At 68.5% G+C, this 55,473-nt stretch carries 63 protein-coding genes and 1 tRNA gene (2 of these 64 cut by a window edge); 26 read left to right on the top strand and 38 right to left on the bottom strand.

The window, feature by feature from the left end:
* From topA to cspA, 3 genes are all read right to left on the bottom strand, one after another.
* Positions 1 to 523 carry the beginning of a type I DNA topoisomerase gene (topA, locus tag A5747_RS14800; protein WP_076125395.1) on the bottom strand. Its footprint begins 2,267 nt before the window's first position, so the window shows 523 of its 2,790 coding nt (coding positions 1-523); it begins with the start codon at positions 521 to 523; its stop codon lies off the left edge, out of view.
* Between the two features lie 194 nt (positions 524 to 717).
* Positions 718 to 1,308, bottom strand: coding sequence for a hypothetical protein (locus tag A5747_RS14795; protein ID WP_076125393.1), 591 nt, complete (start codon positions 1,306 to 1,308; stop codon positions 718 to 720).
* 160 nt (positions 1,309 to 1,468) lie between these two features.
* Complete coding sequence (gene cspA, locus A5747_RS14790) at positions 1,469 to 1,672, bottom strand: cold shock protein CspA (protein ID WP_007166602.1); 204 nt, start codon at positions 1,670 to 1,672, stop codon at positions 1,469 to 1,471.
* A 247-nt stretch (positions 1,673 to 1,919) separates the two neighbouring features.
* Here cspA and A5747_RS14785 point away from each other — a divergent pair, with 247 nt between their 5' ends.
* Both A5747_RS14785 and A5747_RS14780 read left to right on the top strand, forming a co-directional pair.
* Positions 1,920 to 4,223, top strand: a complete 2,304-nt coding sequence (locus tag A5747_RS14785; protein ID WP_076125391.1) for a DEAD/DEAH box helicase — start codon at positions 1,920 to 1,922, stop codon at positions 4,221 to 4,223.
* A gap of 261 nt (positions 4,224 to 4,484) precedes the next feature.
* On the top strand, positions 4,485 to 5,522 hold the full coding sequence (locus tag A5747_RS14780) for a PAS domain-containing protein (RefSeq protein WP_076125389.1): 1,038 nt from the start codon (positions 4,485 to 4,487) through the stop codon (positions 5,520 to 5,522).
* On the opposite strand, the gene A5747_RS14775 is transcribed toward A5747_RS14780, so the two are convergent.
* The 7 genes from A5747_RS14775 to ssd are packed head-to-tail and all read right to left on the bottom strand — an operon-like array spanning position 5,519 to position 9,994.
* Positions 5,519 to 5,815, bottom strand: coding sequence for an Rv3654c family TadE-like protein (locus A5747_RS14775; protein WP_076125387.1), 297 nt, complete (start codon positions 5,813 to 5,815; stop codon positions 5,519 to 5,521). The two genes, A5747_RS14780 and A5747_RS14775, sit on opposite strands and share 4 nt — an antisense overlap.
* 31 nt (positions 5,816 to 5,846) lie before the next feature.
* Positions 5,847 to 6,137 (bottom strand): TadE family type IV pilus minor pilin, encoded by a 291-nt coding sequence (locus tag A5747_RS14770; protein ID WP_076125473.1) that lies wholly within the window; start codon positions 6,135 to 6,137, stop codon positions 5,847 to 5,849.
* Between the two features lie 35 nt (positions 6,138 to 6,172).
* Positions 6,173 to 6,364 carry a DUF4244 domain-containing protein gene (locus A5747_RS14765; RefSeq protein ID WP_076059867.1) on the bottom strand — a complete coding sequence of 64 codons (192 nt, stop codon included), beginning with the start codon at positions 6,362 to 6,364 and terminating at the stop codon, positions 6,173 to 6,175.
* A 39-nt stretch (positions 6,365 to 6,403) separates the two neighbouring features.
* Entirely contained in the window at positions 6,404 to 6,994 is a 591-nt protein-coding gene (locus tag A5747_RS14760; RefSeq protein ID WP_198938191.1) for a type II secretion system F family protein, read from the bottom strand.
* A complete protein-coding gene (locus A5747_RS14755) occupies positions 6,991 to 7,791 on the bottom strand; it encodes a type II secretion system F family protein (RefSeq protein ID WP_076125385.1) in 801 nt (266 codons plus the stop codon). The genes A5747_RS14760 and A5747_RS14755 overlap by 4 nt, the downstream gene beginning before the upstream one ends.
* On the bottom strand, positions 7,788 to 8,951 hold the full coding sequence (locus tag A5747_RS14750; RefSeq protein WP_076125383.1) for a TadA family conjugal transfer-associated ATPase: 1,164 nt from the start codon (positions 8,949 to 8,951) through the stop codon (positions 7,788 to 7,790). Before A5747_RS14750 ends, A5747_RS14755 begins: the two co-directional genes overlap by 4 nt.
* A complete protein-coding gene (gene ssd, locus A5747_RS14745; RefSeq protein ID WP_142245594.1) occupies positions 8,948 to 9,994 on the bottom strand; it encodes a septum site-determining protein Ssd in 1,047 nt (348 codons plus the stop codon). Before ssd ends, A5747_RS14750 begins: the two co-directional genes overlap by 4 nt.
* 496 nt (positions 9,995 to 10,490) lie before the next feature.
* Between ssd and A5747_RS14740 the strand changes: the two genes are divergently transcribed.
* Positions 10,491 to 11,354 carry an HAD-IB family hydrolase gene (locus A5747_RS14740; RefSeq protein ID WP_076125381.1) on the top strand — a complete coding sequence of 288 codons (864 nt, stop codon included), beginning with the start codon at positions 10,491 to 10,493 and terminating at the stop codon, positions 11,352 to 11,354.
* 484 nt (positions 11,355 to 11,838) lie between these two features.
* Here A5747_RS14740 and A5747_RS14730 read toward each other — a convergent pair whose 3' ends face one another.
* Genes A5747_RS14730 through A5747_RS14705 form a run of 6 tightly spaced genes read right to left on the bottom strand, consistent with a single transcriptional unit; the run spans position 11,839 to position 18,251 of the window.
* Positions 11,839 to 12,609, bottom strand: a complete 771-nt coding sequence (locus A5747_RS14730; protein ID WP_076125467.1) for an oxidoreductase — start codon at positions 12,607 to 12,609, stop codon at positions 11,839 to 11,841.
* Between the two features lie 11 nt (positions 12,610 to 12,620).
* Positions 12,621 to 14,222 carry an ABC transporter ATP-binding protein gene (locus A5747_RS14725; RefSeq protein WP_076125380.1) on the bottom strand — a complete coding sequence of 534 codons (1,602 nt, stop codon included), beginning with the start codon at positions 14,220 to 14,222 and terminating at the stop codon, positions 12,621 to 12,623.
* On the bottom strand, positions 14,219 to 15,094 hold the full coding sequence (locus A5747_RS14720) for an ABC transporter permease (protein ID WP_076125378.1): 876 nt from the start codon (positions 15,092 to 15,094) through the stop codon (positions 14,219 to 14,221). Before A5747_RS14720 ends, A5747_RS14725 begins: the two co-directional genes overlap by 4 nt.
* A complete protein-coding gene (locus A5747_RS14715) occupies positions 15,087 to 16,013 on the bottom strand; it encodes an ABC transporter permease (RefSeq protein WP_076125376.1) in 927 nt (308 codons plus the stop codon). The genes A5747_RS14720 and A5747_RS14715 overlap by 8 nt, the downstream gene beginning before the upstream one ends.
* 1 nt (position 16,014) lies before the next feature.
* Entirely contained in the window at positions 16,015 to 17,667 is a 1,653-nt protein-coding gene (locus A5747_RS14710) for an ABC transporter substrate-binding protein (RefSeq protein ID WP_076125374.1), read from the bottom strand.
* A 29-nt stretch (positions 17,668 to 17,696) separates the two neighbouring features.
* The gene (locus A5747_RS14705; protein ID WP_083667444.1) at positions 17,697 to 18,251 is read right to left on the bottom strand and encodes a DUF4232 domain-containing protein; all 555 of its coding nucleotides are present in this window, start codon (positions 18,249 to 18,251) and stop codon (positions 17,697 to 17,699) included.
* 116 nt (positions 18,252 to 18,367) lie between these two features.
* On the opposite strand from A5747_RS14705, the gene acs reads away from it, so the two are divergent.
* Positions 18,368 to 20,320: an acetate--CoA ligase gene (gene acs, locus A5747_RS14700; RefSeq protein WP_076125370.1), complete on the top strand. Its 1,953-nt coding sequence runs from the start codon at positions 18,368 to 18,370 to the stop codon at positions 20,318 to 20,320.
* A gap of 1 nt (position 20,321) precedes the next feature.
* Here acs and A5747_RS14695 read toward each other — a convergent pair whose 3' ends face one another.
* The gene (locus tag A5747_RS14695) at positions 20,322 to 21,020 is read right to left on the bottom strand and encodes a peptidase (RefSeq protein WP_076125368.1); all 699 of its coding nucleotides are present in this window, start codon (positions 21,018 to 21,020) and stop codon (positions 20,322 to 20,324) included.
* 126 nt (positions 21,021 to 21,146) lie between these two features.
* On the opposite strand from A5747_RS14695, the gene A5747_RS14690 reads away from it, so the two are divergent.
* Entirely contained in the window at positions 21,147 to 21,704 is a 558-nt protein-coding gene (locus tag A5747_RS14690; RefSeq protein WP_076125366.1) for a phage holin family protein, read from the top strand.
* Positions 21,705 to 22,658, top strand: coding sequence for an alpha/beta fold hydrolase (locus tag A5747_RS14685; RefSeq protein ID WP_076125365.1), 954 nt, complete (start codon positions 21,705 to 21,707; stop codon positions 22,656 to 22,658).
* Here A5747_RS14685 and marP read toward each other — a convergent pair.
* Genes marP through nth form a run of 4 tightly spaced genes read right to left on the bottom strand, consistent with a single transcriptional unit; the run spans position 22,651 to position 26,038 of the window.
* Positions 22,651 to 23,844, bottom strand: a complete 1,194-nt coding sequence (gene marP / locus A5747_RS14680; protein ID WP_142245593.1) for an acid resistance serine protease MarP — start codon at positions 23,842 to 23,844, stop codon at positions 22,651 to 22,653. The two genes, A5747_RS14685 and marP, sit on opposite strands and share 8 nt — an antisense overlap.
* An 11-nt stretch (positions 23,845 to 23,855) precedes the next feature.
* Positions 23,856 to 24,671 (bottom strand): CoA pyrophosphatase, encoded by an 816-nt coding sequence (locus A5747_RS14675; RefSeq protein ID WP_139333324.1) that lies wholly within the window; start codon positions 24,669 to 24,671, stop codon positions 23,856 to 23,858.
* The gene (locus A5747_RS14670) at positions 24,646 to 25,284 is read right to left on the bottom strand and encodes a TlpA disulfide reductase family protein (protein ID WP_076125463.1); all 639 of its coding nucleotides are present in this window, start codon (positions 25,282 to 25,284) and stop codon (positions 24,646 to 24,648) included. The genes A5747_RS14675 and A5747_RS14670 overlap by 26 nt, the downstream gene beginning before the upstream one ends.
* Before the next feature lie 16 nt (positions 25,285 to 25,300).
* Positions 25,301 to 26,038, bottom strand: a complete 738-nt coding sequence (nth, locus tag A5747_RS14665) for an endonuclease III (RefSeq protein WP_198938195.1) — start codon at positions 26,036 to 26,038, stop codon at positions 25,301 to 25,303.
* A 104-nt stretch (positions 26,039 to 26,142) separates the two neighbouring features.
* Between nth and A5747_RS14660 the strand changes: the two genes are divergently transcribed.
* Both A5747_RS14660 and crp read left to right on the top strand, forming a co-directional pair.
* Positions 26,143 to 26,538, top strand: coding sequence for a hypothetical protein (locus tag A5747_RS14660; RefSeq protein ID WP_076125359.1), 396 nt, complete (start codon positions 26,143 to 26,145; stop codon positions 26,536 to 26,538).
* 99 nt (positions 26,539 to 26,637) lie between these two features.
* On the top strand, positions 26,638 to 27,312 hold the full coding sequence (gene crp / locus A5747_RS14655; protein ID WP_007772229.1) for a cAMP-activated global transcriptional regulator CRP: 675 nt from the start codon (positions 26,638 to 26,640) through the stop codon (positions 27,310 to 27,312).
* A 79-nt stretch (positions 27,313 to 27,391) separates the two neighbouring features.
* On the opposite strand, the gene A5747_RS14650 is transcribed toward crp, so the two are convergent.
* Genes A5747_RS14650 through A5747_RS24870 form a run of 3 tightly spaced genes read right to left on the bottom strand, consistent with a single transcriptional unit; the run spans position 27,392 to position 28,816 of the window.
* Positions 27,392 to 28,186, bottom strand: coding sequence for an MBL fold metallo-hydrolase (locus A5747_RS14650; RefSeq protein ID WP_076125357.1), 795 nt, complete (start codon positions 28,184 to 28,186; stop codon positions 27,392 to 27,394).
* A 5-nt stretch (positions 28,187 to 28,191) separates the two neighbouring features.
* Positions 28,192 to 28,647: a RidA family protein gene (locus A5747_RS14645; RefSeq protein ID WP_076125355.1), complete on the bottom strand. Its 456-nt coding sequence runs from the start codon at positions 28,645 to 28,647 to the stop codon at positions 28,192 to 28,194.
* 13 nt (positions 28,648 to 28,660) lie between these two features.
* Positions 28,661 to 28,816 (bottom strand): DUF4177 domain-containing protein, encoded by a 156-nt coding sequence (locus A5747_RS24870; RefSeq protein WP_076125353.1) that lies wholly within the window; start codon positions 28,814 to 28,816, stop codon positions 28,661 to 28,663.
* A gap of 67 nt (positions 28,817 to 28,883) precedes the next feature.
* Here A5747_RS24870 and A5747_RS14635 point away from each other — a divergent pair, with 67 nt between their 5' ends.
* A complete protein-coding gene (locus tag A5747_RS14635) occupies positions 28,884 to 29,909 on the top strand; it encodes an ArsA-related P-loop ATPase (RefSeq protein ID WP_076125351.1) in 1,026 nt (341 codons plus the stop codon).
* Positions 29,906 to 31,057, top strand: a complete 1,152-nt coding sequence (locus A5747_RS14630) for an ArsA family ATPase (protein WP_076125349.1) — start codon at positions 29,906 to 29,908, stop codon at positions 31,055 to 31,057. The genes A5747_RS14635 and A5747_RS14630 overlap by 4 nt, the downstream gene beginning before the upstream one ends.
* Positions 31,058 to 31,303: 246 nt before the next feature.
* On the opposite strand, the gene A5747_RS14625 is transcribed toward A5747_RS14630, so the two are convergent.
* A complete protein-coding gene (locus A5747_RS14625) occupies positions 31,304 to 31,654 on the bottom strand; it encodes a WhiB family transcriptional regulator (RefSeq protein WP_076059777.1) in 351 nt (116 codons plus the stop codon).
* A 362-nt stretch (positions 31,655 to 32,016) separates the two neighbouring features.
* On the opposite strand from A5747_RS14625, the gene ponA2 reads away from it, so the two are divergent.
* The 4 genes from ponA2 (at position 32,017) to A5747_RS14605 (ending at position 36,704) form a co-directional block, all read left to right on the top strand.
* Complete coding sequence (ponA2, locus tag A5747_RS14620; RefSeq protein ID WP_076125347.1) at positions 32,017 to 34,449, top strand: transglycosylase/D,D-transpeptidase PonA2; 2,433 nt, start codon at positions 32,017 to 32,019, stop codon at positions 34,447 to 34,449.
* A gap of 55 nt (positions 34,450 to 34,504) precedes the next feature.
* Positions 34,505 to 35,464, top strand: coding sequence for a metallophosphoesterase (locus A5747_RS14615; protein WP_076125345.1), 960 nt, complete (start codon positions 34,505 to 34,507; stop codon positions 35,462 to 35,464).
* The gene (locus tag A5747_RS14610; protein ID WP_076125343.1) at positions 35,461 to 36,567 is read left to right on the top strand and encodes a PLP-dependent cysteine synthase family protein; all 1,107 of its coding nucleotides are present in this window, start codon (positions 35,461 to 35,463) and stop codon (positions 36,565 to 36,567) included. The genes A5747_RS14615 and A5747_RS14610 overlap by 4 nt, the downstream gene beginning before the upstream one ends.
* Positions 36,568 to 36,627: 60 nt before the next feature.
* Positions 36,628 to 36,704, top strand: a tRNA-Pro gene (locus A5747_RS14605).
* Between the two features lie 7 nt (positions 36,705 to 36,711).
* Here A5747_RS14605 and A5747_RS14600 read toward each other — a convergent pair.
* The 5 genes from A5747_RS14600 to A5747_RS14580 all read right to left on the bottom strand — a co-directional run bounded on the left by A5747_RS14600 (position 36,712) and on the right by A5747_RS14580 (position 38,985).
* On the bottom strand, positions 36,712 to 37,167 hold the full coding sequence (locus A5747_RS14600) for a hypothetical protein (RefSeq protein WP_076125341.1): 456 nt from the start codon (positions 37,165 to 37,167) through the stop codon (positions 36,712 to 36,714).
* 68 nt (positions 37,168 to 37,235) lie between these two features.
* On the bottom strand, positions 37,236 to 37,805 hold the full coding sequence (locus A5747_RS14595; RefSeq protein WP_076125339.1) for a restriction endonuclease: 570 nt from the start codon (positions 37,803 to 37,805) through the stop codon (positions 37,236 to 37,238).
* 56 nt (positions 37,806 to 37,861) lie between these two features.
* Positions 37,862 to 38,242: a thiol-disulfide oxidoreductase DCC family protein gene (locus A5747_RS14590; protein ID WP_076125337.1), complete on the bottom strand. Its 381-nt coding sequence runs from the start codon at positions 38,240 to 38,242 to the stop codon at positions 37,862 to 37,864.
* Positions 38,243 to 38,277: 35 nt separating this feature from the next.
* Positions 38,278 to 38,580, bottom strand: a complete 303-nt coding sequence (locus A5747_RS14585; protein ID WP_076125335.1) for a DUF4193 domain-containing protein — start codon at positions 38,578 to 38,580, stop codon at positions 38,278 to 38,280.
* A 93-nt stretch (positions 38,581 to 38,673) separates the two neighbouring features.
* Positions 38,674 to 38,985 carry a hypothetical protein gene (locus A5747_RS14580; RefSeq protein WP_083667447.1) on the bottom strand — a complete coding sequence of 104 codons (312 nt, stop codon included), beginning with the start codon at positions 38,983 to 38,985 and terminating at the stop codon, positions 38,674 to 38,676.
* Between the two features lie 129 nt (positions 38,986 to 39,114).
* Between A5747_RS14580 and A5747_RS14575 the strand changes: the two genes are divergently transcribed.
* Complete coding sequence (locus A5747_RS14575; RefSeq protein ID WP_076125333.1) at positions 39,115 to 39,798, top strand: HAD family hydrolase; 684 nt, start codon at positions 39,115 to 39,117, stop codon at positions 39,796 to 39,798.
* A 3-nt stretch (positions 39,799 to 39,801) separates the two neighbouring features.
* Here A5747_RS14575 and A5747_RS14570 read toward each other — a convergent pair whose 3' ends face one another.
* Positions 39,802 to 40,302 carry a DUF6328 family protein gene (locus A5747_RS14570; RefSeq protein ID WP_076125459.1) on the bottom strand — a complete coding sequence of 167 codons (501 nt, stop codon included), beginning with the start codon at positions 40,300 to 40,302 and terminating at the stop codon, positions 39,802 to 39,804.
* A 169-nt stretch (positions 40,303 to 40,471) separates the two neighbouring features.
* A complete protein-coding gene (locus A5747_RS14565) occupies positions 40,472 to 40,840 on the bottom strand; it encodes an STAS domain-containing protein (protein ID WP_233148049.1) in 369 nt (122 codons plus the stop codon).
* A gap of 154 nt (positions 40,841 to 40,994) precedes the next feature.
* Between A5747_RS14565 and A5747_RS14560 the strand changes: the two genes are divergently transcribed.
* The 6 genes from A5747_RS14560 to A5747_RS14535 are packed head-to-tail and all read left to right on the top strand — an operon-like array spanning position 40,995 to position 46,592.
* Entirely contained in the window at positions 40,995 to 41,897 is a 903-nt protein-coding gene (locus A5747_RS14560; protein WP_076125331.1) for an STAS domain-containing protein, read from the top strand.
* Between the two features lie 22 nt (positions 41,898 to 41,919).
* A complete protein-coding gene (locus tag A5747_RS14555) occupies positions 41,920 to 42,294 on the top strand; it encodes an STAS domain-containing protein (protein WP_076059753.1) in 375 nt (124 codons plus the stop codon).
* Positions 42,284 to 42,694, top strand: a complete 411-nt coding sequence (locus A5747_RS14550; RefSeq protein WP_076125328.1) for an anti-sigma regulatory factor — start codon at positions 42,284 to 42,286, stop codon at positions 42,692 to 42,694. Before A5747_RS14555 ends, A5747_RS14550 begins: the two co-directional genes overlap by 11 nt.
* Entirely contained in the window at positions 42,687 to 43,313 is a 627-nt protein-coding gene (locus A5747_RS14545) for a SpoIIE family protein phosphatase (RefSeq protein WP_076125326.1), read from the top strand. The genes A5747_RS14550 and A5747_RS14545 overlap by 8 nt, the downstream gene beginning before the upstream one ends.
* Positions 43,310 to 45,526, top strand: coding sequence for a SpoIIE family protein phosphatase (locus tag A5747_RS14540; RefSeq protein WP_076125324.1), 2,217 nt, complete (start codon positions 43,310 to 43,312; stop codon positions 45,524 to 45,526). Before A5747_RS14545 ends, A5747_RS14540 begins: the two co-directional genes overlap by 4 nt.
* Before the next feature lie 46 nt (positions 45,527 to 45,572).
* The gene (locus tag A5747_RS14535; RefSeq protein WP_076125322.1) at positions 45,573 to 46,592 is read left to right on the top strand and encodes an iron-containing redox enzyme family protein; all 1,020 of its coding nucleotides are present in this window, start codon (positions 45,573 to 45,575) and stop codon (positions 46,590 to 46,592) included.
* Positions 46,593 to 46,595: 3 nt separating this feature from the next.
* On the opposite strand, the gene A5747_RS14530 is transcribed toward A5747_RS14535, so the two are convergent.
* The 5 genes from A5747_RS14530 to A5747_RS14510 form a co-directional block, all read right to left on the bottom strand.
* Positions 46,596 to 46,787, bottom strand: coding sequence for a CDGSH iron-sulfur domain-containing protein (locus tag A5747_RS14530; RefSeq protein ID WP_076125320.1), 192 nt, complete (start codon positions 46,785 to 46,787; stop codon positions 46,596 to 46,598).
* Positions 46,784 to 47,494 (bottom strand): HemK2/MTQ2 family protein methyltransferase, encoded by a 711-nt coding sequence (locus A5747_RS14525; RefSeq protein ID WP_083700432.1) that lies wholly within the window; start codon positions 47,492 to 47,494, stop codon positions 46,784 to 46,786. Before A5747_RS14525 ends, A5747_RS14530 begins: the two co-directional genes overlap by 4 nt.
* Positions 47,495 to 47,507: 13 nt before the next feature.
* Positions 47,508 to 48,065: a type 1 glutamine amidotransferase domain-containing protein gene (locus tag A5747_RS14520; RefSeq protein WP_076125455.1), complete on the bottom strand. Its 558-nt coding sequence runs from the start codon at positions 48,063 to 48,065 to the stop codon at positions 47,508 to 47,510.
* A 61-nt stretch (positions 48,066 to 48,126) separates the two neighbouring features.
* Positions 48,127 to 49,113, bottom strand: a complete 987-nt coding sequence (locus tag A5747_RS14515; protein ID WP_076125318.1) for an LLM class F420-dependent oxidoreductase — start codon at positions 49,111 to 49,113, stop codon at positions 48,127 to 48,129.
* Positions 49,114 to 49,161: 48 nt separating this feature from the next.
* On the bottom strand, positions 49,162 to 49,626 hold the full coding sequence (locus tag A5747_RS14510) for a GatB/YqeY domain-containing protein (RefSeq protein ID WP_076125315.1): 465 nt from the start codon (positions 49,624 to 49,626) through the stop codon (positions 49,162 to 49,164).
* 71 nt (positions 49,627 to 49,697) lie between these two features.
* Between A5747_RS14510 and A5747_RS14505 the strand changes: the two genes are divergently transcribed.
* Genes A5747_RS14505 through A5747_RS14485 form a run of 5 tightly spaced genes read left to right on the top strand, consistent with a single transcriptional unit; the run spans position 49,698 to position 54,932 of the window.
* Positions 49,698 to 50,828, top strand: coding sequence for a hypothetical protein (locus A5747_RS14505; protein WP_142245587.1), 1,131 nt, complete (start codon positions 49,698 to 49,700; stop codon positions 50,826 to 50,828).
* Between the two features lie 24 nt (positions 50,829 to 50,852).
* On the top strand, positions 50,853 to 51,506 hold the full coding sequence (locus tag A5747_RS14500; RefSeq protein ID WP_076125311.1) for a DUF4129 domain-containing protein: 654 nt from the start codon (positions 50,853 to 50,855) through the stop codon (positions 51,504 to 51,506).
* Positions 51,488 to 52,636, top strand: a complete 1,149-nt coding sequence (locus tag A5747_RS14495) for a DUF4350 domain-containing protein (RefSeq protein WP_076125309.1) — start codon at positions 51,488 to 51,490, stop codon at positions 52,634 to 52,636. Before A5747_RS14500 ends, A5747_RS14495 begins: the two co-directional genes overlap by 19 nt.
* Positions 52,633 to 53,610, top strand: coding sequence for a MoxR family ATPase (locus A5747_RS14490; protein WP_076125307.1), 978 nt, complete (start codon positions 52,633 to 52,635; stop codon positions 53,608 to 53,610). The genes A5747_RS14495 and A5747_RS14490 overlap by 4 nt, the downstream gene beginning before the upstream one ends.
* Entirely contained in the window at positions 53,610 to 54,932 is a 1,323-nt protein-coding gene (locus tag A5747_RS14485) for a DUF58 domain-containing protein (RefSeq protein WP_076125305.1), read from the top strand. The genes A5747_RS14490 and A5747_RS14485 overlap by 1 nt, the downstream gene beginning before the upstream one ends.
* A gap of 11 nt (positions 54,933 to 54,943) precedes the next feature.
* Here A5747_RS14485 and A5747_RS14480 read toward each other — a convergent pair whose 3' ends face one another.
* Positions 54,944 to 55,473, bottom strand: partial view of a stage II sporulation protein M gene (locus A5747_RS14480; RefSeq protein ID WP_076125301.1) — the 3' portion only. 472 nt of this gene lie beyond the right edge of the window; 530 of the gene's 1,002 nt are visible here — the last part of the coding sequence; the start codon falls outside the window, past its right edge; the stop codon is at positions 54,944 to 54,946.

Below are 55,473 nucleotides of genomic sequence, written 5' to 3'. Positions count from 1 at the left end.
CGTAGCCGTACAGCCGGTCCAGGATGCGGCGGGTTTCCTGCGCGTCGACGAGATCGATGTCCAGATCGCGCGGGTTCTCGGCGGCCTCGAGGATGGCCGGCTCGGTGATCTCGTGGAACACCATCCGCTTGACCGGGATGCGGGGCTTGAGGGTTTCCAGCAGGTGCCAGGCGATGGCTTCGCCCTCGCGGTCGCCATCCGTGGCCAGATAGAGCTCGTCGACGTCCTTGAGCAGGCCCTTCAGCTCGGTGACGGTGCTCTTCTTTTCCGGGCTGATGATGTAGAGCGGTTCGAAGTCGGCGTCGACGTTGACCCCGAGCCGGGCCCACGGCTCGGACTTGAACTTGGCCGGAACGTCGGCGGCGGCGCGCGGCAGGTCGCGGATGTGGCCGCGCGAGGACTCGACGATGTACCTCGAGCCCAGGTAGCCGGCTAGTTTGCGCGCCTTAGTCGGCGACTCGACGATGACAAGTCGCCGCCGGCTCCCATTTCCGCTGGTGCCGCGGTCTTCTTCGTCAGCCAACTGCGCTTACGCTCCATCTCTTGTCCCGGCCCCCCTGCGGGACCGCCCTGCAGGAAGAATGACAGGCCGGCTTCCGAAATTCCGGTGAAATTCAGATACGCCAGCGTTCCTTCGCCTGCGGGCACCTGACAATTTCGCACCCTAGGGCGGGCCGATGCAAACCGACTCCCCGAGACGCGGGTCGAATCCAGCCGCTAAATCCGCGGCCACACCGACAACGCGGCGGCGTCGTTCGGGGGTTCCCCGACGTTCTCTACCAGTCGCGACAGCCGCCGACGGCCGCTGATCCGAAGCGCGGGCCGGCCGCGGCGGGTGCCGATCAGCGTCGGCGCGATCCCGACCCGCATCAGAGCCGACGCCAGCGGCGAATGGGTGTCCGGCGCGTGCGGGTCGAGCCCGAGAAGATAGTGGTCGCCCTCGGGCGCGCCGGCCGCAAGCGTCCACGCCCGCAGCTCGCGCGGCCCGGGCAGCCAGCGCGGCGGGACGGTCTTGACCGCCCCGCGCGTCCACTCGGCGGCCATCGACGTCAACGACGGGTTGACGGCCGTTCTCACCAGCGGGGTGTTCTCGTCGGTGCGGCCGATCTCGGGGACCAAACCCGCCTCGCGGATCATGTCGGCTAGCGCCGTGGCGCGCCACAGTTCTTCCACGACCACCGAAAGCCGGGCACCCTGAACGTCCGGAGCGCCGACCATCACGATCTGGCCAGAGGCTGCCAGCACCCCGGAGAGATCGGCGACCGCGGGCGGCACCGACTCCGCTGTGAAGAAGGAAAGCTGGCTCACGCTAACCGACAGTAGGCCAGGTCGTCCGTCCACGCGTTGAGGTTGGCGGTGAGCCGGGAATCCGGGGGCGCTTTCCCACCGCGATGGACGCACAAAGAAACCCCCCGCGTGGCCCGTAAAACGGGACTGTACGGGGGGTTTCCGTGGTGAATCCGCTCAGTTAGACGGAACGGACTCCGGTGGCCTGGGGGCCCTTAGGGCTGTGGCCGATCTCGAACTCGACCTTCTGGTTTTCTTCGAGGGTGCGGAAGCCCGAACCCTGGATCTCCGTGTAGTGGACAAAAACATCTGCGGAACCATCTTCGGGTGCAATGAACCCGAAGCCCTTCTCCGCGTTGAACCACTTCACAGTTCCCTGTGGCATCTCTCGATCTTTCCTTTTCTTCTGGATGCGGGGCGCCGCCTTTCGATGCCCCGGGCCGAGTACGACCGCCATACCTCGCGTAGTCGCCGGAACTTCACCCGACCTATAACCTCGCAGGAACCGCGGCCGCAACGTTGTTCCTGCGAAAGTTTGACACGAACACAGAAGCTGCGACCGCAAACAGTCAACCATGTTCATCGCGTCGGCGACAGACTTGTGTCGCGGACTGATTCTTGGAGGGCATGAGGTGGCGAGTTTCGGCAGTGACCTGCTGGCCGCCGCGCTCGCCGGTACCGCGGCGGGCGAGCATCCCCTGCGTCACGTCGCCGAGCTGCCGGCGCGGGGCGGCCGGCCGCAGGGCTGGCCGGACTGGGCCGAGCCCGACGTGGTGCGCGCATTCGCCGATCGCGGCGTCACATCCCCGTGGTCGCACCAGGTCCGAGCCGCTGAATTGGCCCATGCGGGGCGTCATGTGGTGGTGAGCACCGGCACCGCGTCGGGCAAGTCGCTGGCCTACCAGCTTCCGGTCCTCAACGCGTTGGCGACGGATCCGCGGGCCCGCGTGCTGTACCTGTCGCCTACCAAGGCGCTCGGCCACGATCAGTTGCGCGCCGCGCACGCCCTGACGACGGCGATCCCCCGGCTGCATGATGTTGCGCCTACCGCCTACGACGGCGACAGCCCCGCCGAGGTGCGCCGCTTCGCGCGCGAGCGCTCCCGCTGGCTGTTTTCCAATCCCGACATGATCCATCTGTCGATCCTGCGCAACCATGCGCGCTGGGCCGTCCTGTTGCGTGGCCTTCGCTATGTCATCGTCGACGAATGCCATTACTACCGTGGGGTTTTCGGCTCGAACGTGGCCATGGTGCTGCGCCGCCTGTTGCGGCTGTGCGCGCGCTACTCATCGGCGCCGACGGTGGTGTTCGCCAGCGCGACGACGGACTCGCCGGGCGCGACGGCCGCCGAACTCATCGGCCTTCCGGTGGAGGAGGTTACCGAAGACGGCTCACCCCAGGGCGCCCGCACGGTGGCGTTGTGGGAGCCCGCGCTGCGGGCCGACGTGACCGGCGAGAACGGCGCCCCGGTGCGGCGCTCCGCGGGCGCCGAGGCGGCGCGGGTGATGGCCGATCTGATCGCCGAGGGCGCGCAGACCCTGACGTTCGTTCGGTCGCGCCGCGCCGCGGAATTGACGGCGCTGGGCACCCGGGCGCGGCTGGACGACATCGCGCCGGGGCTGTCGCCGACGGTGGCGTCGTATCGGGCCGGCTATCTCGCCGAGGACCGCAGCGCGCTGGAGCGCGCCCTGGCCGAGGGCCGGCTGCGCGGCCTGGCCACCACCAACGCGCTCGAGTTGGGCGTCGACATCGCCGGGCTGGACGCGGTGGTGCTCGCCGGTTTTCCCGGGACCGTGGCCTCGTTCTGGCAGCAGGCCGGCCGGTCGGGCCGGCGCGGGCAGGGCGCACTGGTGGTGCTGATCGCCCGCGACGACCCGCTGGACACCTATCTGGTCCACAACCCCGCCGCGCTGCTGGACAAGCCGGTCGAGCGGGTGGTGATCGACCCCGGAAACCCTTACATTCTCGGGCCCCAACTCCTTTGTGCCGCAACCGAACTGCCGCTTGACGATGCCGAGGTGTCCGATTTCGGCGCGGTGGAGGTGGCCTCGGGGTTGGTCGACGACGGGCTGCTGCGGCGGCGCAACGGCAAGTACTTCCCCGCGCCTGGGCTGGAACCCCACGGTGCGGTGGATATCCGCGGCTCCGCGGGTGGGCAGATCGTCATCGTGGAGGCCGACACCGGGCGGCTGCTGGGCAGCGTCGGGGTGGGCCAGGCACCGGCCTCGGTACACCCGGGGGCGGTGTACCTGCACCAGGGCGAGAGTTACGTAGTCGACTCGCTGGACACCGAGGACGCGATCGCGTTCGTGCACGCCCAGGATCCCGGGTATGCCACTTTCGCCCGCGAACTCACCGACATCGTCGTCACCGGCAACGGGGAGCGGTTGGAGTTCGGGCCCGTGGTTTTGGGTGTGGTGCCGGTCAGGGTCACCCATCGTGTGGTGGGCTACCTGCGCCGCCGGCTGTCCGGAGAAGTCATCGACTTCGTCGAACTGGACATGCCGGAGCACACGCTGGACACCACCGCGGCGATGTACACCGTCACGCCGGAAGCCTTGCACCGCAACGGCATCGACGCGCTGCGGATTCCCGGATCGTTGCACGCGGCCGAGCACGCCGCCATCGGCCTGCTGCCCCTGGTGGCCAGTTGCGACCGCGGCGACATCGGCGGAATGTCGACCGCCGTCGGTCCCGACGGCCTGCCCAGCGTGTTCGTGTACGACGGATACCCGGGCGGCGCGGGATTCGCCGAACGGGGCTTCCGCCGGGCGCGCACCTGGTTGGGAGCGACGGCCGCCGCCATCGAGGCCTGTGAATGCGCGACCGGATGCCCGTCGTGCGTGCAGTCCCCCAAGTGCGGCAACGGCAACGACCCGCTGGACAAAGCGGGTGCTATCCAGGTGCTGCGCCTCGTGCTGGCGGAGTTGCCCTAAGCGTCACGCGGGCCGATCCGCCGGACGGCGACCGACCCCTCAACGGTCGACCTCCACGGATGGCATCGCGACGGCCGCGCCGAGGGCACATTTCCTTTTTGCTAAAGAAATGCCTGTACGCCAATTACACGCGCGGCGAATGCCAGAAGCTACCAAGGCCGCGCTGGGGTTTGCAAATTCGTCGGCCACCCGGCAACCGGCGGTTGCCTTCACAGCCGGCGCGGGGAGCCCGCCCGCCCGCGCCGCCGTAAAATCGAGCGCATGGCCCACGACTGGTTGCTCGTGGAGACGCTGGGGGACGAACCCGCTGTGGTGGCGCAGGGGCGTCAACTCAAAAACCTCGTCCCGATCACGACGTTCCTGCGCCGCAGTCCCTCGCTGTCCGCGGTTCGGACGGCGATAACCGAGTCGGTGCAGACCGGTCAGAGCCTCACCAGCATCACCCCCAAGCGCGATCGGGTCATCCGCACCGAGCCGGTGCTGATGTCCGATGGCCGCATGCACGGTGTGCACGTGTGGACCGGCCCCGCCGATATCGAACCCCCCGAGCGGCCGGTGCCGGGCCCGCTGAAGTGGGACCTCACCCTGGGCGTGGCTACCGACACCCGGGAGTCGCTGGCCAACAGCGGCAAGAACCCCGACGTCGAGGTCACCTTCGGCCGAGCTTTCGCGGAAGATCTTCCGTCGCGTGCCCTCAATCCCAACGAAACCAAGGTGCTGGCCATGGCGGTGCGGGCGAAGCCGGGCCAAACGCTGTACAGCACATGGGATCTCACCGATTGGCAGGGAAACCCCGCGCGCATAGGATTCGTCGCACGCACCGCGCTGGAACCGGGGCCGGACGGCCGGGATCACCTGATCGCGCGGGCGATGAACTGGCGCGCCGACCTCAGGGGTCCATCGGTATCTGCCGACGATCTCGCGCAGCGGATCCTCAACGGACTGGCGCAGGCCGGTGTCCACCGCGCACTCGTCGACCTGCACAACTGGACGCTGCTGAAGTGGCTCGACGAGCCCTGCACCTTCTACGACTGGCGGGGTACCGACACGGACAGGCCCAGGGTTCACCCCGACGACGAACCCCTGATGTCCGCCATGACAAGGGAATTCGCCGACGGCCCGACCAGCCGCGTGCTTCGGATGCGCGGTCACGACGCCGATTGGGTCCCGGTGCACGTCACCGTCAACCAGGTGGAGCTCGAACCCGATACCTTCGCCGGACTGGTTTCGCTGCGGTTGCCCACCGACGAGGAGATCGCCGCCGCCGGATTGCCTCCAGCCCAAGCCGACACGACCTAAGGCTCTGACACCGGGCCCGCCCGAGCGGCCGCCCGCGCCGGGCCGGCAAAGGCGAGGGCGACTTGGACGGTGACGACGATATCGAGTTCGTCCGCCCCGCACTGCACACCGTCGACCCGCATTTCGCGGGCCACCGCCGTCGCACGCGCGCACGCAGCCTCGACGCCGGACGGCATCCGCGCCGCGGCGGCCAGCGCTGCGAGATCCGCGGCCGCCTGCGCGCGGTGACGCGCCACCACCGCCGAGCCGACGTATGCGCCGACGCCCGCGACACACAACAGCACCGCCACCATCGCGGCCGCGAGGACGGTGGCCGAGCCCCGATCATCGCTCGGGCTCCGCGGCCGCCACGGCCTTGGCGGAAATATCCAACGCGGGCAACAGTTTTGAGCGAGCGACGACGGTGGCGACCAAAAAATCGCCTTCCCGGCGCACCTGGATCCGCGCGGCCGGCGGTGCGATGCGGCGAGCGGCGTCGACGGCCGAGCGGTCGTCACCGCGCGCGGCCAGCCGGGCGGCCTCGCGCGCGGCGTCGACGCAGCGCACCTGCATGGACACCGCGGACAGACCCGCCAGGCACAGCACCAACACCACGACCAACGCCGCGATCGCCAGCGCCGCTTCGACGGTGCTCGCGCCGGCACACCCGGTTAAACCTTGGTATTGAGTGCTCGACCGATGATGTTGGTCAGCGCCGACACGATGGAATCGCCGGTGACGACCGTGTAGAGGATCGCGCCGAACGCGGCCGCCGCGACCGTCCCGATGGCGTATTCCACCGTGGACATGCCCGACTCGTCGGCCGCCAAGACCGAAATGCGCGCCACGAGCACGCGAAACATGTTGACCACCAATGCATCCTCTCTTCTGCGATATCACTTTCACAGCAGGCCCGACTGGAAAACATCGCCGGCCAGCCCGGCCACCACCGGGACGATCCCGAGGCACACGAAAGCAGGCAGGAAGCACAGTCCGAGCGGCCCGGCGATCAAGACCCCGGCCCTCTCGGCGGCGGCGGTGGCCGCGTGTGAGGCGTCCTGCCGAGACTGATCGGCCAAGTCCTCGACGCCGTCGGCCAGCGCGGCACCCGAGGCTGCCGAACGCCGCGCCAGCCGCAGCAACGCATCGGTCTGCGCGTCGACCTCGGCGGGCGGCAGGTCCCGCGGGATCGCCCATGCCACAAAGGGATCCGCGCCCAGCGCCAGCAGGTCGGCGGCCCTGCGCAACACCCGCGCCAGTTTCGGTGGCGCGGACGCGGCGGTGGCCGCGGCCGCGGTCGACACCGCCATGCCCGCGCCCAGGCACGCACCCAACACGTCGAGGCTGGATGCGACGGCCAGCGGGTCCGCTCCGTGTTCAGCCCGCGACCGCGGCCGAGGGGCGGGCGGCGGCGTCCCCGCCCGCGCCCGCACCACCGACGGTCCGGGCCCGATGCACAGGGCCAGCGCGAGCAACACCGCCGCGGTGCTCATGCCGCGACCCGGCCCGTGATCCGGTCCGACCACAACAGCCCACCGCATGCCAGCGTCACCCCGACCACCAGCAGCCACCCGCCGCCATGCCCGCTCAGCAGGAAATTGAGCGGCCTGGCCCCGATCAGCTGACCGAGGAGCACGCCCAGTAGTGGCAACCCCGCCAGTATGGCGGCGGTTGCGCGCGCCCCTGCCATGCCCGATGCCACCCGCGCCGAGAACCGTTGCCGCTCGGCGATATCGCGCTGCGCCGTCCGCATCAGGGTGGCTATCGCCAGCCCATGGTCGTTAGCCAATTGCCAGCACGCCGCGAGCCGATCCCAGTGCGTGGGCAGAGCCGATGATCGCGCCGCGGCGCGCAGGCCGGCCGCAACGTCAGCGCCTAGCCTGGCGCGCGCCGCCACCGCGCGCAGTGACGCGGCGACGGCGCCGGCGGTTTCGTCGGCGGCAACGCAAAACGCATGCACCGGATGAGAGCCGACCCGCAATTCGCCGACCAATACATCGAGGGCGGCTTCCATCGTCCGACCCTCGTCCGTTGCGCGCCGCATGCGACGCCGGCGGCGGTAGCGCAGGCCCGCCGTCGCGCCGGCCACCGCGATGGCGAGGACCGTCGGCAGCGGCAGCAGAACGGCGGCCGTGACCGCGGCGCACGCGCTCGCGACGCAGGCCCCACCCGTACCGACCCTCACTCGCCGGCCGGGCGGTGGCGCGGGGGCGAGCCGGCGCCGCGGGGACGCCGGAAAGACCAAGAGCGCGAACGACATCAGCAGCGAGGCCACGACCGGACCGGTCATGCCGGCATCCGGGCGCGCAGCAAACGGTGCAGGTCCTCCGCATCGTCGGTCATTCCGCGGTCCGCGTGCCACACCGTGACCGCTCGAACCCGCCCGTCATCGTGGCGCAGCGTGGCGATCTCGGCGAGCCGGCGCTTGCCGGCGCGGTCCCGGGCGACATGCAGCAACACCTGGACCGCCGCGGCCAGTTGGCTGTGCAGCGCGGCCCGGTCCAGACCGCCGAGCGCCCCCAACGCCTCCAGCCGGGCGGGAACCTCGCCCGGGTTGTTGGCATGCACCGTGCCGGCCCCGCCGTCGTGGCCGGTGTTCAGCGCGGCCAGCAGGTCCACCACTTCGGCGCCCCGCACCTCCCCGACCACGATGCGATCGGGCCGCATTCGCAGCGCCTGCCGGACGAGTTGGCGTAGCGGAACCTCGCCGACGCCCTCGACGTTGGCGCACCGCGCGACCAGCTTGACCAGATGCGGATGTCGGGGCGCCAGCTCGGCAGCATCCTCCACGCACACGATCCGCTCGGCCGGCGACACGGCGCTCAGCATCGCCGCCAGCAGGGTCGTCTTCCCCGCTCCCGTCCCGCCGCACACGAGAAAGGCCAACCGGGCGGCGATGATGTCGGACACCAGCGCGGCGGCCCGGGGCTCGATCGCACCCGCCGCGGCAAGCGCCGCCAAATCCTGTGTGGCCGGCCGCAATACCCGCAGCGACAAACAGGTCCCTCCGGCGGCCACGGGCGGCAGCACCGCGTGGAGCCGCACCGCGAACCCGCCGGCACCGATACCGGTCAACTGCCCGTCCACCCAGGGCTGCGCGTCGTCGAGCCGCCGGCCGGCGGCCAGGGCCAGCCGCTGCGCCAGCCGCCGCACCGCCGCCTCGTCGGCGAACCGGATCTGGCTGCGCCGCAAGCCGTTTCCGTCGTCGACCCATACCGCGTCGGGTGCGGTGACCAAGACGTCGGTCGTGCCGTCCGCGCACAACAACGGTTCGAGGATGCCGGCACCGGTGAGCTCGGTCTGCAGCACACGAAGATTGGCGAGAACCTCGGTATCGCCGAGCACCCCGTTGGATTCGGCCCGGATCGCGGCGGCCACCACGTTGGGCCGCAGCGGGGCGGACTCGACCGCCAGCCGCTCACGCACCCGGTCGATCAGCGAGCCGCTCACGCCGCCCTACCCTGCGCGGCCGAGCCCGCACGCTGCAGCACGGCAAGCACCCGGAGCGCCGCGACCGCGAGCGCGGATCGCCGCCCCGGGCGCAGACCGCCTTGCTCCACCCGCCCCGCGAGTTGCGGCTCGGCCCTCATCGACGCCAGCAGCGGCAAGCCGGCGATATCGGCGAACTCGGCCGCGCGCAATCCACCCGGCGACGGTCCCCGTACGACCAGCCCGACATTGGGATTGATCGCGGCCAGCACCGGGGCCATCGCCGCGGTCGACGCGCACGCCCGCACGTCGCACGGGCTGACGACCACCACGAGATCGGCGGCGTACAGCGCCGCTTGGGCCGCATCGGTGAGGCGGCGGGGAAGATCGCACACCACGGTGACTCCCCCGCGGCGACCGGCATCGACGATGGCTTCCACCGGCGCCGCGTCCAATTCGCAGGAGCGCCGCGTGCCCGAGAGCATGCTGATTCCGCGATGTCGCGGCAGGGCATCGCGCACCGCCGACCAGTTAAGCCGGCCGCCCTGCAGCGCCAGATCGGGCCACCGCAGACCCGGCGCGGTTTCGCCGCCCACCAGCAAATCGATGCCGCCGCCCCAGGGATCGAGGTCCACCAACAGCGCGTCGCGGGCGGCCAAGGCCAACGCAACCGCCAGCAAAGAAGCTCCGGCCCCACCGCACCCGCCGATCACGCCCAAGACCTCGCCTCGCGGCCCAGCTTCACGCGCCGATTCGGCGGCCTCGGCGAGGTTGCGGATCAATTCATCTTCCTGCGCGGGCATCCGCAGCACATGCTGGGCGCCGACGGCGATGGCCGCCGTCCACGTCGCCGCCGTGGGTTCGACGGCGGTCAACACGCTGACATGTGCGCGCCGCGGGAGAGCCGTCTGCGCGCATCGATCGGCCGTCGCCGCGTCGAGCACCACCGCCGCGGCCGCCGACCACGTTTTCCTACTCACCACGGAATCGCCGACATGGACCACCCGAACCCCGACGGCGGCGGCCACCCGGTCGAGTTCTTCGCGCAACTCCGCATCCGTCAGCGCCGCCAGCACGCCCGCCGAGCCCGGCGGAACGACGCGGGTATTAGCAGTCACCCACTCACCGTGCGCGGCCACGACCTTGGGACACCAGTGCCAAACCCGGATTTGTGGAGAGAGACGCAAGTGTGCACAAAGGCGTTGCCCAACGCGCGCTCAGCTTACGGATCACCCGGTCCCCGCAACGCGCACAAGGTCGCGCCAATCGCGCGGAACGACCGAATTCTTTACCCCAGAAAAGGGACGACCCCCGCCAGGGGGGGAGGAGGCGAGGGTCGTCGTGTATCAGCCCCGGGGGGTCGGGCTGATACACCCTCGGCTCAGGCCGAGTACTGCTTACTATACACATGACAGTGCGCATTAACGCAATAGCTTCTTCTATCCGAAAAAACACGTTGAGCCGCAAAAACACCGGCGGTCCCGCCCGCCACACGTCGACGAAGCGCCGATTTGGATGCAAGGCCGCCGCCCGGTCGGACCGCCGACATATGCTAGGCCGGTGACCGTCTTCGACCCGGCCGCGCAGCAGCAAACTTCACCGCAAACGTCGGCGACCACCGCCGCCCACGCCCGCACGGCCGCCTTCTTCGACCTCGACAAGACGATCATCGCCAAGTCCAGCACACTGGCGTTCAGCAAACCGTTCTTCAATCAGGGACTGCTCAACCGGCGCGCCGTGCTCAAGTCCAGCTACGCCCAGTTCATATTTCTGCTCTCCGGTGCCGATCATGACCAGATGGACCGGATGCGCACCCACTTGGCCAACATGTGCACCGGATGGGACGTGGCTCAGGTCAAGTCGATCGTCAACGAAACGCTGCACGACATCGTGACTCCCCTGGTGTTCGCGGAGGCCGCCGACCTGATCGCGGCCCACAAGTTGTGCGGCCGCGACGTCGTGGTGGTCTCGGCCTCCGGGGAGGAAATCGTCGCGCCGATCGCGCGGGCCCTGGGCGCCACCCATGCGATGGCGACGCGGATGGTTGTCGAGGACGGCAAGTACACCGGCGAGGTGGCGTTCTACTGCTACGGCGAGGGCAAGGTTCAGGCGATCCGCGAGCTCGCCGCCCGCGAGGGCTACCCGCTCGAGCACTGCTACGCCTATTCCGACTCGATCACCGACCTGCCGATGCTCGAGGTCGTCGGCCACCCGAGTGTGGTCAACCCCGACCGCGGGCTGCGAAAAGAAGCCACCGACCGCGGTTGGCCCGTGCTGATGTTTTCCCGGCCGGTGTCCCTGCGGGACCGAATTCCGGCGCCGTCGGGCGCGGCGATCGCAACCACCGCCGCGGTGGGAATCAGCGCGCTGGCCGCCGGGGCAGTTACCTACTCGTTGTTGCGCCGCTTCGCGTTCGAGCGCTGAGGTGCCCCGCCCGCGATGCGCGCCGGCGGCCCGACAGCAAACACCTCGAGGACCCCGTCCGGTGTCACTTCGCAACATTCGCGGAATTGGGCCTTGCTGTGCTAAGGCTCCAGTAGTACAAATGGAACCACGGAAGCCCGGTGAGGCCTAGGTCGATCCGGAAGAGAAGGTTCGATCTCCCGATCCGGGCGCCCAGCACGGTACCCGGCACCCACGCGGAGTCATAGCCGCGATAATGGCAGAAGTGTTGCGGGCCTGCGTAATTGCGAAAAGCGGATGGTGTCGACGGCCCTTTGGGTGGGGTTGCAGCCGGAAGCGTCGCAAGATCGCCGAGGCCACCCACGCAGCCCAGATATGCACGCTTGGTAACCGGGTTCCGTGCTAGCGGGCGGCGGACCGAATATTTCGGGACGTCGCCCGCTCTACATTTATTCGGACGAATTATCCACCGCCGTTTTGCCGTCCTTTGGCTACCGATTGGAAGCTATCGATTCGGCAGCGATTCGGCGATCGACAACGCCTCCTGCGCGCCGGCCTGCATCGCCCGGCAACACAGCACCAGCCAAGCGCCCACCCCCTCCGGCGTGCCGTCGGCGAACCGCTGCGCGGCCCCGCGGTAGTCCGCCGGCTGGCGCATCCAACTCACCTCGGGCACACCGAGTCCGTGGGGATCCAGGCCGCTCGCGATCGTCACCAGCCTCGACACCGCACGGGCCACCACGCCGTCCGCGCTGCCGAACGGCTTCAGCGTCAGCAGCTCTCCGTGTGCGACCGCGGCGACCACCGGCGCGGGCGCGCGCGTCCGGCCGGTCACCAAATCCGCCAGCAGCTCCAGCCGGGGTCCGACCTCGCCGTCGGCGCGCGGGCGACCCAGCCGATCGTCGTCCACCAGGTCCGCGGCCGCCAGCATGTGCAACCGGGCCAGCGCTTGCAGCGGCGCTCGCTCCCACACGCCGACGAGCGCACCCCCGCCGCCCTCCAGCGCCTGGGCCACCCGCAGCGCTCCGCCGAACACCGGATCACCCGCCGCCGGCCCGTCCGGGGCGGCCGCAGCCAGATCCTCCAGCCGCACGGGCCCGCCGTCGAGCACCGACGAGGCGCGCGCCGACCGCAACGCCGCCTCGGCGGCGGTCACCGGCCAACGCCGCAGATTTGCCGGGTGGCGGTGGGCCCGGCCCAGCGCGTCGCGGGCCCGGTCGCTGGCCTCGGCGACGCCGGGGAGCTCCATGAGCGGGGCCAGCGGGTCAGCCGTCACAGGTTGCCAACCTAGCCGGGCGGCGCCGGCGCGCACGGAATGGCCTCCAGCAACTGGCGGGTGTACTCGTGACCCGGCCGAGCGAACAGTTCCTCGGTGGGTGCCCGCTCCACCACCCGGCCCGCCCTCATCACCAGGACGTCGTCGGCGATCTGCCGGATGACCGCCAGGTCGTGGCTGATGAACAGGTAGGCCAGGCCGAGTTCGGCCTGCAGCTGGGCCAGCAATTCGAGGATTTGGGCCTGCACCAGGACGTCGAGCGCCGAGACCGCCTCGTCGCACACCAGCACCTCGGGCCGCAGCGCCAGCGCCCGCGCGATCGCGACCCGTTGCCGTTGACCGCCGGACAGCTCGCGGGGCAGCCGCCCCAGCACCGACGACGGGAGGGCCACCTGGTCGAGGAGCTCGTGCACCGCCCGACGGCGCTGCCCGCGGTCGCCCACGCGGTGGATCCGCAACGGCTCCTCGATGGTGCGAAACACCGAATACATGGGATCCAGGCTGCTGTAAGGGTTCTGGAACACCGGCTGCACCCGCCGGCGAAAGGCCATCGCCGCGTCCCGGTCCAGTGTGTCGACACTGGTGCCGTCGAACACCACCGAACCCGACGTGGGTTGCAGCAGGCCAAGCACCATCCGCGCCACCGTCGATTTGCCCGAGCCCGACTCCCCGACGATCGCCAGGGTGCTGGCCCGTCGCAGGCGGAACGACACGTCGTCGACGGCGCGAAACTCGGTCCGCCGCCACGGTGCGCCACGCGACTCCCGGTAGACCTTGGTCAGCTCGGAAGCCGCCAGGATGTGCTCGCCAGCCGCGGGCCGGCTGCGGGGGCTGCGGGCCGTGAGCGACGGGGCCGCGGCCACCAACCGCCGGGTGTACTCGTGCCGCGGGTCCTGCAGGATGGCCTGTGCCGCACCCGATTCCACCACGACTCCGCGATGGACGACGACCACACGCTCGGCGCGTTCGGCGGCCAGCGCGAGGTCGTGAGTGATCAGCAGCAGCGCGGTGCCCAGCTCGTCGGTGAGGCGCTGCAGATGGTCGAGCACCTGCCGCTGCACGGTCACGTCCAGAGCCGAGGTCGGCTCGTCGGCGATGAGCAGCTGCGGCCGGCCGGCCAAGCCGATGGCGATCAGCGCGCGTTGACACATGCCGCCGGACAGCTGATGCGGGTAGCGGCCGGCCAGCTTCGCCGGCTCGGGCACGCCGGCCTCGGCGAGCAGTTCCAGCGCTCGTCGGCGCGCCTCGCGGCCATTCGCGTTGGCCCGCAACGCTTCCCGGATCTGAAAGCCCACCTTCCAGACCGGGTTGAGGTTGGTCATCGGATCTTGCGGCACGTATCCGATGGAGCGCCCACGGATCGAGCGGAGCACCCGGCGATCGGTCGAGGTGACGTCGCGCCCGTCGAACATGATGCGCCCGGCCGTGATTCGCCCGCCCGGCGGAAGCAGGCCGAGAACGGCGGCGGCCGTGGTGGATTTGCCGGATCCGGATTCGCCCACCACCGCGACCGTCTGCCCGCGCGCCACCGTCAGGTCGACTCCACACAATGCGGCGTGGTCGCCGAACGTGACCTCCAGGCCCTCGACCGACAACAGTGGTGCTTCGTTCATGCGCGCACCGCCCGCGAGGCCGGATCGAGTGCGTCGCGCAGCGCGTCACCCATCATCATGAACGCCAGCACCGTAATCGCCAGCGCGCCGGCCGGATAGAACAGGATCGGCGAGCCGGACCGCAGCCGGCTCTGCGCCAGGTTGATGTCCCCACCCCAGGACACCACCGAGGTCGGCAATCCGACGCCGAGGTAGGACAGCGAGGCCTCGGTGACGATGAAGACGCCGAAGGCAAGGGTGGCCACCGCGAAAACGGGGCCCAACGCATTGGGCAGCGCATGCCGGAGCAGGATCTGGAAGTCGCTCAGCCCCAAGGCCTTCGCCGCCAGAACATAATCGCTTGACCGCGCCTGCAGCACCGCGCCGCGCGCGATCCTGGCCACCTGCGGCCAGCCGAACACGGCCAGGATGACGATCACCGTCCACACCCGGCGGTGGTGCAAGACACCCATGAGCACGATGGCGGCGAGCAGCAGGGGCAGCCCGAAGAAGATGTCGCTGATCCGCGAGACCACCGCATCGATCCAGCCGCCGTAGAAGCCGGCCAGCGCGCCCAGGGCCCCTCCGACGAGAAAGACAAGCAGGGTGGCCCCCAGTCCCACCATCACCGAGGCCCGCGCCCCGTAAACGGTGCGCGCGTAGATGTCGTGGCCCTGCAAGTCGGTGCCGAACCGGTGCGCGCCCGACGGGGGAAGCAGGCTTTGGCTGGGATCGGCATAGGTGGGATCGATTCCGGTGAACCACTCGGGGAAGATCGCGACCACTACTATGACGACGATCAGCGCGGCGGCGACGACGAACTTCGGACGCCGGCGCAGCGTGCGCCACGTGTCGCGCCAGAAGCCGTGATGGACCGGGATGTGTTCAGCCATAGCGGATCCGGGGGTCGAGGGCGGCGTAGAGCAGATCCACCACCAGGTTGGCCACCAAATAGACGAGCACCAGCACCGTCACGATGGACACCACCGTCGGCGCCTCCTGCCTGGTAACGGCCTGAAACAACACGCCGCCGACACCATGGATGTTGAAGATGCCTTCGGTGACAACGGCTCCCCCCATCAGCGACCCCAGGTCGGCGCCGAGGAAAGTCACCACCGGGATCAGCGAGTTACGCAGGATGTGCACCGTCACCACTCGCGGTCGCGACAACCCCTTGGCCGTCGCGGTGCGCACATAGTCGGCGTGGGCGTTGGCGGCCACCGCCGATCGGGTCAACCGCACCACATACGCGAACGACACCGAGCCCAAGACGATTCCGGGCAGCAGCAAGCGCGCGAATGTCGCCCGCTCGCCCACCGTCACGGGCGCTATCCCGAGCCGGACGCCGAACACGAATTGTGCGAGGAAGCCGAGGACGAATATCGGTATCGCGACGATGACGAGGCCGGTGAGCAGGACCGTGGCATCGAAGATTCCGCCCTGACGCAGGCCGGCGACGACGCCGAACCCGACGCCCAGCACCGATTCCACCGCCACCGCGATCAGCGCCAGTCTGATCGTGATCGGAAACGCATGCGCGAGAACGGCGCTGACCGGCAGCCCGGAAAACGAGCGACCCAGATCGCCGTGCAGGACACCACCCAGGTAGCGCACGTACTGCACGATGAACGGATCGTCGAGGTGGTAGCGGGCGCGCAGCGCCGCCGCCACCGCCGGGGTCAGCGGGCGGTCTCCCGCCATCGCCGCCACCGGATCACCGGGCAGCAGGAAAACCATGCCGTAGATCAACAGCGTGGCGCCGACGAAGACCGGCACCATGATGGCGATTCGGCGCACGATGTACCAGCCCATATCAGCCCTTCACGATGTTCTCGTAGTCGGGTAGGCCGTTCCAGGCGACGGCGACGCTTCTGATCTGCATCGACCAGCCCACCACGCCGACGTTGTCCCAAAGCTCGACAACGGGCATGTCGTGGAACAGGATTCGCTGTGCGTCGTTGGTCATGGCGTTGGACTGCGGCAAAGTGGAAGCGGCCTCGGCGGCCGCGAGTGCCGCATCGAACTCGGGGTTGGAGTAACCGACGTCGTTGGACCCCGCCCCGGTGGCGAACAGCGGGGCAAGGAACTCGATCATGGACGGGTAGTCGCCCTGCCAGGCGGCGCGGAACGCGGTCGCGATGCTGTGATTGGTGATCTGCGTGCGGAACCCAGCGAAGGTCGGCTGGGGCGCGCCGACCGCGTCGATGCCCAGCACATTTTTGATGCTGTTGGCCACCGCGTCCACCCATTCCTGGTTCCCGGCGTCGGCGTTATACGCGATCACGTACTGCCCATTCCACTGCGAGATCGCGTTGGCCTGTGCCCAAAGTTGGTGCGCCCGAGCGGGATCGAAGTTCAGCACCTCGTTGCCCGGAAGGTTGGGGTCGAAACCCGGCAACGATCTGGCGGTGAAGTCGCGCGACGGAGTGCGGGTCCCCAGGAAGATCTGCTGGCATATCTGCTGCCGGTTGACGGCGGCCGATAGCGCGAGCCGGCGCAACCGCCCTTCCTCGCCGCCGAAATGCGGGAGCCGCAGCGGAGTGTCGAGACTGTGCTTGACCGCGACGGGTCCGCTGGTGAAGTTGTTGCCCAGGTCGCGCTTGTAGATCGGCAGCGCGCTCGGCGGAATCGTGTCCAGGACATCGAGATTGCCCGACAGCAGGTCGGCGTACGCGGTATCCAGATTGGCATAGAAATCGAACCGCAGGCCTTTGTTGCGGGGCTTCCGGTTGCCGTGATAGTCGGGATTGGGCCGCAGGTCGATCTTGACGTCGTGCTCCCACGCGGGCCCGTCCGGGCTGTCGGCGAGCCGGTACGGGCCGTTGCCGATCGGGTTGCGGCCGAATGCCGCCATGTCGCGGAAGGCCACGTCGGGCAGCGGGTAAAACGCGCTGTGGCCCAACCGCAAGGTGAAGTCGATGGTCGGCGCCTTGAGGCGCACGCTGAACTCCAGATCGTTGGCCACTTGCAGCCCGGACATGGTGGTGCGCCCCGATTTCGGCGCCGCCTTTCCGTCGCCGGTCATACCGGAGACTTCGTCGAACCCGTCAATCGGGCTGAAAAAGCTTTGCTGCAGTTGGGCATTGGTGCTCAGCGCGCCGTAGTTCCAAGCATCGACGAACGAGTGGGCCGTCACCGCCGAGCCATCGGTGAACTTCCATCCCGGTTTGAGGACGATGCGGTAGTTGACGTTGTCCGTCGTCTCGATCGACTGGGCAACCTCGTTCGACGGGTGTCCGGCGGCGTCATAGGACACCAGCCCTGCGAAGAGCCGGTCGATGATCCTCCCCCCGTTGCTGTCGTTGGTACTGGTCGGGATCAGCGGGTAAGGCGGCTCCCCGCCATTCACCACCACCAGATCGGGGCTCAGCATTCCGCCGCCGCAGCCCGCCGCGACCACCAGCGTCCACGCGGCCAGCGTCGCCACCGCGGTCCGGTACTTGGCAGCGCTAGTGGACAACCGCATCAGCGAGATAGCTTACACCACAAGGGGTTTCAAGAGGATTGACCGACGGTGATGGGGTGGATCTGCAGCGCGCAGGCGTCGATGCCGGCCGGCACGGTGAACACCTGCACGATGTCGGGCGGGCTGACGGCCAGGTCGGTATAGGTAGGACAGGGGTTGCCGCCGGCGTCGACGGCCATGCCTTCCAGGATGGCCTGACCCTGTTGGGACAACGACAGGGTGACGGGCTGCGGCGCATCGACGCCGGCCGGCAATCCGCCCATGTATCCGCGCGGTGTGGGTTCGGCATGAAGGGGCGGACCGCCATTGCCGGCGTCGACGCCGGGGTAGCCGGTGAGCGTGCACGGCTCTGCGCCGCCGGCGAGGCTGAAGATCAGGGCCAGCGAACGGTGACCCACGGCGCCCTGGGCCGGCGCGGCGCTGACGGCGACCTGCTCGGACCAGCATGGCGTGGGCTGGTCCCCCGTCTCGACCGGCGCCGCCCACGCGGGCGCCCCCAGCAGCGTGGCGGCCGCGCAGCTCGATGCCACCACGACGATGCTGGGGACTCCTCGGCGACGGCGCCGCCCGGCAGGTCCCGGCACATCGGTGATTATGCGTTACGCGGGGATGCGTTGGGATTGGATTGGAGCGCGCCGGTTCAACTCGCAGGGCTAGGCTCACTGACGGTTGACGAGCCGAAACCATAGGAGAGCAGCCAGTGACCGCGACCCCTACCGAAGGGCCCTCCAGCTACCCCCCACCGGCGGAGTTCGCCGAACAGGCCAACGCCCGCGAGGAGCTGTACCACGAAGCGGAGCGAGACCGGCTCGCCTTCTGGGCCGAACAGGCCAACCGGCTGTCCTGGACGACGCCGTTCACCGAGGTGCTGGACTGGTCGGAGGCGCCGTTCGCCAAGTGGTTCGTCGACGGCAAACTCAACGTCGCCTACAACTGCGTGGATCGTCACGTCGAGGCCGGCCTCGGGGATCGGGTCGCCATCCACTGGGTGGGCGAGCCCGTCGGCGACAGCCGCAGCCTGACCTACGCCGATCTGCAGGCCGAGGTGTGCAAGGCCGCCAACGCGCTGACCGACCTCGGGCTGGTCGCCGGTGACCGGGTCGCCATCTACCTGCCGTTGATCCCGGAGGCCGTCATCGCGATGCTGGCCTGCGCGCGGCTGGGCGTCATGCACAGCGTCGTGTTCGCCGGTTTCACCTCGAAGGCCCTGCGGGCCCGGATCGCCGACGCCGAAGCCAAGCTGCTGATCACCAGCGACGGGCAGTTTCGCCGCGGCAAGCCGGCGCCGCTCAAGGACGCGGCCGACGAGGCCGTCGGGGATCCGGACAGCCCGATTGAGAAGGTTCTGGTGGTGCGCCGCACCGGGATTGACGTGTCCTGGAACGACGACCGCGACGTGTGGTGGCACGACGTCGTCGACCCCGCGTCACCCGAACACACCCCCGAGTCGTTCGACTCCGAGCAGCCGCTGTTCCTGCTGTACACCTCGGGTACCACCGGCAAGCCCAAGGGCATCGTGCACACCAGCGGCGGGTACCTGACCCAGTGCTCCTACACGCACTACTACATCTTCGACGTCAAGCCCGAGCGCGACGTCTTCTGGTGCACCGCCGACATCGGCTGGGTCACCGGACACACCTACGGCGTCTACGGCCCGCTGTCCAACGGTGTCACCGAGGTTCTCTACGAGGGCACGCCGGCCAGCCCGGACCAGCACCGCCATTTTCAGATCATCGAAAAATACGGCGTCACAATCTATTACGCCGCTCCCACCCTGATCCGCACCTTCATGAAGTGGGGACGCGAGATCCCCGACGCCCACGACCTGTCCAGCCTGCGGCTGCTGGGATCCGTCGGCGAACCGATCAACCCGGAAGCCTGGCGCTGGTACCGCGCGGTCTTCGGCGCCGACCAAATCCCGGTCGTGGACACCTGGTGGCAGACCGAAACGGGCGCCGCGATGATCTCGCCGCTGCCCGGAATCGCTGCGGCCAAACCGGGTTCGGCGATGACACCGCTGCCGGGGATCTCGGCCAAGATCGTCGACGACCACGGCGACCCGCTACGGCCCGAGAGCGACAACGCCCAGAACGCCACCGGATACCTGGTCTTGGACCAGCCGTGGCCGGGGATGCTGCGCGGCATCTGGGGCGACCCGGACCGGTACCGGGAGACGTACTGGTCGAAATTCGCCGACAAGGGCTTCTACTTCGCCGGCGATGGCGCCCGATTCGATTCCGACGGCGCTATCTGGGTGCTGGGCCGCATCGACGACGTGATGAACGTGTCGGGGCACCGAATCTCCACCGCCGAGGTGGAGTCGGCGGTCGTCGGCCACGACGGTGTCGCCGAGGCGGCGGTGGTCGGGGTTACCGACCAGACCACCGGCCAGGCGATTTGCGCGTTCGTCGTCCTGTGCGACAGCGACGACGCGCACCAGGGGACGCTCGATGAGCTGCGTGCTCATGTCGCGCAGGAGATCTCGCCGATCGCCAAGCCGCGCGAGATCCACGTGGTGCCGGAGCTGCCGAAGACCCGCAGCGGCAAGATCATGCGCCGGCTGCTGCGCGACGTCGCCGAAAACCGCGAGCTGGGCGACACGTCGACGCTGCTCGATCCCGGCGTGTTCGACGCGATCAGGGCGGCCAAGTAGGTCAGGCCGGCACCGGGACGAATCCCGCGCCGGGGCGGTGCCTGGCGTTGATGTCGCCCAGGATCGAGTTGAACGACATCACGATGGCCGGGGTGTGCAGCGGGATGTACTTGATGATGCACGTCGGCAGGTTGTCGCTGAACGCGCCGTGGATCATGCCGACCAGCAGGTTGTCGACGGTGACCGGCGCCCCGGAATCACCGGGGTTGCCGCACACCTGCATGACGATGGTGCCCGGGGTCTGGCCCATCCCCCACGTGACGCCGCACGAGTTGCCCGTCGTACGGCCCTGCTTGCAGGCGACCTGGCCGAACGTCGGATCGGGGCCGATGCCGTTGATCGCGAACCCGTTGAACACCGCGACCGGCGCCACCCTGGCCGGATCGAATTTGATCACCGCGTAATCGAGGTTGTCGTTGCCGGCGACCATCGTCCCCAGCGTGCCCCTGCCCGCCGCGGCCTCGGCGGCGACCTGCGCGCCGGGACCCCCGCAGTGCGCGGAGGTGAAGCCGATCAGCTCGCCGGCCGCGTCGTTGCCGATCGCGGTGAGCGTGCACATCGTGTCGCCGTTGATGACGATCCCGGCGCCACCACCCAACGGAACCCTGTCGTCGGCACCCGCGACGCGGACGGGCAAACCCGGCAGACCCACCAGCACGGCCACCAGCGCCGCCACAAAGCACCGATGTGCCGTCCGCAATCGAAACTCCCGTCAGCCGATCGGAACGTCGGAGACCAGCTGCGCCAGTCTAAATGATCACCGGGGCTCCGCCAGTGCTGCGGCGGTCGTCGGCTGGCCTCGTCTGGCACCGCGGCGCATGGCAACATGAACCGCGACGACAGCGAACCGAGAGGACCGTCTGTGAGTAACGATCGCAAGAACGGTGTGCCCAGCACGCTGACCACGATTCCGCTGGCCGACCCGCACGCCAGGCCCGCCGACCCGTCGATCGGTGATCTGATCAAGGACGCGACCACTCAGGTGTCCACGCTGGTGCGCGCGGAGGTGGAACTGGCCCGCGCCGAGATCACCCGCGACGTCAAGAAGGGATTGACCGGCAGCGTCTACTTCATCGCCGCGCTGGTGGTGTTGTTCTACTCCACGTTCTTTTTCTTCTTCTTCCTCGCCGAGCTGCTCGACAACTGGCTGTGGCGCTGGGTGGCCTTCCTGATCGTGTTCGCGATCATGGTCGTCGTCGGCGCGATCCTAGCCCTGCTGGGTTTCCTGAAGGTCCGCCGAATCCGGGGACCGCGGGAGACCATCGAATCGGTCAAGGAGACCCGCACCGCCCTCACGCCGGGCCACGACAAGGCCGCCACACCGAGGCTCCCCGCGCCGGACGGCGGTTCCGACCGAGCTCCGGCAGATCCCTCGGGGTGGTAGATGTCGGCACCGGATCCGTCGGTCACCCGCATCGACGGGCCGTGGCGCCATTTGGACGTGCACGCCAACGGCATCCGATTCCATGTCGTCGAGTCGCTGCCCACCGACCCCGACGCGGCTAGACCAGCCTCGGCGCGGCCGCTGGTGATGCTGCTGCACGGTTTCGGTTCGTTCTGGTGGTCCTGGCGACACCAGCTGCGCGGACTGCGCGGCGCCCGGGTCGTCGCTGTCGACCTGCGTGGCTACGGCGGCAGCGACAAGCCGCCCCGGGGCTACGACGGCTGGACGCTCGCCGGTGACACGGCCGGACTCATTCGCGCCCTTGGGCATTCGTCGGCGACACTGATCGGCCACGCCGACGGCGGCCTGGCCTGCTGGACCACCGCCCTTCTGCATTCCCGGCTGGTGCGTGCCATCGCGCTGATCAGCTCGCCGCATCCGAGCGCGCTGCGCCGATCCACGCTGACCCGCCGCGACCAGAGCTACGCGCTGCTGCAGACCCTGCTGCGCTACCAGCTGCCGATCTGGCCCGAGCGCCGGCTGACCCGGGACAACGGCGCGGAGATCGAGCGCCTGGTCCGCAGCCGCAGCTCAGCCAAATGGGTTGCGTCCGAAGACTTCTCGCAAACCGTCGGTTATTTGCGGACGGCGATCCAGATTCCCGGCGCCGCGCACTGCGCATTGGAGTACCAACGCTGGGCGGTGCGCAGCCAGCTGCGGGCCGAAGGCCGGCGATTCATGAGATCGATGTCGGGGCAGCTCGGCGTTCCGCTGCTACACCTGCGCGGCGACGAGGATCCCTACGTGCTGGCCGACCCCGTCGACCACAGCCGGCGCTACGCGCCGCAGGGTCGCTACGTATCCGTCAGCGGCGCAGGACATTTCAGCCACGAAGAGGCGCCCGAGGAGATCAACAGGCATCTGATGAGGTTCCTCGAGCACGTGGTCAGCTGACGCAGGAACCCGTGGCGACCTGAGCGGTGTCGCCGATCCGCGCCAGCTGACCGGCCACCTCGCTGGCCGTCAGCACGAAGCCGGTGTCGGGGTCGTCGACGGCCGCGCCGAACACCACACCGAGCACGTGACCGTTCAGGTCGATCAACGGCCCACCCGAATTGCCTTGCTCCACATTGGCTCTGATGGTGTACACGTCGCGGGTGACGGGCTGCGGGTCGCGGTAGATGTCGGGGCCGCTGAGTTTGATGTTCTCCCGAATCCTGGCCGGGGTGGCGGTGAAGTTGCCGCCGCCCGGATAACCCATCACCACCACGTCGGTACCGGTCTTCGCCTCGCCTTCGGCGAAGGCCAGCGGCGGCGGCGGCAGGTTGCGTACGGACAGGATGGCGATGTCGACCGACGGGTCATAGGACACCACCGTGGCGTCCAACGGGTTGCCGCTGGCGTAGATCTGCACGCTGCTGGACCCGGCCACCACGTGCGCGTTCGTCATCACCCGATCGGGCGAGATCACGAATCCACTGCCCTCCAACACTTTTTGGCAGCTGGGCGCCAGGCTGCGCACCTTCACGACGCTCGCCGCCGTGGCTTGCACGACCGGATTGTTGGCCAGCGCCGGGTCCGGCGACGCGACCGGAATGACCGGGGTGCGGCTGAACGGCTCCAGCACCGCGGGCAGCCCCGAGGTGTTCAGCAGCGCCGAGAGCCGCTTGGGCACGGTCTTGAGCCAGGGCGGCGCGACCTCGTTGACCTTGGCGAGCACCCGCGAACCGCGGACCGCGGCGGCCAGCTCGGGCTGGTCCTTCGACTGCGTCAGCGGCGTCGCCAAAAGCCAGGCCGCGGTCAGCACGACGACGAGCTGAACCCCCACCCCGATGACCGAGTCGACGGATCGGATTGCGCGGCTGCGGATCGCGCCGCGCACCGCGCGTCCCAGCACGACACCGGCGACCTCCCCGACGACGACCAGCGCGAGGATCAGGAACAGCGCGGTGAACAGTTTCGCGCGCGGGGCGGCGATGTGGCTGACGATGTGCGGCGCCAGCAGCACCCCCGCGATCGCGCCGAGCAGCACCCCGACGAACGACAGCAGCGAGCCCAGCGCGCCCGACCGCCAGCCCGAGATGGCCGCGATGAACGCGACCGCCAGGACCGCGATATCCAGCCACTGCGAAGGCGTCATCGAATTCAAATTCATCGGGCACCGTCCTCGCCACCGACCAGCACCATCGCCTCGTCCAATTCGCGAATGTCGGTGGTGTCCCAGGGCCGGGCCCAGCCGGCGACGTCGAGCACCGCGGAGATCACCTGGCCAGTGAATCCCCAAACCAGCATCTGGTTCAACAGAAACGCCGGGCCGGCCCAACGACGGCCGAGGGCGCCGCGATACACCATCAGCCGGTTCTCCGGATTGATGAAGGCGCGCACCGGAACCCGCGACACGATCGCGGTTTCGGTCTCGTCGACGACGGACACCGGGCCGGGATCGGGCGAGTAGGCCAGCACCGGCACGACGTGGAACCGCGACGGCGCAATGAAAGTCCGCTCCATCGTGGCCAGCGGATGCAGCCTGCGCACGTCGATCCCCGTCTCTTCCTGCGCCTCGCGCAGCGCGGTGGCCACCGGACCGTCGTCGGCGGGATCGGATGCGCCGCCGGGGAATGCGGCCTGGCCGGCGTGGTGGCGCAACGTCGAGGCGCGCACGGTCAGCAGCAGATCGGCATCGTCGGGCAGGCCGCCGTCGGGCGGCCCGGACTCCGGACCCGAGAACAGCACCAGCACGGCGGCCTCGCGCCCGTCGCCGCGCAATGTCGCCATCGACGACGCGGCCTTGGCCGCGGTCACCATCGCGAGCACGCCGGCCGGGAGGCGATGCCGATACGCCTCGGGGATCTGACCGACGTTGTCGACCAGCGGACGCAGCCAGGGCGGGCAGACGTCCGGCGTCAGCGGGACCGCAGCACTCACCGGCGCCTCCTTGCCCTCAGCCCGCGTCGTTTCCGACCGCAGCCGCGATCTCGTCGGCACTCGCGAAAGCCCGCGGCAACGTCTGCGCAACGCTACCGTCCGACCGCAGCACCACCGTCGCGGGCATCACGTTTGCCACCCGCAGCGCCGCCGCGACCCGGCGGCGACCGTCCTGCAGCGTCGGCAGCCGAACGCCCAACTCCGCCAACCGCAGCAACGCCGCGGTCTCGTTCTCGTCCTGGTGCACGGTCACCACCATCACGCGCGGCCCGGCCCGCCGTTGATACTCGGCCATCGCGGGCAGTTCGGTCGCGCACGGCGCGCACCAATATGCCCACAGGTTGAGGATCACCCGGCGGCCGGCGAGTGCGGCAGCGACGTCGACGGTCGAGCCATCGGCGGCGCATTCCACCGTCACACCGCGCAGCGCCGCCGGGCCGGGGCCACTGCCGGCCGCGGGACACGGCGGCAGGCCGGCGCGCTCGCGGGGCCCCGCAAGCGCGGCCGCCGTGTCGGCGTCGCGATGTTCCCGAGCGGCGGTGGGCGGCGGGGTCGCGGTCGTCGAGGGGCGCTCGCGCAGCTGGGCCAGCAGCGCCACGGCCAGCGCCACCACCACCGCCAGGATCGCGATGGTCCAACGCGTCTTACGGGCCACCGGCACCGGCCTTGATTTACAGCCCGGCCAGTGCCAGCAAGTGCTCGGTTTCCGGGCCCTGCACCAGGGGCGCGGCGAGCAGCGGTTCGGTGGGGCCGAGGCCGAAGGAGGGGCAGTCCTTGGCGAGCACGCAGACCCCGCACGCCGGTTTGCGGGCGTGGCACACCCGGCGGCCGTGGAAGATCACCCGGTGGCTCAGCATGGTCCACTCGTCGCGCGGAATGAGGTCGCCGACCGCGTGCTCGATCTTGACCGGATCCTTTTCGTCGGTCCAGCGCCACCTGCTGACCAGCCGCGCGAAGTGGGTGTCGACGGTGATTCCGGGGATGCCGAAGGCGTTGCCCAGGATGACGTTGGCGGTTTTGCGCCCCACCCCGGGCAGCGTCACCAGCTCGGCCATGGTCGACGGCACCTCGCCGTCGAACCGTTCCACCAGGGCCTGCCCGAGGCCCATGAGCGATGTCGCCTTGTTGCGGAAGAAGCCGGTGGGACGGATGAGGGCTTCCAGTTCGGCCCGGTCGGCCTGCGCATAATCAAGCGCGGAGCGGTATCGCTTGAACAACGCGGGCGTCGTCAGATTCACCCGTTTGTCGGTGCTCTGCGCCGAGAGGATAGTGGCCACCGTCAACTCCAGCGGCGAGGTGAAATCCAGTTCGCAGTGCGCATCCGGAAACGCTTGCGCCAGTGCACGATTCATCCGGCGGGCGCGTCGCACCAACCCGGTTCGGGTTTCGTCGGACCAGCGCCGGGCCAGGGCGGCGCCGGGGGTGGATTGGGTGGACTTGGAGCGTGCGGACGGCTTTGCCACTGTCACCTACGACAGAGTACTGATTTCGTGATCTCGCTGAGACCTTGGACATGTTTACTCTCCTTGTGTCGTGGTTGCTGGTGGCCTGCGTTCCCGGGCTTTTGATGCTTGCGACGCTCGGTTTGGGGCGGCTGGAAACCGAGGTCGCCCACAACACGGTCACGACGACCGACGTCGACGAGTTTCTCGCGTACGCGGAGGCCGTAGACGTGCACACGCTGGCCCGCGAGGGTATGCCGGAGGCGCTGGATTACCTGCATCGACGCCAGGCCCAGCAGCTCGCCCAATCTCCGTCCGAGGCATCGCACGTCGGCAGGCATCGGGCCGAGGTGATCTTTGCCAGGGCCGCCGCAGACGCTGGCGAGGCCCGGTTGCCGGCACAAATACGAACGCATTCGCGCGTCAATCCGCAATTTAGGGGGACTAGACACGTCAATCGTGTGTAGCGTTGGCACGTTGGACACATAGGCCTAACCTCTAGACTCGTCACACGGGCAAGCGGTTGGCCTGCCGATATCACATCGTTGGAAAGCTGAAGAGGCAACGTGGACGAGATCCTGGCAAGGGCAGGAATCTTCCAAGGGGTTGAGCCTGGCGCGGTCACCGCACTGACCAAGCAGCTCCAACCCGTCGACTTCCCCCGTGGGCACACGGTTTTCGCAGAAGGGGAGCCGGGCGATCGGCTGTACATCATTGTCGCGGGGAAGGTCAAGATCGGGCGCCGCTCACCGGACGGCCGGGAGAACCTGCTGACGATCATGGGCCCGTCGGACATGTTCGGCGAATTGTCGATCTTCGACCCGGGGCCACGGACTTCCAGCGCGACGACGATCACCGAGGTGCGCGCGGTGTCGATGGACCGCGACGCGCTGCGGGCCTGGATCGCCGACCGCCCGGAGATCGCCGAGCAGCTGTTGCGGGTGCTGGCCCGGCGGTTGCGGCGGACCAACAACAATCTGGCCGACCTCATCTTCACCGACGTGCCCGGCCGGGTGGCCAAGCAGCTGCTGCAGCTCGCGCAGCGTTTCGGCACGCAGGAGGGTGGCGCGATGCGGGTCACCCATGACCTGACGCAGGAGGAGATCGCCCAGCTGGTCGGCGCCTCCCGGGAGACCGTGAACAAGGCGCTCGCCGATTTCGCCCACCGCGGCTGGATCCGGCTGGAGGGCAAGAGCGTGCTGATTTCGGACTCCGAACGGCTGGCCCGCCGCGCCCGCTAAGCGCGTTTGCGTCGAGCCTGTAATTTTGCAGGCCTCTACTCGCACTTCTTCTGCAAAATTACAGTCTCGACGTAGGTAGTCAGTCTCGGCGCAGATAGTCCAGTTGCGCCTGAACCGACCATTCGGCCGCGTCCCAGAGCTTCTCGTCGACGTCGACGTAGACGTATTCGACGATCTCGCGCGTCGTCGCCTCCTCGCCGAGGTCCCACAGCGCGGCGCGCACCTGCTCGAGGCGCTCGTGGCGATGCATCAAGTAGCCGGCGGCGACGGTCTCCAGGTCGGCCAGATTCGGTCCGTGCCCGGGCAACACGGCACGCCGGCCCAGGCCACGCAGCCGCCGCAGCGTTTCCAGGTAGTCGGCCAGGCTGCCGTCTTCCTTGTCGATGACGGTGGTGCCGCGGCCCAGCACGGTGTCCGCGGTCAGCACGGCGTCGTCGAGCAGGAACGACATCGAATCGGCGGTATGCCCCGGGGTCGCCAGCACGGTGATCTTCAGGCCGGCCGCATCGATCACCTCGCCGTCGGTCAGCTCACCGCCGAGGCCGCGCAGAAACCCGCTGCCCGCCGAGCGCACGACGGCGCCGGTCCGCTCGACCAGCTTGTCGATGCCGTCGGTGTGGTCGCCGTGGCGATGACTGATCAGTACCAACGCGACGCGGCCCAGCGCGGCGATGTTGTCGATGTGCTGATCGTCGTCGGGCCCCGGGTCGACGATCACCAGCTCGTCGCTGCGCGGGCCGCGCAACACCCAGGTGTTCGTGCCCTCCAGCGTCAGCAAGCCGGGGTTGTCGGCCAGCAGGACCGAGGCAGTGTCGGTGACCGCCCGCAACCTGCCGTATGCGGGATGGCTCAACGACGCAGCAGCCTCGGTCACGGTCGTTAGCCGACCTCCACGATCAACTCGACTTCCACCGGCGCATCCAGGGGCAGCTCGGCGACGCCGACCGCGGACCGCGCGTGCGCGCCGTTGTCGCCGAACACCTCGGCGAGCAGCTCCGAGGCCCCGTTGATCACGCCGGGCTGGCCGTGGAAACCGGAAGCGGACGCGACGAACCCGACAACCTTGACCACCCGGGTCACCGCATCGATGCCGACCAGCGAGTCCACCGCGGCCAGCGCGTTGAGCGCGCAGAGGCGCGCCAACGCCTTGCCCTCATCGGGGGTGATCTCCGCGCCGACCTTGCCGGTGCGCGCGAGCTTGCCGGCCTCCATCGGCAGCTGCCCCGCGGTATAGACCAGGTTGCCGGTGCGCACCGCCGGAACATAGGCGGCCAGCGGCGCAACCACCTGTGGAAGCGTGACGCCGAGCTGGCCGAGCCGGGCCGATGCGGTCATGAACGCGGGCCCTTTATTTGGGACGCTTCAGATACGCGACGTGCTGCTCACCGGTGGGCCCCGGCAGCACCGCCACCAGCTCCCACCCGTCTTCGCCCCACTGGTCGAGGATCTGTTTGGTGGCGTGCGTCAGCAGCGGAACGGTCACGTACTCCCATGCCTGGCTCATGCCGCGAGCTTATCGGTCGGACCTGAACGGCTCTGGTCAGCCCGAGCATTGCTCGGGCTAGCATGCGATGGTGGCAACCACACCTGGCAGCGGTAGCTCCGTCGGCTGGCCGGCGCGCCTGTCCAAGGCCCGCTTGCATTTTGTGACCGGCAAGGGCGGCACGGGTAAGTCGACGATCGCGGCCGCGCTGGCACTGACCCTGGCGGCGGGGGGCCGCAAGGTCCTCCTCGTGGAAGTCGAAGGGCGCCAAGGGATTGCGCAACTTTTCGACGTCCCGCCCCTGCCCTATCAAGAGCTGAAGATCGCGAGCGCCGAACGCGGCGGTCAGGTCAACGCGCTGGCCATCGACATCGAAGCCGCGTTCCTGGAATACCTCGACATGTTCTACAACCTCGGCATCGCGGGCCGGGCGATGCGCCGGATCGGTGCGATCGAGTTCGCGACGACGATCGCGCCCGGTCTGCGCGACGTGCTGCTCACCGGCAAGATCAAGGAGGCTGTCGTCCGCCAGGACAAGGGGTCTAAGAACCCGGTCTACGACGCGATCGTCGTCGACGCGCCGCCGACCGGCCGCATCGCCCGTTTCCTCGACGTCACCAAGGCGGTGTCGGACCTGGCCAAGGGCGGGCCGGTGCACTCGCAGAGCGAGGGCGTGGTGCGGTTGCTGCACTCCGACCAAACCGCCATCCACCTGGTCACCCTGCTCGAAGCGCTGCCGGTGCAGGAAACGATGGAGGCCATCGAAGAGCTCGCGGAGATGGGGCTGCCGATCGGCAGCGTGATCGTCAATCGGAACATCCCGTCGTATCTGGAGCCCCGCGACCTGGCCAAGGCCGCCGAGGGTGACGTCGACGTGGATTCGGTGCGGGCCGGGCTCGAGATGGCCGGAATCAAGCTCAGCGACACCGATTTCGCCGGTCTGCTGACCGAAACCATCCAACACGCGACGCGGATCGCAGCGCGCGCCGAGACCGCGCAACAGCTCGACGCGTTGAACGTCCCCCGGCTGGAACTGCCGGCGATCTCCGACGGCGTAGACCTCGGGAGCCTGTACGAACTTTCGGAATCGCTTGCGCAACAGGGGGTTCGATGAGTGTCACGCCCAAAACTCTTGATATGGCTGCCATCCTGGCCGACACCTCCAACCGGGTGGTGGTGTGCTGCGGCGCCGGCGGCGTGGGCAAGACCACCACCGCGGCCGCGATGGCGTTGCGTGCGGCCGAATATGGCCGCACCGTATGCGTTTTGACGATCGACCCGGCCAAGCGGTTGGCGCAGGCGTTGGGTGTGAACGACCTCGGCAACACGCCGCAGCGGGTGGCGCTCGCGCCCGAAGTCACCGGTGAGCTGCACGCGATGATGCTGGACATGCGCCGCACCTTCGACGAGATGGTGGTCCAATACTCCGGACCTGATCGGGCACAAGCCATTCTGGACAACCAGTTCTATCAGACGGTCGCCACCTCGCTCGCCGGGACGCAGGAGTACATGGCGATGGAGAAGCTCGGTCAACTGCTGAGCCAGGACCGGTGGGACCTGGTCGTGGTCGACACTCCCCCGTCGCGCAACGCGCTGGATTTCTTGGATGCGCCGAAACGGCTGGGCAGCTTCATGGACAGCCGGCTGTGGCGACTGCTGCTGGCGCCCGGCCGGGGCATCGGGCGGCTGGTGACCGGCGCGATGAGTTTGGCGATGAAGGCGCTGTCGACCGTGCTCGGCTCGCAAATGCTGGCCGACGCGGCGGCGTTCGTGCAATCGCTGGACGCCACGTTCGGCGGGTTCCGCGAGAAGGCGGACCGCACGTATGCCCTGCTGAAGAGGCGCGGCACGCAGTTCGTGGTGGTATCCGCGGCCGAGCCGGACGCGCTGCGCGAGGCATCCTTCTTCGTCGATCGGCTTTCGCAGGAGGGCATGCCGCTCGCGGGGCTGGTCTTGAACCGCACCCACCCGACGTTGTGCTCTTTGCCCGCGGAGCGGGCGATCGACGGACGCGAAACGCTGGAGACGGAGGCGGACTCCGAGGCCGCTTCGCTGGCCGCGGCCATCCTGCAAATCCATGCCGATCGCGCCCAAACCGCCAAGCGCGAGATCCGGCTGCTGTCCCGTTTCACCGGAGCCAACCCGCACGTGCCGGTCATCGGGGTGCCGTCGCTGCCGTTCGATGTTTCGGATCTGGAGGCCCTGCGGGCGCTCGCCGATCAGATCACTGCGGCCGGCAACGGGCTCGCGGCGGCACGATAAATAGCGGCTCCCGCAACCCTAAACGCGTGGTTTAGACCCGCTTCCGGCCCAGCCGGCCTATTTGACACGGGTCAGTTGTAGCTGGCGAATCCTTATTGCGCACAAGCCACTTCATATTGGACACGGCCCAATAAACGCTGGCATCCTGCGCTGTAACAGAACCGTAATGATGAGCGAGCCTGGCGGGCGGTGGGCTACCCGGGAGCGGCCCGAGTAGCCGGCGGCCTATTTGTCGGTGCCGGAGAGTCAGCCGACGCCGCGACTCCTGCGCTTGTCGAAGAAATCCGACCAGGAGACGACCTCGGGGTGCTGCTTGAGCAGAGCTCGGCGCTGACGCTCGGTCATGCCGCCCCACACTCCGAACTCGACCTTGTTATCGAGCGCGTCGGCACCGCACTCCTGCATTACCGGGCAGTGACGGCAGATCACTGCGGCCTTGCGCTGGGCGGCGCCGCGGACGAACAGTTCGTCCGGATCGGTTGTCCGGCAGAGTGCCTTGGACACCCAGGCAATCCGCTCTTCCGCGTCAACGCTACGTAATACCCCCTGTGCAGCCGCGATGTTCGTCCGACGCGCGGCCGGTCGTGTTACTGACACGAGCTGTTCCCTTCCTCCCGGTCGCAATTCGCGACCGCCTCCCTCGGGTGCAGACCCCTGCTGCGATCTACGCCACACTGTGAGTTTCGGTGTTACCTGCATCTCACCGTGTGTCTAAGTTAGGTGGTCAGGTGCCAATTGCGCAACAGTCTCATAACACTTTTTTGGGACGATCGTGCCGTCTCGCCCAGAATCATAGGCCTGCACGTAACGTCGTGTACCCACTTTTGGCACCCGATTCGTGACGCAACCGAAAATATTGGCTGGCGACGGTCATCAACTTCCCTGGTCACGGCCCGCTTCGGCGGCCGGTTCAAATTAACGGAAACGTCGGGCGACAGGGGGCCGTTACTGTAGTACGCATGCCAGAGCGCCCCCCGGTAGTTCTCACGATTCTCAAGCTTCTGGGGTGCTGCTTACTGGCCAGCGTGGTCGCGACCGCGCTGATGTTCCCCCTCGCGGGCGGGGTGGGCCTGATGTCGAACCGGGCGTCCGAAGTGGTGGCCAACGGCTCGGCCCAGCTCGTCGAGGGACAGGTGCCCGCGGTGTCGACGATGGTCGACGCGAAGGGCAACGTGATCGCCTGGCTGTACTCGCAGCGCCGGTTCGAGGTGCCCACCGACAAGATCGCCAACACGATGAAGCTGGCGATCGTCTCGATCGAGGACAAGCGTTTCGCCGAACACGCCGGCGTGGACTGGAAAGGCACGCTGACCGGGCTGGCCGGCTATGCGCGCGGCGACGTCGACACTCGCGGCGGCTCGACCATCGAGCAGCAGTACATCAAGAACTACCAGCTGCTGGTGACCGCCCAGACCGACGCCGAGAAGCGCGCCGCCGTCGAGACCACCCCGGCCCGCAAGCTGCGCGAGATCCGGATGGCCCTGACGCTGGACAAGACGTTCACCAAGCCGGAGATCCTGACCCGCTACCTCAATCTCGTCTCGTTCGGTAACAACTCGTTCGGCGTGCAGGACGCGGCGCAGACCTACTTCGGCATCAACGCGTCGGATCTGAACTGGCAACAGGCGGCGCTGCTGGCGGGCATGGTGCAGTCCACCAGCACGCTGAACCCGTACACGAACCCGGATGGCGCGCTGGCCCGGCGGAACCTGGTGCTGGACACCATGATCGAGAACATTCCGCAGGAGGCCGACGCCCTGCGCGCCGCCAAGGCCCAGCCGCTGGGAGTCTTGCCGCAACCCAACGAGCTGCCCCGGGGCTGCATCGCGGCCGGCGACCGCGCGTTCTTCTGCGACTACGTGCAGGAGTATCTGTCTCGCGCCGGGATCAGCAAGGAACAAGTCGCCAGGGGCGGCTACCTGATCCGCACCACGCTCAACCCGGACGTGCAGATCCCGGTCAAGGCGGCCATCGACAAGTTCGCCAGCCCGACGCTGCCGGGCATCTCGAGTGTGATGAGCGTGATCCAGCCGGGCAAGACCTCCCATCACGTGATGGCGATGGCCAGCAACCGCACCTACGGCCTCAACCTCGACGCCGGTGAAACGATGCGACCGCAGCCGTTCTCGCTGGTCGGCGACGGCGCCGGGTCGGTCTTCAAGATCTTCACGACGGCCGCGGCGCTGGACATGGGGATGGGCATCAACGCCACGCTCGAGGTGCCGGGCCGATTCCAGGCCAAGGGCATGGGTAGCGGTGGGGCCAAGGGCTGCCCCAAGGACACCTGGTGCGTGATCAACGCCGGCAACTACAAGGGCTCGATGAACGTGACCGAGGCGCTGGCCACCTCGCCCAACACCGCGTTCGCCAAGCTGATCCAGCAGGTCGGGGTGACGCGCACGGTGGACATGGCGATCAAGCTGGGCCTGCGGTCCTACGCCGACCCGGGCACCGCCCGCGACTACAACCCCGACAGCAACGAGAGCCTGGCCGACTTCGTCAAGCGGCAGAACATCGGTTCGTTCACGCTCGGCCCGATCGAGGTGAATGCGTTGGAGCTGTCCAATGTCGCGGCCACGCTGGCCTCTGGGGGCGTGTGGTGCCCGCCGAACCCGATCGACAAGCTGATCGACCGCAACGGCAACGAGGTGGCCGTCACCACCGAGACGTGCGATCAGGTGGTGCCCGAGGGCCTGGCCAACACGATGGCCAACGCGATGAGCAAGGACGCGGTCGGCAGCGGCACGGCGGCCGGTTCGGCCGGCGCGGCCGGCTGGAACCTGCCGGTGTCCGCCAAGACCGGCACCACCGAGGCGCACCGATCCTCCGCTTTCGTGGGCTTCACCAGCCACTACGCGGCGGCGAACTACATCTACGACGACTCGACCACGCCGACGGACCTGTGCTCCGCCCCGCTGCGCCACTGCGGCGAGGGCGACCTGTACGGCGGTAACGAGCCGGCCCGCACCTGGTTCACGGCGATGAAACCGATCGCCGACAGCTTCGGCGAGGTGAAACTGCCGCCCACCGATCCCCGCTATGTCGACGGGTCACCGGGGTCGCGGGTGCCCAGCGTCGCCGGCCTGGACATCGACGCGGCGCGCCAGCGCATCAAGGAGGCGGGTTTCCAGGTCGCCGACCAGAACAACTTCGTCAACAGCACCGCTAAGCAGGGCGAGGTGGTCGGAACGACGCCAAGCGGCGCAACGATTCCGGGGTCGATCATCACCATCCAAGTCAGCAACGGCATCCCGCCGGCTCCGCCGCCGCCGCCGGAAGGCGGGCCGCCGCCGGTCGGATCGCAGGTGGTGGAGATTCCGGGCCTGCCGCCGATCACGATCCCGTTGCTCGCGCCACCGCCGCCGGCGGCGCCCGGACAGCCGCCTCCGTAGGCGTTGCGGCGCAGCAGATACGGTGTCAGCGCACCAGCGGCAGTAGGCTGCCTGCATGGCTGATGTTCTGCGCGCCCTGATACGCACCGGCGCCGTTGCGGTCGGCTCCACCGTCGCCGGCATCGGTTACGCCTCGATCGTCGAGCGCAACGCGTTCGTCCTGCGCGAGATAACCATGCCCGTGTTGACGCCGGGTTCCACACCGCTGCGTGTGCTGCATATCAGCGATATCCACATGCTTCCCCACCAGCGCCGCAAACAGGCCTGGCTGCGCGAGCTGGCCAGCTGGGAGCCCGACCTGGTCGTCAACACCGGCGACAACCTCGCGCACCCCAAGGCGGTGCCCGCGGTCGTCCAGACGCTGGGCGACCTGCTCTCCCGCCCGGGCGTCTTCGTCTTCGGCAGCAACGACTACTTCGGGCCGCGGCTGAAAAACCCGGCGAACTACGTGACCAAGCCGTCGCACCGCGTCCGGGGTGAGCCGCTGCCCTGGCAGGATCTGCGCGCGGCGTTCACCGAGCGCGGCTGGCTGGACCTCACCCACACCCGTCGTGAATTCGAGGTGGCCGGCCTGCACGTCGCAGCGGCGGGCGTCGATGACCCGCACATCGACCGAGACCGGTACGACGCGATCGCGGGGCCCGCCAGCCCGGCGGCGAACCTGCGGCTGGGGCTTACCCATTCGCCCGAGCCGCGCGTGCTGGATCGCTTCGCCGCCGACGGCTACCAGTTGGTGATGGCCGGGCACACCCACGGTGGGCAGCTGTGTCTGCCGTTCTACGGCGCCCTGGTGACCAATTGCGGCCTGGATCGGTCCCGCGCCAAGGGGCCGTCGCGCTGGGGCGCCAACATGCTGTTGCATGTCTCGGCCGGCATCGGCACTTCGCCGTATGCGCCGGTGCGGTTCTGCTGTAGGCCCGAGGCGACCCTCCTGACGTTGATCGCCAGCCCGATGGGCGGCCGAGATTCGAGCAGCAACTTCGGCCGGACGCAGCCGGCAGTTTCGGTGCGTTGAGCGATCGGGCCCGGATCGCGGTCCGCAGCCTGCCGCGCGCCTGGACCGACAACGCGATTCGGCTGATCGAGGCCGACGCCCGTCGCAGCGCCGATACGCACCTGTTGCGCTACCCGCTGCCGTCGGCCTGGTGCCCGAATGTCGATGTCGCCCTGTACCTCAAGGACGAGACCACCCACATCACCGGCAGCCTGAAGCACCGCTTGGCGCGCTCGTTGTTCCTCTACGCGCTGTGCAACGGGTGGATTTCGGAGGACACCACCGTTGTCGAGGCGTCGTCGGGCTCGACGGCGGTGTCGGAGGCCTACTTCGCGGCGCTGCTGGGTCTGCCGTTCGTCGCCGTGATGCCGGCCGCCACTAGCTCCGCCAAGGTCGCCCTGATCGAATCGCAAGGCGGCCGTTGCCATTTCGTGCAGAACTCCAGCGAGGTGTACGCCGAGGCGCAGCGCGTCGCCGACGAGACGGGCGGGCACTACCTGGACCAGTTCACCAACGCGGAGCGCGCGACCGACTGGCGTGGCAACAACAACATCGCCGAGTCGATCTATGAGCAAATGCTCGACGAGAACCACCCGGTCCCGGAATGGATCGTGGTGGGCGCGGGCACCGGCGGCACCAGCGCGACGATCGGCCGCTACATCCGCTACCGCCGCCATGCCACCCGGTTGTGCGTCGTGGACCCGGAGAACTCCGCGTTCTTCCCGGCCTACGCCGAGGACAGATACGACATCGTGATGCCCACGTCGTCCCGCATCGAAGGCATCGGCCGGCCGCGCGTGGAGCCGTCGTTTCTGCCCGGCGTGGTCGACCGCATGGTCGCCGTGCCGGACGCCGCGTCGATTGCCGCAGCCCGCCACGTGAGCGCCGTCCTGGGACGACGGGTGGGGCCGTCGACGGGCACCAACCTGTGGGGCGCGTTCGGCGTGCTCGCCGAGATGGTCGCCGAGGGCCGCAGCGGTTCGGTGGTCACGCTGCTCGCCGACAGCGGCGATCGTTATGTCGACACCTATTTCAGCGATGAGTGGGTCGCTGCGCAGGGGCTCGATCCGTCCGGGCCCGCGGCCGCGCTCGTCGAGTTCGAGCGCTCCTGCCGTTGGACCTAGGGCGCGGCCTGGGGTTTCGCCAGTCGCCCGGCGCGTGCGATAGGCTGTCGTGGCTTCAAGCGGGGTGTGGCGCAGCTTGGTAGCGCGCTTCGTTCGGGACGAAGAGGCCGTGGGTTCAAATCCCGCCACCCCGACCAGGAACTGTCAGGGTCGATCCGCTCGACGAAACAAGTTGGCCACGCTGTGGTGCAGGCCGCGGACCGCATACCCGGCCGTCCACAGCGAAACCACGATGAGAACAACGAACATCGGTAGCCAGTTGCCCTTGTGGTGATCGACGCTCCACCAGACGACGGTGAACAGAACCGCGCAGATGAACAGCAGGACGTCGCGCCAGCCGCCGCGATAGGCGGCGGCCGCTCCGCGCAGCGATCGGTATCTGTTGACGGCGGCGATCAGGTCGTCGATGCGGCTATCGATGCTGCCTTGGAGTTGCGCTCGGCGCTCCGCCTGTTCCGGTGGTAGCTCCTTCAGCAGTTCCATATCCTGCTTGATCGCGCGGCGGACATCCGGACCCTTCAGATAACCCGCCGCAGCACCCAGCGCCATTCCACCGGCGATCGGCGCAATCCCCAGGGCAAGATCCGCCACCGCAGGCATGTTCGTCTCCTCAGTCACCCATCGAGGTCGCGGCGAGCGTACCGCCCTGCTGGTGGGCCCGCTACCACCTAGGCGAGTGGTGCACTGGCCCAGATCTGCAATTGCTCCCGCCCGACGAGGCGGCAGCGATGAGTGGTCGCCAGCTGACGCGCCGCCCTTGTGAACGCTTGATTCGTGACCACGACCGCATGGGCGCAGCCGTGCTGGCGCGCGCCGGCAACGACTTGCTGCACGGCGGCGACGCCGACGTCGCGCGCCAGCCTCTTGCATTGGACCGCCATGCGGGTGCCGCCTTTCCTGGCGATCAGGTCCACCCCGTAGTCGCCGGTGCTGGCGGTGTGGGTGACACCCCAACCCCTCGTACGCAGTTGTGCCGCAACGAATTCCTCGAACTCGACACCCGACATCTGGTCGACGGCCGCCATTTCCGACGCCGCGCGTTTGAGGTCACGCCTGCGCTGCGATCCGACTCGGAAGCGGTCCCGCCTCGCCGAAAGCCACTGCAGGACAAGCAACGTCACGACAAGGCCGCCGAGACCCGCCGAGAATCCGGCCATCACGCTGCCGGTGCTTTTCGAAGTGAAATACCAAGGGAGAGCGAACCCGAACACCAGGAGCGACCCGAGCATCTTCTCCATGAGGAAAAGCTAGCCGACGGCTACGACAATTCGGCGCAGGCGAGACGCGTCTGCGGCTACGCGCACCGTTTCGGTTCGGCCTCGCACAGCGGTGTTACACCGCGAAAGCGATATCGGTGCGCGGCCACCCAGCGGTAGGCGGCCTCCTGCAGCGCGCCGATGCCCGGGATCCGGTAGATCCACAACGGCAGCCGCGTGCCGAGCGCCGCGGACAGGGCCGCGTTCATTGCGTGGGCGCCCGCGAACACCGCGCCGGACGAGTCCAGCCACCACGCCGACGCCGTCAACCGGTCATCGGGCACCCCCACCCGCGCGGCCACTTCCGGGGACTGCCACGGCTCGATGCGCAGCCGGCCGGTTCGGTCCAGCCGGGCGATTCGGTTGACGGCAAGGGTGCACATCCCACACCGGCCGTCGAACGCCAAAGTGCCGTCCATATCCCAACTTTATTCCAGCGGCCGCCGCGGCGGGCCTACGCGCAGTCGGCGCAAACCGGCAGCCCGGCACTAGAGGTGCGCAACCGGCTGCGGTGCTGCACCAGAAAACAGCTCGAGCAGGTGAACTCGTCGGCGCGCTGGGGAATTACCGTCACCGAGAGTTCTTCACCGGAGAGATCCGCGCCGGGCAGCTCGAAGAAAGGCATGTCGTTGGGGTCGTCGTCCACGATGGCCGTGGACGAGGGGGCGAGCGTGGTTGTCAGTTCGCGCAGGCCCGAACGATCCGGGGCCTCGACATCGGACACGCGACGAGCGTCGTAATCGCTTGCTGTCGCCATGGGTGCTCCTTTCGGAGGAGGACCGGGTTGGCGCACTTGTCTGTACTCACCCGTGGCTCAGGCGATACCCCGTTAGGGGGCAGTTCACACCTGTCAGCTGCTGGGCGGGGGCGCGTCGGCGTCGGAGGCTTCCCATTGCCGCAATTCGGACCGGCGAACCCGGCGGTGGGCGTATGCCAGCCAGCCGGCGCCGGCCGCGGCGCACACGGCGGCCAGGATCACCGCCACACACCCGGCGACCGCATGACCGGTAGCCAGCGCGAACAGGCCCACGATCAGGGCGACGACCGCGATCGCCACCCCGGCCAAGCCGGGCGCATTGGCGCCGTTCTTCATGGATTCGCCGGCGTGCTGGCGGGTGGTGCGGGCATGATCAACCGGGTCGTGCCGGGAATCATCCACCATTGCTCCTAGTGAAAAGGGTTGCCTACCAAGCTCGTTTCCTCGAATTCCTTGCAGGTCTACCCGCGGTCCGCGGCGGCGAAACGGCCCCCCGGCCGTGTCGGTGGGGCCCTGGGTGGGTATGCCGCAGCGATGACACCCGCTCGCGCCCCCGCGGTCCTGTTCGACATAGACGGAACCCTCGTCGACTCCAACTACCTGCACGTCTACGCCTGGCAGCGTGCCTTCGACACGGAAGGCATCACGGTCGCGGCCTGGCACATTCACCGCTGCATCGGCATGGACGGCTCGAAGTTGGTGCGCACGCTATCCGACGACGCCCCGGACGACGTGCAAGAGCGGCTCAGCGACGCACACAGCCGCTACTACCGCGAGACGGCGTCCCTACTGCAGCCGTTGCCGGGCGCGCAAGCGCTGCTGCGCCGGGTCGCCGGGCTGGGGCTGCAGGTGGTGCTGGCCAGCTCGGCACCGGAGGACGAGCTCGAATTGCTGCGCAAGGCGCTCGGCTGCGACGACATCATCGCCGAAACGACATCGTCGCGCGACGTCGACACCGCCAAGCCCGAGCCGGGCATCGTGAAGGTCGCGCTGGACCGGGCCGGCGTAAACCCCGACCGGGCGGTGTTCGTCGGGGATGCCGTATGGGATGCCCACGCCGCGGCGGGCGCGGGATTGCCGTGCATCGGCATGCTGAGCGGCGGCATCGCCCGCGGCGAGCTCGAGGCCGCTGGGGCCGAACCGATCTTCGCGGGCCCGCTGGATCTCCTCGATCACCTGGAATCCACCCGCATCGCGGCGCTGGCGCCTAGCCGCTGATGGTTACATCCCCCGGGTGCGCAGGACCAACGGCAACACCCACCAGAAAAACGCGAACATGACAAGCGCGCACGCTCCCGCGATGAAGCCCACGTTGCGATTGGCTACCGCGGCGAAAATGATGATGGTCACCCCGGTCAGCGCGGCACCCAGCAACGCCAGCCCGGCATAGGCGCACCGGTGTGCCGCCGACACCAGCACCTGCAATCGATGCCGCCGGAACAACATCCGATGCATGGCCACCGGGGAAATGAGCAACACCGTGGCGCCGACCGAAAAACCCACCGTCGCCAAATAGACCACCCGCAGCCCCCCGCCGAGGATGTCGAAGCGCTGCTGGAACGGCAGGGTGAGCAGGAAGCCGGTCAGCAGCTGCACCCCGGTCTGCACCACCCGCAGCTCCTGCAGCAGGCTGTTCCAATTGCGGTCGAGCCGTTGGATTTCCGTTTCGCCGCGTTCCTCGCGATCCCAGCGCTGGTCATCCTCCGGATGGTCGACATCCATGGCCGTGATCATCGCACCAGCCGGCGTATTTGTGGAGCGACCTCCCGTCGTACCGCAGCCACCGACGCCGACGGCCCGTTAGCTACGGCCGAAATGCCTTGCGCCAGTGGAGAACTGACATTCCAACGCCCGCGCACAGGCCGGCGGGCCCGACACGCCCGGGGTGACGTCAGTGGTTGAGCTTGCCGTCCCGTACCGCGGTCAACGCGTCGTCCAACGTCGGATACAGCGGGAAGGTCTTGTCCAGGCCGGTCAGGTGGATTGGCCGTCTGGTCGCCGGACCGCGCGCGACCACCCCGAACTCGGTGGACTTGCCGAGTTTCTCGTAGGTCGCCGCGAGGATCTTCAGCCCCACCGAGCCGAGGAACTCCACCGCCGAAAGATCGATGACCAGCGCCGACGGACCATCCGCGACGACCGCGGTGATGGCTTGTTCCAGGGCCGGAGCGGTGACCAAGTCGATTTCGCCGCTCACACTGACCACGGACACGCCATCGTGGTCCGCAACCAACGTGGTAATCGAATCAGGTGCTGACAATGGCGATCCTTCGTCCTGGGCCTTAAGTGTGGTGCAAGCCTAGCCTGCTTTGCGAACTGCGAGAAACAAGAAGACCTCAACACCTGCCCCGCGACGGTCCAGGCTAGTCTCCCCATAGAACCTGCGCACTGCGACGCGGCACTTGGGAGGCCAGATGTCAGATTCGCCGTCGGATTTCGCCACCACCACCACCGCCGCGCAGCCGGGCAGCGTCTCCAGCGAGGGTCTGTTGCCGCAGCTGGTCCAGCATTTGCGGCAGAACCGGACCGTTTTGCGCGAGGAGTGGGCCCGCAGAATCACCGAGGCGCAATTGCTGACCGCGATGACGCCCGAGGAGCTGTTCTCCGAAGCCACGGCCGTCTACGACAACTACGTCGAGGTGCTCGAGACCGGTAGCGTGGAGGCGCTGCAGGCCTATGCGCGCGACCTGTCGGAACGCATCATCCCGCGAGGCGTGGAAACCGACGAGGTGCTCGGCATCGTGCTGCTGCTGCGCGACGTGCTGGCCCGCTCACTGTTCGAGAAGTACCAGACCGAGTTCGGGATGCTCAACCGGGTGCTGGACGCCTACGAGCCGGCGGCCAACCGCATCGCCAACACCGTGGGCGTCAGCTTCGTGCAGGAGCGCGAGCGCATCATTCGCCAGCAGCAGGAGGCGATCCGCGAGCTGTCGACGCCGGTGCTGCAGGTGCGCGAGCAGCTGCTGATTCTGCCGATCATCGGTGTGCTGGATTCGCAGCGCGCCCGTCAGGTCACCGAACAGCTACTGCGGGCCATCCGCGCCAACCGCGCGAAGGTCGTGGTCATCGACATCACCGGTGTGCCCACCATCGACTCCACGGTGGCGAACCACCTGGTGCAGACGGTCGACGCGTCGGGTCTGATGGGCGCAAGCGTGATCATCACCGGCCTGTCTTCCGAGATCGCCCTGACGCTGGTGACCATCGGGCTGGACCTGTCGAAGATGAACGCCGTCGGTGACCTGCAGGGCGGTATCGAAGAAGCCGAACGCCTGCTCGGTTACGAAGTCACCCGCACCGGCGAGACCACCGGGTAACCACCATTAGCACGAGCACCCCATGCCAGTCCCGATCCTGAAACAGGGCGCGATTCTCATCGCAACGGTGCAGTCCGCACTCACCGACTCCGAGACCGAACGGCTGCGCTACGACCTCATGGAGCGGGTGAGCCGGTTCCGCGCGCAGGGCATCATCGTCGACGTCACCGCCATCGACGTGATGGATTCGTTCGCCGCGCGGTCGCTGCGCACCATCGCGCACATGACCCGGCTGCGCGGCGCGGACACCGTGATCGTGGGCCTGCAGCCCGAAGTGGCCTTCGCCATGGTGCAACTGGGGCTGGCGTTCGACGACATGAACACCGCCCTGGACCTCGAAGAGGGCCTTGCCCTGCTGAATCGAAAATCGACGATCGGGCGCGACGGTGGAGGGTGACATCGTCGTCGACATCCACAACCCCGACGACATCGTCGCAGCACGCAAAGCCGGCCATGACCTAGCCCTCGACCTCGGATTCACGCTGACCGACGTCACCATGATCGCGACCGCGATCTCCGAAATCGCCCGCAACATCACCAGCTACGCGGGTCGCGGCGCGGTCCGGGTCGCGGTGGAGGACCGGGAGGGCCGCAAGGCCCTGGTGGTGCGCGCCGAGGACGACGGCCCCGGCATCGCCGACATCGAGCGCGCGCTGGAAGACGGATACTCCACCGGCCGCGGGCTGGGCATGGGCCTGCCCGGGGCGCGGCGCCTGATGGACCGATTGGTCGTGGAATCCGCTCGCGGCCGCGGAACGGTCATCGAGATGTGGAAATGGGTTCCGGGCCATGCATAAACACGGCCGGCTGGGACCGATGGAGTGGGCGAGGGCGGGTCGCCCACTGCCCGGCGAGTCCACCTCCGGCGACCGGGGTCTCGCGGTCGACATCGACGGTGAAGCCGCCCTGTTCGGTGTGATGGACGGCCTCGGCCACGGTCCTGCCGCCGCGGCCGCCGCCCTGCGCGCCATCGATGCGCTCGAAGACGCCCGTGGCGAGCGGCTCGAGGTTTTGATCCAGCTCTGCCACCGGGTATTGGGCGGCACCAGAGGGGCCGCGATGACCCTGGCGCGGGTCGATTTCGCGGCCAGCACACTGACGTGGACCGGGGTCGGCAACGTCAGCGCCAACCTGCTCGCCAAGGACGCTGCCGGCATCCACGTTCGATCCAGCGCGCGCCTTGCCGCGGGCATCGTCGGCTATCGCATTCCCGAAATCAGCCCGGCACAGGTCATTTCGATTCGCACCGGCGACCTGATCGTCCTCGCCACCGACGGCATCAACGAGGAGCACCTGGACCACCTCGACTTCGCGGCCCCGGCCGTTGCCATAGCCGAGGAGATCCTGACCAAGTACGCCAAGGAATCCGACGACGCGATGGTGCTCGCCGCGCGTCACCGGGGGGTGTCGACGTGACCGGCGGCAAGGACTTCCACGCGCAATACGTCGCCGCGCTGCGGGCCCATCTCGATAGCCGCGACGACGACAGCCTGGCAGTCGCCCATGAACTCGGGCGGCGGGCGCTGCAGGAACAGATCAGCACGCTCGACATCGTCGAGCACCACGTCAAGCTGCTTCTCGAACTCTCCCAGGACGTCCGGCTGGACGCGCCGGTAGCGCTGGAATTCCTGCTGCAGACGCTGGCGCCGCTGGATGTCGCGACGCGGGGATTCATCGACGGTACAAGGCGCTATGCGGAACAACGCGCCCGCGCCGAGGATCTCGCCGACCGCGACAAATTCCGTACCGCCCTGGTGAATTCGTTGCAAGAGGGCTTCTTCGTCGCCGATCACGAGGGCACCGTGATCGAGATGAACAACGCCCTCATCGACATCCTCGGCTATCCCGCGGAGGGCTTGCCGTATCGCTGGCCCCATCCGTGGCTGGTGGACAAGAAGACGGCGCGGCAACAGATCGCCCGAGTCGCCAGCGAGGGCGGCGCCGAGTACGACACACCGATTCGGCACCGCGACGGCCGCCTCGCCTGGGTGACGGTGAGCATCAATGCGGTCCGCGAGACCGACACGCACCGGGAAGCCTTCGTCGGGACGATTCGGGACATCACCGCCGAACGGGCGTTTGCGGCCCGCGAAAGCGCGGTGCTGCGCTTGGCCACCGCCGTGGCCGTGGCCAAAAGCGTCGATGAGCTGCTGTCGATCACCCTCGACGAGTGCCGGACGTCGATCGACGTGCAACGCGTGGTCGCCGTCTCCTGGCCGGCCGGGGACGCGGAACCCACCGTCCAGGTGGCCGGCGAGCCCGCCGAATTGAGCTGGCGCGACCTTGATCCGTGGTTGCGCAACACATTTCAGGACGCGCGCCACCAGCTGCCGCTGACGGCCAAGACCGTCGATCGGCCCGAAAGCTCCGGCAAGGCGCAGGGATTGGTCGCGGTGCTCTCCGGCGCGGGCGACCTCGCGTTGTGGCTGGAGTTTCGCACGCCCCGCTGGGTCAGTGCCGAGGATCGGCTCCTGGTCACGGTGCTCATCGGGCATCTGAGCCTGGCCGTGCAGCATGTCCGGCAGTTCGAGAGCGCCCGCGAGACGTCGCTGACGCTGCAGCGCGCGATGCTGCCGCCGCTGGAACCGCCGCCGGGCTTTGCCGTCTGCTACGAACCGGCCGTTCCGCCGCTGGAGATCGGAGGCGACTGGTACGACGTGTTGCCGATCGGTGCCCACCGCATCGGCATCGTCGTCGGCGACTGCGTGGGGCGCGGTCTGCCGGCGGCCGCGATCATGGGTCAGCTCCGCAGCTCGGCGCGCGCGCTGTTGATCAACGGCGCCGAACCGGCGCTGCTGCTCGAGCAGCTCGACTCGGCGGCATCTCTCATTCCGAACGCCTACTGCACCACCGTGTTCCTGGCGATCCTGGACACCGAATCCGGGGTGCTGCAGTACAGCAACGCGGGCCACATGCCCGCACTGCTCGCGGGCCCCGCGCCCGCGACGACGAGCGTGCTGACCGACGCCTCGTCGGTACCCCTCGCGGTACGCCGAGACGAACCCCGCCCGCAAACCTCGTTGGTACTCCCACCGGGCTCGACGCTGATGCTGTTCACCGACGGCCTGGTGGAACGCAAGCACGAGTCGATCGACCTTGGAATCGCGCGCGCCGCAGACGTTTTGACGGACGCGCTGCAGCTTCCGCTGGACGGCGTCGCCGACGCGGTGCTGCGTGAGCTGGCTCCGGCGTCGGGGTACGACGACGACGTCGCGATGGTGATATACCGTCACCAGCCGAAGCACTTCCGGACCGAAAGTGATGCCGCCGCAGACAATTTGGTCAACATCCGGCACCGGCTGGCGGTGTGGCTGCAGTCTGTCGGGGTGGCGAATGGGTTGGCCGCCGACATCGTGCTGGTCGTCAACGAAGCCTGCACCAACTGCGTCGAGCACGCGTATCGCGGACACCCCGTCGGGTTCATGCTGGTCGAGGCCAACGCCACGGAGGGTGAGATCCGGGTGCGGGTCGTCGATGCGGGTTCCTGGAAGACACCGGCCGCCAACCCGGGCAACAGCGGGCGGGGTCTGGTGCTGATGAGGGCGCTCAGCGACACGATGGAAATCGACAGTTCCCCAACGGGAACGACGGTCGACATCAGCTTCAGATCTTCGGTCGATCAGGTTTGATGGTCGCGCACCGTTTGCGCGCTCCCCGACGGTGGTACCCACAGGCGTGACCCGCGCATCGATCACGGTCGAACCCGCCCTTCCGGCCGCGCACGGGCCATTGTCGATGGCGGTCCGTCGTGCCTTGACGGGGCCGCCGTCGGGCGATCACCTCGTCCGCATCAGCACCTCCGTGCGGGATTCCGATCCCTACGGCCTGGACCTGCAGCTGGCCCTGTGCATGTGCTACGAGCTGCACTACCGGGGTTTCGCTGGCGTGGATCCCGCCTGGGAGTGGAATCCCGCGCTGCTGCACCTGCGCGCCGAACTCGAGCGGGCTTTCTTGGCGGGCGTGCGTCGCGACGTCGGCCCCGTCGATCCCAACCGCACCTCGGCCGAGGAAATGGACGCCATCTCTCTCGAGCCCGTCGACGGCACCGGCCCGTCGTATTACCTGCGCGACACCGCGACCTGGCAGCAGATGCGCGAATACTTCGTGCACCGATCGCTGTATCACCTCAAGGAGGGCGATCCCCACGCGTGGGCGATTCCACGGCTGACGGGCCGCGCCAAGGCGGCGTTCGTGGCGATCGAGTACGACGAGTACGGTGCCGGCCAGGGCCCGCGGCTGCACCAGCAGCTCTTCGCGGACCTGCTGGCGGCCGCCGGGCTGGATTCGACGTATCTGGGCTACCTCGACGCCGTGCCCGCGGAAGCGCTTGCGGCGGTGAACCTGATGTCGCTTTTCGGCTTGCATCGCCGGTTGCGCGGCGCCGCGATCGGGCACTTCGCGTCCACCGAGATCACCTCACCGCCGGGCTCGCGACGGATGGTCCAGGCGCTGGAGCGGATGGACGCACCGCCGGAGTGCATCGCCTTCTACCGCGAGCACGTCGAGGCCGACGCGGTGCACGAACAGGTGGTGCGCCTCGACGTGGTCGGTGATCTCGTCGCTCGCGAACCGAGGCTCGATCGTGACGTGATCTTCGGTATGCGTGCGCACGCGGTGGTCGAAAATCGCTTGGCGGACAACATCATCGCCGCCTGGAAGCGCGACGAGACGTCGCTACGGCGACCCCTCAATTAGCCCCTACGACGGGGTGCGGCGGCACCGCCGGTGGCTGGTGTCGCACAGCGGGTACTCCTTGCTGCGCGCGCAGGTGCAGATCGCGACCATGAATCGGTCTGATTCGACGACATGACCGTCGGGCATCTCGATGCGCACCGGGCCGGACACCAGCACCGGGCCCTTCGGTACCACCTGCACCCGGGTGCCGGTCATGGCTTGTCCGCCCGGATCACAACCAGTTCCTCTTCCCGGCGACCGCGTGGCAACCGCCCGGTTTCCTCCAGCCAGTCCGCGCGTGCGGACAGCACCGGGCCGAACGGAATCCACTGGGACGCAACAACATCGGCCTCGAGTCCAGAAGCCCGCAACGAGTCCAGCGACTGGCCGACACCGGCCAGCGCCGAGTGGACGAGCAACAGAGAACCGCCGCTGCACAACAGGTTTGATGCCGACGCGCACAGCGGATCCAGCACCAGCCGCCCGTCGGGACCCGCATTCCACGCCCACGCCGGGCCAGCGCTCGGCGAGATCGTCTCGGTGTCGTCGTCGGGCGGTGTCGGCACGTAGGGCGGATTGGACACGACCAGCTCGAACGGTTCGCAGCTCAGCGCCCCGATCCAGGAGCCCTCGCGAACGTCGACCTCGACCCCCGCAACTGCCGCGTTGCCCCGGGAGCAGCGGACGGCGTGCGGACAGATGTCGAAGGCGGTGATGCTGGCACAACCCATTTCGGCGGCGGCAATCGCGACGAAGCCGCTGCCGGTGCACAGGTCGAGCACCCGCCGCCGCGGAACCAGCCCGCTCAGGTGCATCGTGTCGACGAGCAATCGCGAGTCTTCTTGCGGCGGATACACGCCATCCGGCTGGGCCGACTCGGTTACAAGCAGCTCCGACCGCAGATCCGGATAGGTGGCCGTCACCGCTGGGTCCGATTCACGCGGATGCCGAGGCTCTGGCGAGCTGTTCGACCACCGTCGAGCAGAACGCGGGCAGGTCGGACGGCGACCGGCTTGATATCAAGTTCCCGTCGACCACGACTTCTTCGTCCACGACACGCGCGCCCGCATTGCGGAGGTCGGTGCGGATGCTTGGATACGAGGTGAGCCTTCGCCCGGCCGCCACCCCGGCCTCCACCAGCGTCCAGGGCCCGTGGCAGATCGCGCCGACCGGCTTTCCCGACTTGACGAAGTCCCGGACGAACGAGACCGCCGAATCATCCAGCCGCAACTTGTCCGGGTTTACCGTCCCGCCGGGTAGCACCAGGCCGTCGAACTGGTCGACCGAGGCATCCGACACGGTGCGGTCCACCGCGAAGGTGCCCGCGGGTTCGAGATCATGGTTACGCGCTTGAATCTCACCGGATTTCAGCGACAGCAGTTGAACTTCCGCCCCGGCGCCCTCCAGCGCCTCACGCGGCTGCTCGAGTTCGACCTTCTCCACGCCGTCGGCGGCCAGAATGGCGATTCTCTTGCCTTGCAATTCGTTTGACATCATGCCTTTCCTTCTGACGTTGGAGTTCGAATACCCTTGCCAGAGCCCACCAAACTCGCGGTCAGTTCGCGGCGGCCCGCAACGCCCGCAGCAATGGTTCCGCCGCTTCCTTCAGGAAAAGCTCCTGGGTGTCGCCGCCGATCTGAAGCAGCGCCACATCGGTGAACCCGGCCTCCCAGTACGGCCGGACGGCGTCGACGATCGCATCGAGGTCGGGCCCGCAGGGAATGCTCTCGGCGACGTCTTCGGTGCGCACGAATTGGGTCGCGCCGGCGAAACCGGCCGGCGTCGGCAGGTCGGCGTTGACCGCCCAGCCGCCGCCGAACCACCGGAACTGGTCGTGGGCACGTTCGATCGCCGCGTCGCGGTCGGGATCCCAGCTCACCGGTATCTGCCCCACCACCCGACCGCCTTCGGTCCCGTTGGCGGCCTGACGCGCGGCATGCCACGCGCTCACCAGGTCCGCGTCGGGTTGTACGGCGATCAGGTGATCGGCGAGCTTGGCGAATTTCTCGACGCCGTTCGGGCCGCTCGCCGCCACGCCGATCGGGACCGGCACGTCGGGCACGTCCCACAGCCGGGCCGAGTCCACTTGAAAGTAGTCGCCGCGCCAGTTCACCAGGCGGCCGCCGAACAGCTCGCGAATGATCTTGATGGCCTCGCGCAGCATGTCCTGTCGGCGCTCGACGGTCGGCCAGCCGGCGCCGACGACATGTTCGTTGAGGTTCTCGCCGCTGCCCAACCCGAGGGTGAACCGCCCGTCGGCGAGAATCTGCACGGTGGCCGCCTGCTGCGCGACGATCGCGGGGTGATACCGCATGGTCGGGCAGGTCACGTAGGTGTACAGATCGACCCGGTCGGTGGCGTTGGCCACCGCGCCCAGCACCGCCCAGGCATTCGGTGCATGTCCCTGAGATGTCAGCCATGGTGAGAAGTGATCACTGCAGACTTCGAAGTCGAATCCGCGGTCTTCGGCTGAAATCGCATAGCGGACAAGGTCTTTGGGGCCGCTCTGCTCGGTCATCAAGGTGTAGCCGAACTTGGTCATAACCGACCTGTACCCCGCGACGACTAGCGCAAACGGGTCAAACCTGGGTTAGAGGCGCTCCCTGACCGCCGCCGACAGGCGCGCGCCGTCGGACTTGCCGGCCGCGATCGCGGTGGCGGCCTTCATCACCTGTCCCATCTGCTTCATGCCGGGGCGCTCTCCTATGGCCTCGGCCACCTGCGCGATCGCGGTGTCGGCGACGTCGGCCAGCTCGGCCTCGGTGAGCGGTGTCGGCAGGTACTCGTCGATGATCCGCGCTTCGGCGTGCTCGTTGGCGGCGAGCTCGCCGCGGCCGTTCTGGGTGTAGATCTCGGCCGACTCGCCACGCTTCCGCGATTCCCTGGCCAGCACCTTGATGATTTCCTCGTCGGAGAGTTCGCGGGCCTGCTTGCCGGAGACTTCCTCGGTCTGGATCGCCGCCAGCACCATGCGCAGCGTCGCGGTCCGCAGCTTGTCCTGGGTCTTCATCGCCTGGGTCAGGTCGGCCCGGAGCCGGGATTTCAGTTCCGCCATGCGTGCGACGCTACGCGCCGGGAGCCCACTTCTGATTGTGAAATGCCGCGACCGCCGACAGGATGGAGGCCATGACCTACGACGGCGCGCCCGCCGGCTATGGCGCCCCGCCACCCTACGGGCCGCCACCGGGGTACGGGCCGCCGCCCGGGTACGGGCCGCCGCCCGGGTACGGCGCACCACCGGGGTTCGGTGCCTGGCCGGGCTATGGCCAGTCCCCGCCGGGCCAGGTGCCGCTCAAGCCCGGGATCATCCCGCTGCGCCCGTTGTCGCTGAGCGACATCTTCAACGGCGCCGTCGGCTACATCCGCACCAATCCGAAGGCGACGCTGGGATTGACCGCAATGGTGGTCGTGGTCATGCAGATCATCACGCGGATCGCCTTCTTCGGACCGTTGGCCGCCTATGGCCGGCTCAACACCGACAAGCCGGACGAACTTTCCTTGGGCGTCGTGGGCGCGTGGCTCGCGTCGATGTCGGGCAGCCTGCTGGTCACCTGGCTCGGCAGCATGATGCTGTCCGGAATGCTGACCGTCATCGTCGGGCGGGCGGTGTTCGGTTCGACGATCACCATCGGCGAAACGTGGGCCAAGATTCGCGGGCGGCTGCTGCCCCTGCTGGGCTTGGCGATGCTGGAAGCCGCCGTGGTGGTGGCCCTGGCGGGGTTGGTCGCGGTGATACTCGCCGTGGCCGCGGCGATCGGCAACGGTGCCCTGGCGGTGTTGCTGGGATTCCCGTTGCTACTCGGCATGATCGCGGTGCTGGTGTACCTCTACACGGTGGTGCTGTTCGCGCCCGTGCTCATCGTGCTGGAGCGGCTGCCGGTCATGAACGCGATCACCCGCTCCTTTGCGCTGGTTCGCAATGGTTTCTGGCGGGTGCTGGGGATTCGGACCCTGACGTTCATCGTGGCATCCGTCATCGCCAATGCGATGGCCACGCCGTTCAGCATCGTGGGCCAGATCATGTTTGCCGGGGACACGTCCATTTCCGCGCTGCTCATCAGCACCTCGATCGCCTCCGTCGGGGCGGCGATCGGTGAGATTGTCACCGCACCCTTCAACGCCGGAGTCATCGTGCTGCTCTACACCGACCGCCGCATGCGCGCCGAGGCGTTCGATCTGGTGCTGCAGAGCGGCGCCGCCGGCGGCCCTTACGCGACCGCGTCCACCGACAACCTGTGGCTGACCCGGCCCGCGTAGGGGCCGAGCGAGGACGAGCTGACAGTGCCTTCCATCGACATCGACCGCGATGGCGCCCACCTGGCGGCCCAGACCGAACTCGGCAAGCCGATCTATGCGAAGGCTTCCGCGACACAGCAATTCGTCGAGTGGCTCAACGAACAGATCTACCGGCTGTTGCAGAAGACGGCCTCGATACCGGGCGGGTGGTTCACCACCATGGTGCTGCTCATCCTACTGGGGATTGCGGTGGTGGTCGGCGTCCGCATCGCCCGGCGCACCATGCGCACCAGACGTGGCGGCGACCACCAGCTCTTCGAAACCGTTGAGCTGACCGCCGCCCAGCATCGCGCGACCGCGGAAAGCTATGCGGCGGAGGGAAATTGGGCCGCAGCGATTAGGCACAGGTTGCGTGCCGTCGCCCGCCAGCTCGAGGAGACCGGCGTCCTCAACCCGGCTCCCGGCCGCACCGCCAACGAACTGGCGCGGGACGCCGGCGCGGCGTTGCCTCATCTGGCGGGTGAATTATCCGAGGCGGCAACGGCATTCAATGACGTCACCTACGGTGAGCGTCCCGGTACCCAGGCCGCCTACCAGATGATCGCGGACCTCGACGACCACCTGCGATCGCGTGCACCGGCCGCCGCCGCGGCGACCGCGGAACACGTCGCCGCCGAATCATGGGCGCAGGTCCGATGACGGCCACCATCGAGAAACGGCCGGCGGCCCGATGGCGCGTCTGGACCTGGGTGCTGCTCACGCTGGTCGTGCTCACCGTCATCGCCGGGATCGGTGCCTACCTGACCGAACCGCGGCCCGGTACCCCGATGGATCCCGCTTCGACCGGGACCGACGGCGCGCACGCGCTGGTGACGCTGCTGCGCGACGGCGGTGTGGAGGTCATCGCGGCCAACAGCATCGCCGACGTCGAGCGGGCGGCGCGCCCCAACACGCTGATCCTGATCGCGCAGAGCCAGTATCTGACCGACGACGCCCTGCTGGACCGCGTGGCGAAGGCCCCCGGCGATCTCCTGTTGGTGGAGCCCACGGCGCGAACCCGCGAGGCACTGATGCCGGGCGTGGGCATCAAGCCCACCAGCAACTTCGACAGCAACCCCGATTGCTCGCTGCGCGAGGCCACCCGCGCCGGAGCGGTGCGGTTCGGGCCGAGCGTCACCTACGAGGCCAAGGATGGCCGCACGATGACCCGCTGTTACGGCGGGGTCCTGATCCGATTCCGGGACCACGGGCGGACCGTAACGGCCGTCGGCAGCGGCGATTTCATGACCAACGGCGGCCTGTTGCAGGCGGGCAATGCGGCGCTGGCGATGAACCTCGCCGGCGACCGGCCCCGGGTCATCTGGTACGCGCCGCATCGTGTCGAGGGCGAAACATCGTCCCCGGCATCGGTTTACGACATGATCCCGGAAAACGTCACCTGGATCGTCTGGCAGCTGTGCGTGGTCGTGCTGCTGGTCGCACTGTGGAAGGGCCGCCGGCCGGGTCCGCTGGTGGCCGAGGCGTTGCCCGTCGTGGTGCGGGCGTCGGAGACCGTGGAGGGTCGCGGCCGGCTGTACCGGTCCCGGCGGGCGCGCGACCGCGCCGCCGAGGCGTTGCGCACCGCCACACTGCAGCGGCTGGTGCCGCGGCTCGGCCTGGGCGCGGGCGCGGCGCCGCCGGCGGTGGTGACGACCGTGGCCGAGCGGAGCGGGGCCGACGCGGGATTCGTTGCCTACCACCTGTTCGGCCCGCCGCCGGCCACCGACAATGACCTGCTACAACTCGCCCGAGCGCTCGACGAAATCGAAAGGCTGGTCGCACACTCGTGACACAATCGTCCCCACCGCAGACCCCCGTCGCCGAATCCGCGCGAAATGCGTTGCTGGCGTTACGAACCGAGCTGGCCAAGGCCGTCGTCGGGCAGGAAGGAGTTGTCAGCGGCCTCGTGATCGCGTTGCTGTGTCGCGGCCACGTGCTGCTGGAAGGCGTTCCGGGAGTGGCGAAGACGCTACTGGTCCGGTCGTTGGCCGCGGCGCTGCAGCTGGAATTCAAGCGGGTGCAGTTCACCCCGGACCTGATGCCCGGCGACGTCACCGGTTCGCTGGTGTACGACGCGCGCACCGCCGCGTTCGAATTCCGGCCGGGCCCGGTGTTCACCAACCTGCTGCTGGCCGACGAGATCAACCGCACCCCGCCGAAAACCCAGGCCGCGCTGCTCGAGGCGATGGAAGAGCGGCAGGTCAGCGTGGAGGGTGAAGCCAAGCCGCTGCCCGACCCGTTCATCGTCGCCGCCACACAGAACCCGATCGAATACGAGGGCACCTACCAACTGCCCGAAGCGCAACTGGACCGCTTCCTGCTCAAACTGAACGTGACGCTGCCGCAGCGTGATTCCGAGATCGCCATCCTCGCCCGACACGCGCACGGCTTCGATCCGCGCGATCTGTCGGATATCAAGCCGGTTGCCGGCGCCGCCGAACTGGCGGCCGGCCGGGAGGCGGTCCAGCAGGTGCTGGTCGCCGACGAGGTGTTGGGCTACATCGTCGACATCGTCGGGGCCACCCGCTCGTCGCCCGCATTGCAGCTGGGCGTGTCACCACGCGGGGCGACGGCGGTGCTGGGCACGGCCCGATCCTGGGCGTGGCTGTCCGGCCGCAACTACGTCACGCCCGACGACGTGAAGGCCATGGCGCGCCCGACGCTGCGGCACCGGGTGATGCTGCGCCCCGAGGCGGAGCTCGAAGGCGCCACCCCCGACGGGGTGCTCGACGGAATCCTGGCGTCGGTTCCGGTGCCCCGCTAGTGATCCTGACCGGGCGCACCGGCCTGGCGGCGCTGATCCTGGTTCTGCCGATCGCGCTGTCGCCGTGGCCGGCAAAGGCTTTCGTGGCGCTGCTGGTGGCGCTGGCGATAGTCGTCGTCGCCGATATCGCGCTGGCGGCCAGCCCCGGCGGATTGCGCTTCACCCGGTCCCCCGACAGTTCGGCGCGGCTCGGTCAGCAGGTCGACGCGAGCCTGGACATCTACAACGACGGCCGCCGGCGCTTCCGCGGCCAGCTCCGCGACGCCTGGCCGCCCAGCGCACGAGCCGAACCACGCATTCACGCCGTCGACATCGCCGCAGGGCAGCGCCAGCACGTCCTCAGCATCCTGCGGCCGGTTCGCCGCGGCGATCAGCGCGCGGCTGTGGTCACGGCCCGTTCGATCGGGCCGCTCGGGTTCGCCGGACGCCAGCGCTCTCAGCCGGTGCCCGGTCAGGTACGGGTGCTGCCGCCCTTCCTGTCCCGCAAGCACCTGCCGTCGCGGCTGGCCAAGCTGCGGGAGATCGACGGGCTGCTGCCCACGCTGATCCGGGGGCAGGGAACCGAATTCGACTCGCTGCGCGAGTATGTCGTCGGCGATGACGTCCGCTCGATCGACTGGCGTGCGTCGGCGCGCCGCGCCGACGTCATGGTTCGCACGTGGCGGCCCGAGCGCGACCGGCGGGTGGTGATCGTGCTGGACACCGGGCGCATGGCGGCCGGCCGCGTCGGCGTCGACCCGACCGCCGCCGATCCCGCGGGGTGGCCCCGGCTGGACTGGTCGATGGACGCGGCCCTGCTGCTGGCGGCGCTCGCGTCGCGGGCCGGCGACCATGTCGACTTCCTCGCCCACGATCGGGTAAGCCGGGCCGGCGTATTCGGCGCGTCGCGCACCGAGCTGCTCGCCCAACTGGTCGAGGCGATGGCTCCGCTGCAGCCCACGCTCGTCGAATCCGATTGGCGCGCAATGGTTGCCGCCATTTTGCGGCGCACCCGGCGACGCTCACTGGTGGTACTGCTGACCGACCTCAACGCGACCGCGCTGGACGAGGGGTTGCTGCCGATCCTGCCGCGGCTGTCCTCCAAACACCACGTGATGATCGCAGCGTGTGCCGACCCGCGCGTCGACCAAATGGCCGCCGGGCGCTCCGACCCCGCCGCGGTGTACGACGCGGCGGCCGCCGAGCGCTCCCGCAACGACCGCCGCGCCATCGCGTCGCGGCTGCGCCACAGCGGCGTGGACGTGGTCGACGCCGTTCCGACGGAGCTGGCGCCCGCCCTGGCCGACCACTATTTGGCGATGAAAGCGACTGGGCGGCTTTAACTTTCGGGTGATCAGGCGGTCGGGACGATGTCGGGCGCGTCGTCGATATCGCCGGTCTCGCCCGCCTTTGCGGCGCGACGGCCGAAGTAGACGATGTAGGACAAGAACGCCGCCTCGGCGATGATTCCGATGCCGACCCGGACGAACGTCGGCAACGGCGACGGCGTCACCATCGCCTCTATCAGCCCGGCAACCAGCAGCACACCCACCAGGCCCACGGCGACCGACACCACCCCACGGCCCTGTTCGGCGAGGACCTGGCCGCGGGGCCGATCCCCGGGCGATATCACCGACCAGCCCAGCCGCATCCCCGATCCCGCGGCCAGGAACACCGCCGTGAGCTCCAGCAGCCCGTGCGGAGCGAGCAGACCCAGCAGGATCCCGCCCTTACCGGCGTGGAACATCAGGCCGGCGATCAGACCCAGGTTGGCGGCGTTCTCGAACAACACGACCGGAATCGGCAGCCCCAGCACGACGGCCGACGCGATGCACTGGGCCGCAACCCACGCGTTGTTCACCCAGATCTGCAGGGCGAACGCCG

Origin of the sequence: Mycobacterium sp. IS-836, from assembly GCF_001954275.1 — a bacterium.
Classification (GTDB): Bacteria; Actinomycetota; Actinomycetes; order Mycobacteriales; family Mycobacteriaceae; genus Mycobacterium.
The sequence above is the reverse complement of the archived record's forward strand: the minus strand, read 5'-3'. Positions and strand labels throughout refer to the sequence as shown.

Coding starts and splice junctions, on each gene's coding strand:
- cspA (WP_007166602.1), bottom strand. CDS start 1,672: ATGCCACAGGGAACTGTGAAGTGGTTCAACGCGGAGAAGGGCTTCGGG.
- A5747_RS14780 (WP_076125389.1), top strand. CDS start 4,485: ATGGCCCACGACTGGTTGCTCGTGGAGACGCTGGGGGACGAACCCGCT.
- A5747_RS14775 (WP_076125387.1), bottom strand. CDS start 5,815: ATGGTGGCGGTGCTGTTGTGTGTCGCGGGCGTCGGCGCATACGTCGGC.
- A5747_RS14765 (WP_076059867.1), bottom strand. CDS start 6,364: ATGTTTCGCGTGCTCGTGGCGCGCATTTCGGTCTTGGCGGCCGACGAG.
- A5747_RS14760 (WP_198938191.1), bottom strand. CDS start 6,994: ATGAGCACCGCGGCGGTGTTGCTCGCGCTGGCCCTGTGCATCGGGCCC.
- A5747_RS14755 (WP_076125385.1), bottom strand. CDS start 7,791: ATGACCGGTCCGGTCGTGGCCTCGCTGCTGATGTCGTTCGCGCTCTTG.
- A5747_RS14725 (WP_076125380.1), bottom strand. CDS start 14,222: ATGAACGAAGCACCACTGTTGTCGGTCGAGGGCCTGGAGGTCACGTTC.
- A5747_RS14720 (WP_076125378.1), bottom strand. CDS start 15,094: ATGGCTGAACACATCCCGGTCCATCACGGCTTCTGGCGCGACACGTGG.
- A5747_RS14715 (WP_076125376.1), bottom strand. CDS start 16,013: ATGGGCTGGTACATCGTGCGCCGAATCGCCATCATGGTGCCGGTCTTC.
- A5747_RS14710 (WP_076125374.1), bottom strand. CDS start 17,667: ATGCGGTTGTCCACTAGCGCTGCCAAGTACCGGACCGCGGTGGCGACG.
- A5747_RS14690 (WP_076125366.1), top strand. CDS start 21,147: ATGAACCGCGACGACAGCGAACCGAGAGGACCGTCTGTGAGTAACGAT.
- A5747_RS14685 (WP_076125365.1), top strand. CDS start 21,705: ATGTCGGCACCGGATCCGTCGGTCACCCGCATCGACGGGCCGTGGCGC.
- marP (WP_142245593.1), bottom strand. CDS start 23,844: ATGACGCCTTCGCAGTGGCTGGATATCGCGGTCCTGGCGGTCGCGTTC.
- A5747_RS14660 (WP_076125359.1), top strand. CDS start 26,143: ATGTTTACTCTCCTTGTGTCGTGGTTGCTGGTGGCCTGCGTTCCCGGG.
- A5747_RS14645 (WP_076125355.1), bottom strand. CDS start 28,647: ATGACCGCATCGGCCCGGCTCGGCCAGCTCGGCGTCACGCTTCCACAG.
- A5747_RS24870 (WP_076125353.1), bottom strand. CDS start 28,816: ATGAGCCAGGCATGGGAGTACGTGACCGTTCCGCTGCTGACGCACGCC.
- A5747_RS14635 (WP_076125351.1), top strand. CDS start 28,884: ATGGTGGCAACCACACCTGGCAGCGGTAGCTCCGTCGGCTGGCCGGCG.
- A5747_RS14630 (WP_076125349.1), top strand. CDS start 29,906: ATGAGTGTCACGCCCAAAACTCTTGATATGGCTGCCATCCTGGCCGAC.
- ponA2 (WP_076125347.1), top strand. CDS start 32,017: ATGCCAGAGCGCCCCCCGGTAGTTCTCACGATTCTCAAGCTTCTGGGG.
- A5747_RS14615 (WP_076125345.1), top strand. CDS start 34,505: ATGGCTGATGTTCTGCGCGCCCTGATACGCACCGGCGCCGTTGCGGTC.
- A5747_RS14600 (WP_076125341.1), bottom strand. CDS start 37,167: ATGCCTGCGGTGGCGGATCTTGCCCTGGGGATTGCGCCGATCGCCGGT.
- A5747_RS14595 (WP_076125339.1), bottom strand. CDS start 37,805: ATGGAGAAGATGCTCGGGTCGCTCCTGGTGTTCGGGTTCGCTCTCCCT.
- A5747_RS14590 (WP_076125337.1), bottom strand. CDS start 38,242: ATGGACGGCACTTTGGCGTTCGACGGCCGGTGTGGGATGTGCACCCTT.
- A5747_RS14585 (WP_076125335.1), bottom strand. CDS start 38,580: ATGGCGACAGCAAGCGATTACGACGCTCGTCGCGTGTCCGATGTCGAG.
- A5747_RS14580 (WP_083667447.1), bottom strand. CDS start 38,985: ATGGTGGATGATTCCCGGCACGACCCGGTTGATCATGCCCGCACCACC.
- A5747_RS14575 (WP_076125333.1), top strand. CDS start 39,115: ATGACACCCGCTCGCGCCCCCGCGGTCCTGTTCGACATAGACGGAACC.
- A5747_RS14570 (WP_076125459.1), bottom strand. CDS start 40,302: ATGGATGTCGACCATCCGGAGGATGACCAGCGCTGGGATCGCGAGGAA.
- A5747_RS14560 (WP_076125331.1), top strand. CDS start 40,995: ATGTCAGATTCGCCGTCGGATTTCGCCACCACCACCACCGCCGCGCAG.
- A5747_RS14555 (WP_076059753.1), top strand. CDS start 41,920: ATGCCAGTCCCGATCCTGAAACAGGGCGCGATTCTCATCGCAACGGTG.
- A5747_RS14545 (WP_076125326.1), top strand. CDS start 42,687: ATGCATAAACACGGCCGGCTGGGACCGATGGAGTGGGCGAGGGCGGGT.
- A5747_RS14530 (WP_076125320.1), bottom strand. CDS start 46,787: ATGACCGGCACCCGGGTGCAGGTGGTACCGAAGGGCCCGGTGCTGGTG.
- A5747_RS14520 (WP_076125455.1), bottom strand. CDS start 48,065: ATGTCAAACGAATTGCAAGGCAAGAGAATCGCCATTCTGGCCGCCGAC.
- A5747_RS14515 (WP_076125318.1), bottom strand. CDS start 49,113: ATGACCAAGTTCGGCTACACCTTGATGACCGAGCAGAGCGGCCCCAAA.
- A5747_RS14510 (WP_076125315.1), bottom strand. CDS start 49,626: ATGGCGGAACTGAAATCCCGGCTCCGGGCCGACCTGACCCAGGCGATG.
- A5747_RS14505 (WP_142245587.1), top strand. CDS start 49,698: ATGACCTACGACGGCGCGCCCGCCGGCTATGGCGCCCCGCCACCCTAC.
- A5747_RS14495 (WP_076125309.1), top strand. CDS start 51,488: ATGGGCGCAGGTCCGATGACGGCCACCATCGAGAAACGGCCGGCGGCC.